48 protein-coding genes are annotated in these 54,378 nt (G+C 45.5%); 31 read left to right on the top strand and 17 right to left on the bottom strand.

All coding sequences use genetic code 11. The features are described from left to right. From QUA62_RS29305 to QUA62_RS02235, 3 genes are all read right to left on the bottom strand, one after another. Window positions 1-2,534, bottom strand: a 2,534-nt coding sequence (locus QUA62_RS29305; RefSeq protein WP_445301630.1) for an ATP-binding cassette domain-containing protein, incomplete at its 3' end; no start/stop codon positions are given. 413 nt (window positions 2,535-2,947) lie between these two features. Then, window positions 2,948-4,591, bottom strand: a complete 1,644-nt coding sequence (locus QUA62_RS02240) for a WD40 domain-containing protein (protein ID WP_333402185.1) — start codon at window positions 4,589-4,591, stop codon at window positions 2,948-2,950. Between the two features lie 164 nt (window positions 4,592-4,755). After that, complete coding sequence (locus QUA62_RS02235) at window positions 4,756-4,962, bottom strand: hypothetical protein (RefSeq protein ID WP_006633572.1); 207 nt, start codon at window positions 4,960-4,962, stop codon at window positions 4,756-4,758. Window positions 4,963-5,151: 189 nt separating this feature from the next. On the opposite strand from QUA62_RS02235, the gene QUA62_RS02230 reads away from it, so the two are divergent. Beyond that, window positions 5,152-5,499, top strand: a complete 348-nt coding sequence (locus QUA62_RS02230) for a DUF2442 domain-containing protein (protein WP_333402184.1) — start codon at window positions 5,152-5,154, stop codon at window positions 5,497-5,499. A gap of 111 nt (window positions 5,500-5,610) precedes the next feature. On the opposite strand, the gene QUA62_RS02225 is transcribed toward QUA62_RS02230, so the two are convergent. Continuing rightward, window positions 5,611-6,309: a pirin family protein gene (locus tag QUA62_RS02225; RefSeq protein ID WP_333402183.1), complete on the bottom strand. Its 699-nt coding sequence runs from the start codon at window positions 6,307-6,309 to the stop codon at window positions 5,611-5,613. A 116-nt stretch (window positions 6,310-6,425) separates the two neighbouring features. Between QUA62_RS02225 and QUA62_RS02220 the strand changes: the two genes are divergently transcribed. Both QUA62_RS02220 and QUA62_RS02215 read left to right on the top strand, forming a co-directional pair. Further along, a complete protein-coding gene (locus QUA62_RS02220) occupies window positions 6,426-6,764 on the top strand; it encodes a winged helix-turn-helix transcriptional regulator (RefSeq protein ID WP_006633569.1) in 339 nt (112 codons plus the stop codon). Window positions 6,765-6,835: 71 nt separating this feature from the next. Continuing rightward, window positions 6,836-7,234: a DUF4112 domain-containing protein gene (locus tag QUA62_RS02215; protein ID WP_333402182.1), complete on the top strand. Its 399-nt coding sequence runs from the start codon at window positions 6,836-6,838 to the stop codon at window positions 7,232-7,234. 84 nt (window positions 7,235-7,318) lie between these two features. Here QUA62_RS02215 and QUA62_RS02210 read toward each other — a convergent pair whose 3' ends face one another. Beyond that, the gene (locus tag QUA62_RS02210) at window positions 7,319-8,344 is read right to left on the bottom strand and encodes a low specificity L-threonine aldolase (protein ID WP_333402181.1); all 1,026 of its coding nucleotides are present in this window, start codon (window positions 8,342-8,344) and stop codon (window positions 7,319-7,321) included. An 82-nt stretch (window positions 8,345-8,426) separates the two neighbouring features. Between QUA62_RS02210 and QUA62_RS02205 the strand changes: the two genes are divergently transcribed. The 5 genes from QUA62_RS02205 to QUA62_RS02185 all read left to right on the top strand — a co-directional run bounded on the left by QUA62_RS02205 (window position 8,427) and on the right by QUA62_RS02185 (window position 12,810). Next, complete coding sequence (locus QUA62_RS02205) at window positions 8,427-8,639, top strand: DUF2997 domain-containing protein (protein ID WP_006633566.1); 213 nt, start codon at window positions 8,427-8,429, stop codon at window positions 8,637-8,639. Between the two features lie 11 nt (window positions 8,640-8,650). Then, on the top strand, window positions 8,651-9,433 hold the full coding sequence (locus QUA62_RS02200; RefSeq protein WP_333402180.1) for an XRE family transcriptional regulator: 783 nt from the start codon (window positions 8,651-8,653) through the stop codon (window positions 9,431-9,433). A 20-nt stretch (window positions 9,434-9,453) separates the two neighbouring features. Further along, window positions 9,454-11,085, top strand: a complete 1,632-nt coding sequence (locus QUA62_RS02195) for an Hsp70 family protein (RefSeq protein WP_333402179.1) — start codon at window positions 9,454-9,456, stop codon at window positions 11,083-11,085. A gap of 109 nt (window positions 11,086-11,194) precedes the next feature. Beyond that, window positions 11,195-12,052: a bifunctional class I SAM-dependent methyltransferase/HIT family protein gene (locus QUA62_RS02190; RefSeq protein WP_333402178.1), complete on the top strand. Its 858-nt coding sequence runs from the start codon at window positions 11,195-11,197 to the stop codon at window positions 12,050-12,052. Window positions 12,053-12,240: 188 nt separating this feature from the next. Further along, on the top strand, window positions 12,241-12,810 hold the full coding sequence (locus tag QUA62_RS02185) for a hypothetical protein (RefSeq protein ID WP_190743067.1): 570 nt from the start codon (window positions 12,241-12,243) through the stop codon (window positions 12,808-12,810). A gap of 91 nt (window positions 12,811-12,901) precedes the next feature. Here the strand turns inward: QUA62_RS02185 and QUA62_RS02180 are convergent, their stop codons facing one another. Further along, on the bottom strand, window positions 12,902-13,456 hold the full coding sequence (locus QUA62_RS02180; RefSeq protein WP_333402177.1) for a GNAT family N-acetyltransferase: 555 nt from the start codon (window positions 13,454-13,456) through the stop codon (window positions 12,902-12,904). Window positions 13,457-13,765: 309 nt separating this feature from the next. On the opposite strand from QUA62_RS02180, the gene QUA62_RS02175 reads away from it, so the two are divergent. From QUA62_RS02175 to ilvA, 3 genes are all read left to right on the top strand, one after another. Beyond that, on the top strand, window positions 13,766-14,947 hold the full coding sequence (locus QUA62_RS02175) for a DUF262 domain-containing protein (protein WP_333402176.1): 1,182 nt from the start codon (window positions 13,766-13,768) through the stop codon (window positions 14,945-14,947). Window positions 14,948-15,070: 123 nt separating this feature from the next. Then, window positions 15,071-16,015: an MAE_28990/MAE_18760 family HEPN-like nuclease gene (locus QUA62_RS02170; RefSeq protein ID WP_445301629.1), complete on the top strand. Its 945-nt coding sequence runs from the start codon at window positions 15,071-15,073 to the stop codon at window positions 16,013-16,015. Between the two features lie 83 nt (window positions 16,016-16,098). Then, window positions 16,099-17,631 carry a threonine ammonia-lyase, biosynthetic gene (gene ilvA / locus QUA62_RS02165; RefSeq protein WP_333402190.1) on the top strand — a complete coding sequence of 511 codons (1,533 nt, stop codon included), beginning with the start codon at window positions 16,099-16,101 and terminating at the stop codon, window positions 17,629-17,631. 123 nt (window positions 17,632-17,754) lie between these two features. Here the strand turns inward: ilvA and QUA62_RS02160 are convergent, their stop codons facing one another. Together QUA62_RS02160 and QUA62_RS02155 are read right to left on the bottom strand one after the other, a co-directional pair. Then, window positions 17,755-18,615 (bottom strand): DUF6920 family protein, encoded by an 861-nt coding sequence (locus tag QUA62_RS02160; protein ID WP_333402174.1) that lies wholly within the window; start codon window positions 18,613-18,615, stop codon window positions 17,755-17,757. Window positions 18,616-18,661: 46 nt separating this feature from the next. After that, entirely contained in the window at window positions 18,662-19,036 is a 375-nt protein-coding gene (locus QUA62_RS02155) for a DUF1257 domain-containing protein (RefSeq protein ID WP_333402173.1), read from the bottom strand. A gap of 276 nt (window positions 19,037-19,312) precedes the next feature. On the opposite strand from QUA62_RS02155, the gene QUA62_RS02150 reads away from it, so the two are divergent. The 3 genes from QUA62_RS02150 (at window position 19,313) to QUA62_RS02140 (ending at window position 25,138) form a co-directional block, all read left to right on the top strand. Continuing rightward, on the top strand, window positions 19,313-20,503 hold the full coding sequence (locus tag QUA62_RS02150; protein ID WP_333402172.1) for a WD40 repeat domain-containing protein: 1,191 nt from the start codon (window positions 19,313-19,315) through the stop codon (window positions 20,501-20,503). 512 nt (window positions 20,504-21,015) lie between these two features. After that, window positions 21,016-23,394, top strand: a complete 2,379-nt coding sequence (locus tag QUA62_RS02145; RefSeq protein WP_333402171.1) for a PAS domain S-box protein — start codon at window positions 21,016-21,018, stop codon at window positions 23,392-23,394. Further along, a complete protein-coding gene (locus tag QUA62_RS02140; RefSeq protein ID WP_333284123.1) occupies window positions 23,387-25,138 on the top strand; it encodes an EAL domain-containing protein in 1,752 nt (583 codons plus the stop codon). Before QUA62_RS02145 ends, QUA62_RS02140 begins: the two co-directional genes overlap by 8 nt. 48 nt (window positions 25,139-25,186) lie before the next feature. On the opposite strand, the gene QUA62_RS02135 is transcribed toward QUA62_RS02140, so the two are convergent. After that, window positions 25,187-26,518, bottom strand: a complete 1,332-nt coding sequence (locus QUA62_RS02135; RefSeq protein ID WP_333402170.1) for a J domain-containing protein — start codon at window positions 26,516-26,518, stop codon at window positions 25,187-25,189. A 203-nt stretch (window positions 26,519-26,721) separates the two neighbouring features. Between QUA62_RS02135 and polA the strand changes: the two genes are divergently transcribed. From polA to QUA62_RS02115, 4 genes are all read left to right on the top strand, one after another. Continuing rightward, a complete protein-coding gene (polA, locus tag QUA62_RS02130; protein WP_333402169.1) occupies window positions 26,722-29,793 on the top strand; it encodes a DNA polymerase I in 3,072 nt (1,023 codons plus the stop codon). Window positions 29,794-29,804: 11 nt separating this feature from the next. Next, window positions 29,805-30,377 carry a thermonuclease family protein gene (locus QUA62_RS02125; RefSeq protein WP_333402168.1) on the top strand — a complete coding sequence of 191 codons (573 nt, stop codon included), beginning with the start codon at window positions 29,805-29,807 and terminating at the stop codon, window positions 30,375-30,377. A 553-nt stretch (window positions 30,378-30,930) separates the two neighbouring features. Next, window positions 30,931-31,452, top strand: a complete 522-nt coding sequence (locus tag QUA62_RS02120; protein ID WP_333402167.1) for a hypothetical protein — start codon at window positions 30,931-30,933, stop codon at window positions 31,450-31,452. 421 nt (window positions 31,453-31,873) lie between these two features. Next, a complete protein-coding gene (locus tag QUA62_RS02115) occupies window positions 31,874-33,589 on the top strand; it encodes an ATP-binding protein (RefSeq protein ID WP_190662893.1) in 1,716 nt (571 codons plus the stop codon). Window positions 33,590-33,870: 281 nt separating this feature from the next. Here QUA62_RS02115 and QUA62_RS02110 read toward each other — a convergent pair whose 3' ends face one another. Continuing rightward, a complete protein-coding gene (locus QUA62_RS02110) occupies window positions 33,871-34,563 on the bottom strand; it encodes a DUF2259 domain-containing protein (protein WP_333402166.1) in 693 nt (230 codons plus the stop codon). Between the two features lie 407 nt (window positions 34,564-34,970). Here QUA62_RS02110 and clpB point away from each other — a divergent pair, with 407 nt between their 5' ends. Beyond that, on the top strand, window positions 34,971-37,586 hold the full coding sequence (gene clpB / locus QUA62_RS02105) for an ATP-dependent chaperone ClpB (RefSeq protein ID WP_333402165.1): 2,616 nt from the start codon (window positions 34,971-34,973) through the stop codon (window positions 37,584-37,586). A gap of 117 nt (window positions 37,587-37,703) precedes the next feature. On the opposite strand, the gene QUA62_RS02100 is transcribed toward clpB, so the two are convergent. Next, window positions 37,704-37,895, bottom strand: a complete 192-nt coding sequence (locus tag QUA62_RS02100) for a ribbon-helix-helix domain-containing protein (RefSeq protein ID WP_333062430.1) — start codon at window positions 37,893-37,895, stop codon at window positions 37,704-37,706. A gap of 39 nt (window positions 37,896-37,934) precedes the next feature. After that, the gene (locus tag QUA62_RS02095) at window positions 37,935-38,099 is read right to left on the bottom strand and encodes a ribbon-helix-helix domain-containing protein (RefSeq protein ID WP_333183455.1); all 165 of its coding nucleotides are present in this window, start codon (window positions 38,097-38,099) and stop codon (window positions 37,935-37,937) included. Between the two features lie 215 nt (window positions 38,100-38,314). Here QUA62_RS02095 and QUA62_RS02090 point away from each other — a divergent pair, with 215 nt between their 5' ends. The 3 genes from QUA62_RS02090 (at window position 38,315) to QUA62_RS02080 (ending at window position 40,486) form a co-directional block, all read left to right on the top strand. Further along, entirely contained in the window at window positions 38,315-38,548 is a 234-nt protein-coding gene (locus tag QUA62_RS02090; RefSeq protein ID WP_333402164.1) for a hypothetical protein, read from the top strand. A 160-nt stretch (window positions 38,549-38,708) separates the two neighbouring features. Next, entirely contained in the window at window positions 38,709-39,791 is a 1,083-nt protein-coding gene (locus tag QUA62_RS02085) for a DUF262 domain-containing protein (protein ID WP_333402163.1), read from the top strand. A gap of 2 nt (window positions 39,792-39,793) precedes the next feature. Next, complete coding sequence (locus QUA62_RS02080; protein WP_333402162.1) at window positions 39,794-40,486, top strand: MAE_28990/MAE_18760 family HEPN-like nuclease; 693 nt, start codon at window positions 39,794-39,796, stop codon at window positions 40,484-40,486. A gap of 91 nt (window positions 40,487-40,577) precedes the next feature. On the opposite strand, the gene QUA62_RS02075 is transcribed toward QUA62_RS02080, so the two are convergent. After that, window positions 40,578-41,240 carry a hypothetical protein gene (locus QUA62_RS02075; RefSeq protein ID WP_333402161.1) on the bottom strand — a complete coding sequence of 221 codons (663 nt, stop codon included), beginning with the start codon at window positions 41,238-41,240 and terminating at the stop codon, window positions 40,578-40,580. A 231-nt stretch (window positions 41,241-41,471) separates the two neighbouring features. After that, on the bottom strand, window positions 41,472-42,497 hold the full coding sequence (locus QUA62_RS02070) for a YihY/virulence factor BrkB family protein (RefSeq protein WP_333402160.1): 1,026 nt from the start codon (window positions 42,495-42,497) through the stop codon (window positions 41,472-41,474). Window positions 42,498-42,661: 164 nt separating this feature from the next. Between QUA62_RS02070 and QUA62_RS02065 the strand changes: the two genes are divergently transcribed. The 3 genes from QUA62_RS02065 to QUA62_RS02055 all read left to right on the top strand — a co-directional run bounded on the left by QUA62_RS02065 (window position 42,662) and on the right by QUA62_RS02055 (window position 44,733). Next, a complete protein-coding gene (locus QUA62_RS02065; RefSeq protein WP_190662902.1) occupies window positions 42,662-43,294 on the top strand; it encodes a hypothetical protein in 633 nt (210 codons plus the stop codon). A gap of 309 nt (window positions 43,295-43,603) precedes the next feature. Then, complete coding sequence (locus QUA62_RS02060) at window positions 43,604-44,593, top strand: mechanosensitive ion channel family protein (protein WP_333402159.1); 990 nt, start codon at window positions 43,604-43,606, stop codon at window positions 44,591-44,593. A 14-nt stretch (window positions 44,594-44,607) separates the two neighbouring features. Further along, the gene (locus tag QUA62_RS02055; RefSeq protein ID WP_333402158.1) at window positions 44,608-44,733 is read left to right on the top strand and encodes a hypothetical protein; all 126 of its coding nucleotides are present in this window, start codon (window positions 44,608-44,610) and stop codon (window positions 44,731-44,733) included. Here QUA62_RS02055 and purU read toward each other — a convergent pair. The 3 genes from purU to thrC all read right to left on the bottom strand — a co-directional run bounded on the left by purU (window position 44,730) and on the right by thrC (window position 47,572). Further along, a complete protein-coding gene (purU, locus tag QUA62_RS02050; RefSeq protein ID WP_333402157.1) occupies window positions 44,730-45,584 on the bottom strand; it encodes a formyltetrahydrofolate deformylase in 855 nt (284 codons plus the stop codon). The genes QUA62_RS02055 and purU overlap by 4 nt on opposite strands. Window positions 45,585-45,697: 113 nt before the next feature. Continuing rightward, complete coding sequence (locus tag QUA62_RS02045; RefSeq protein WP_333402156.1) at window positions 45,698-46,318, bottom strand: Uma2 family endonuclease; 621 nt, start codon at window positions 46,316-46,318, stop codon at window positions 45,698-45,700. A gap of 129 nt (window positions 46,319-46,447) precedes the next feature. Further along, complete coding sequence (gene thrC, locus QUA62_RS02040) at window positions 46,448-47,572, bottom strand: threonine synthase (RefSeq protein ID WP_445301633.1); 1,125 nt, start codon at window positions 47,570-47,572, stop codon at window positions 46,448-46,450. A gap of 195 nt (window positions 47,573-47,767) precedes the next feature. Here thrC and QUA62_RS02035 point away from each other — a divergent pair, with 195 nt between their 5' ends. The 6 genes from QUA62_RS02035 to QUA62_RS02010 all read left to right on the top strand — a co-directional run bounded on the left by QUA62_RS02035 (window position 47,768) and on the right by QUA62_RS02010 (window position 54,339). Then, complete coding sequence (locus tag QUA62_RS02035; protein ID WP_333402155.1) at window positions 47,768-47,974, top strand: hypothetical protein; 207 nt, start codon at window positions 47,768-47,770, stop codon at window positions 47,972-47,974. 257 nt (window positions 47,975-48,231) lie between these two features. After that, complete coding sequence (locus tag QUA62_RS02030; RefSeq protein ID WP_333402154.1) at window positions 48,232-49,284, top strand: fatty acid desaturase; 1,053 nt, start codon at window positions 48,232-48,234, stop codon at window positions 49,282-49,284. A 182-nt stretch (window positions 49,285-49,466) separates the two neighbouring features. Then, window positions 49,467-50,972, top strand: a complete 1,506-nt coding sequence (locus QUA62_RS02025; protein WP_333402153.1) for an AAA family ATPase — start codon at window positions 49,467-49,469, stop codon at window positions 50,970-50,972. Then, the gene (locus QUA62_RS02020) at window positions 50,969-51,898 is read left to right on the top strand and encodes a ParB N-terminal domain-containing protein (protein WP_333402152.1); all 930 of its coding nucleotides are present in this window, start codon (window positions 50,969-50,971) and stop codon (window positions 51,896-51,898) included. The genes QUA62_RS02025 and QUA62_RS02020 overlap by 4 nt, the downstream gene beginning before the upstream one ends. A 440-nt stretch (window positions 51,899-52,338) precedes the next feature. After that, a complete protein-coding gene (locus QUA62_RS02015) occupies window positions 52,339-53,433 on the top strand; it encodes a Rho termination factor (modular protein) (RefSeq protein WP_333402151.1) in 1,095 nt (364 codons plus the stop codon). A gap of 153 nt (window positions 53,434-53,586) precedes the next feature. Next, entirely contained in the window at window positions 53,587-54,339 is a 753-nt protein-coding gene (locus QUA62_RS02010; RefSeq protein ID WP_333402150.1) for a Uma2 family endonuclease, read from the top strand. Window positions 54,340-54,378: the final 39 nt, after the last annotated feature.

Raw genomic sequence — 54,378 nt, 5'->3', positions numbered from 1 at the left:
GACTCTACCGTTTCTGAAACTTCTAGATTTTCGACTATCGGTTCTGGTTGAGAATGCTCGATCGACTCTACCGTTTCTGAAACTTCTAGATTTTCGACTATCGGTTCTGGTTGAGAATGCTCGATCGACTCTACCGTTTCTGAAACTTCTAGATTTTCGACTATCGGTTCTGGTTGAGAATGCTCGATCGACTCTACTGTTTCTGAAACTTCTAGATTTTCGACTATCGGTTCTGGTTGAGAATGCTCGATCGACTCTACCGTTTCTGAAACTTCTAGATTTTCGACTATCGGTTCTGGTTGAGAATGCTCGATCGACTCTACCGTTTCGACAATGAGTAGATTTTCGACAATCGGTTCTGGTTGAGAATGCTCGCTCGACTCTACTGTTTCGACAATGAGTAGATTTTCGACAATCGGTTCTGGTTGAGGATGCTCGCTCGACTCTACTGTTTCGACAATGAGTAGATTTTCGACAATCGGTTCTGGTTGAGGATGCTCGATCGACTCTAGCGTTTCTGAAACTTCTAGATTTTCGACAATCGGTTCTGGTTGAGAATGCTCGCTCGACTCTACTGTTTCGACAATGAGTAGATTTTCGACAATCGGTTCTGATTGAGGATGTTCGATCGACTCTTGTCTTTCTACAGTTTCCAGAAACTCTGCGACTGGTTGCATTCCGGGTTCTAAATCGCTTATTTCCTCTGGTGTTTCTGTAATGGGTTCGGATTCTGGTTGAGAATAGTCGATCGACTCTTGCGTTTCGACTATCGGTTGTGGTTGAGGATGCTCGATCGACTCTACTGTTTCTGAAACTTGCAGATTTTCGACTATCGGTTCTGGTTGAGGATGCTCGATCGACTCTACTGTTTCTGAAACTTGCAGATTTTCGACTATCGGTTGTGGTTGAGGATGCTCGATCGACTCTACTGTTTCTACAACTGGTTCGGATTCTGGTTGAGAATAGTCGATCGACTCTACTGTTTCTGAAACTTGCAGATTTTCGACTATCGGTTCTGGTTGAGGATGCTCGATCGACTCTAGTGTTTCTGAAACTTCTAGATTTTGGACAATCGGTTCTGGTGGAGAAGGTTCTATCGGGAGTATCTCACTTTTGTAAAAAACATTTTTTACAAAAGTGAGCATCCTGCTTGCTTGTTTAGATATCTGTAGCGAGTAAGATGATCTGGTTCCTGTGACACCCAAACTGAGATGCTTCCCTTTAATCGGCTGTACGGTTTCTGGAACTGATTCTAGTTCTGGTTGAGGATGTTCTCTCAACTCTACGGTTTCTGCAACTGGTTCCGATTCTGGTTGAGGATGTTCTCTCAACTCTACGGTTTCTGCAACTGGTTCTGATGCTGGTTGAGGATGTTCTCTCAACTCTACGGTTTCTGCAACTGGTTCCGATGCTGAATGAGAATCATAGAGAGACTCTTGCCTATGTGAAACTTGCAGGTTTTCGACAATCGGTTGCGATTCGGATTGATGAGAATCCGCGATCGAGTCTTGAGTTGTTGCCGCTTCTTGCAGATTTCGATCGACCTCTGGTTCGGTGTGAACCAGATTTTCTTCCGGTTTTTTTTCAGCCGCTGTCAGCCTTAAAAACACATCTTCCAGAGTAGCGCGAGAGCGACGCATTTCGCAGAGTCCGAATCCAGAGGCGAGGATAGCTGTGGCAATTTCTCGTCCGGGTTCTATGTCCGGTTCGCACATTGCCCGCAGGCGGTAGCGATTCACTAAAAATTGCTGGCTTGGAATCAATTCGATCGATCGAACTCCCGGCAATTGTTCCAAAGAAGGCAACAGCAGACTGTTTACCAAATCCGCCTCGCCTTCAACTTCGAGTTCGTAACCCTCTCCCACCGCCAACTCTCCCATCAAATTTTCGGGAGTACCTGCAGCGACGATTTTACCGCGATTGATGATGGTGACGCGGTTGCAAGTCATGCTGACTTCCGGCAGAATGTGCGTGGAAAGGATGATTGTGTGCTGGCCCCCAAGACTTTTGATTAAATTGCGGACTTCGATGATTTGCCGGGGGTCGAGGCCGACGGTTGGTTCGTCTAAGATAATGACGGGGGGGTCGTGGACGATCGCCTGCGCGATACCGACGCGCTGGCGAAATCCTTTAGAAAGCTTGCGGATTAAAACTTTGCGTTTATCAACCAGGCCGCAGCGTTCGATCGCGGAGGTAACTCGTCGCGCGCGATCGCCTGCAGGTACTTGCTTGATCCGGGCGACAAAAAACAGAAACCCTTCCACACTCATTTCTGGATACAGTGGCGGGTTTTCCGGCAGATAGCCGATGCGCTGTCTGACGGCCATCGAGTCTTCGTGAACATCCATGCCGGCGATGCGGGCCGTACCGCTGGATGCTGGCAAGTATCCCGACAAAATCCGCATGGTTGTGGTTTTGCCAGCGCCGTTTGGCCCCAAAAACCCCAGAATTTCTCCTGATTCGACCGAAAAAGACACGTCCGCGATCGCTGCGGTCGAACCGTAAGTTTTGCTTAAGTGTTCTACTTCAATCATTTGTCAGAAGTCACGCAATTTTAGATTTTAGATTTTAGATTTACTTTGCCAACCACAGGCGGGACGCCTGTTCCACGAAGTTGAGAGTCCCGCCCGATCGGCGGGTCGATCGAATTTATGGCGAAATTTTTAATTTGATTTTGTCTTCCAGTGTAGTCTGGCAAGAACCAAATCTATCATAAGGGTCGATCGTAGTTTGAAACAAAATGCTAGGTAGTAGGGGGGCGGAGCCCGGAAATGATTAGCCGATGTACATCGAATCGCTCCAACTGACGCACCCTACCAGTAGAGTCCGTGCCTAAGCGAACCCTCCACTAGCTGCCTTCGCTACAGAGGCGGGGCTGTTTCTAGGTTGAGTAGCGCTTACGCGCCCCTCCGCGTAACGCGACGAAAGCGGTTCGTTCAAAAAAATCTCAACTCCTTTTCCAAATCTTAATTTCCCCCAACCAACCCGCACTCACAATCGTCTTACCGTCGCTGCTAATCGCCACAGCGCTAACGTAGCCAGCATGACCGCTCAAATTACCTCTCAAATCCCCCGATCGCACATCCCAAAGTCTCACACTCTTATCCCAACTCCCAGTAACCAGCGTAGTGCCATCCCGACTGAATGCCACCGACCAAACTCCGTCAGTATGCCCGCTCAAACGACGAATTAACTGCCCGTTTCCGGCATTCCACAAACCGATTGTACCGTTGCTATTTCCCGCAGCTAAACTCTTGCCGTCGGGAGTAAAAGCTAGCGACAAAACAGACAAGTTTTTGCCGCTAATCGTGCGAATTGCTTGACCGCTAGCTAAATTCCACAACCTAATTGAACCGTCTTTGCTGCCGCTAGCTAAAGTTTTGTTGTCGGGACTAATTGCAACAGCATTCACCAACCCAGAATGCCCGGTCAAAGTCCGCAGCAATTCCCCCGTTTTCGGGTTCCAAATCTTAATCGTTTTGTCCCAACTGCCACTGGCTACAAATTGACCGTCGGGACTAACGGCAACGCTCGAAACTGCATTGGAATGCCCGCTCAAAGTGCGTACAACCGCGCCAGTTTCTAAATTCCAAATTTTCACTGTTTTGTCGTCGCTGCCGCTAGCTAACACCTTGCCATCCGCACTCGCGGCCAATGCGTTTACTGCTTCCGTGTGACCTTGCAGGGTAGTTTTTAATTGCCCACTGGGAAAATTCCAAACTGAGATTGTGCCGTTGCTATTTCCTGTGGTAAAATAAGCGGAAGCTAGGGCAAGGGAACTGACAACTTCCGAAGGCCCTTTGAGGGTATTTGTAGCAGCAAAGGCGATCGCACTTGCAGGCGTGCGGGGCGCATTATTCGCCGGAGTTTTCGGGTTCCCGGCAGTAGGAGATTGGGGAACGACTGGCAGCGAAATAGTCGATCGCCATTTCATGAAAGTATTAATTTCTATTCCCGCAGCCACGATTTTATCAGAATTGTCCTCTAACCTGACAATGCCGTTAATTGCGACAACTCGGCCTGCGTCATCGAGCACCGGCCCGCCGCTCATTCCCGCTCTCACTAAGTTATTGTATACCAAAGTATAACCGTTCCAAGGAGTTTGGCGGCCGGTAAGCTGACCTTCCGTGGCGATGAAAATCGGCTGTCTCAGAGAACCGCCGGATATCGGCCAGCCGGCCACATAAGCCTTGTTTCCCTTAGTTGCTGCGGAATTGGCTAATTGAGCCAGTGGGTAGCTTTGAGTGCTGCTGAAAGGTACGACGGCTAAATCCATCCCGGGCACTCGCCGCACGAGGCTATAGTATACAGAGTGAGCTTTGCCGTCCGGAGTTACCACCTCGTAATCGCCTGCTTTATCGACAACGTGCCAGTTTGTGAGAATATAGTATGTGCTGCCTTGTTTCTCTAAAATTACTCCTGAACCGCCTTTTGTCCCCTGGATGCGAACAGTAATTTGTTGGGCAACGGTTTTAACTCGGTCGGCGGTTAATGCGAGGGCGATTTGAGGTGATGTGAGTGGGATGAGGGCGATCGAACTCAGGGCGATCGTAGCACTCAAAATAGCCGGAATTGTTCTGCTGTAATTCATTATTGTGTCAATTTAACATACCCAGATATCAACTGACGCATAAGTTATCCGGTTTGTGGCAGATTGACGGTTGACAACGCCAAAATGCCTGCGCGACGATCGAACTTTCGACATTCGCACAAGCCTCACAATATTTGACACAGCCCTCTGGCTACCAGAAAAATTTAGAATCGGGAACCACAAATAGACTCAACCATAGCAACTGGCTTATCTCTATTTTTTTCTTGGCAAATGATGAATTCAGCCAAACGCTGGTCGGAATATTTCCCATTAGCCATCCAGCCGAGGGGTGCGCCTGCGATCGCGCCGACTGCTAAACCAGTGATGAGGCTCCAAACAAGATGCTTTCGGGCGATCGGCTGTTGTTCCATAAAAATTTATCCTAAACATTTACCCTTACCAGAAATACCACAAATAAAACTTACTTTCTTCCTCCTATTTACTTATTTCCTAAGTAGTAACCCATTATTAAGTATCATCTCCTTCACAGTCCGCTTAACACAATCCCATGCAGCAATAATCAAGTATCCAAACTTAACAAAACCGATGGCAAGAAATACATGGTATTTAGAAACTGGGACAAACAGTTAACTGAGGAAAATCTCCGAGAGCAAATAACCAAAGCCCAGCAAGCAGGGAAAAACGCTGAGGCTACAGAACCCCGCGCCGAATCCATGTATTACAATCAGTCTGAAGATTTAATAGTGCTCGAACAAAAAAACGGTGCTATTTTCTGTTTTCCTCCAAGCCTTGCACAAGACTTAGAAGGCGCTTCACCAGAACAGTTTGCTGATGTTTGGCTACCGCCTTCCGGTAGTAGCGTGCACTGGGAAAGCTTAGAGGTTGATTTGGGCATTCCCGAACTTGTAGCAGATATTTTTGGGGCAAAATCTTGGATGGGTGATTAATTTCTTAGTCCCCCTCTACTCGGAGGAGAGTTTGACTCTTAAGCGATTTCAATCGCCGAACGATCTAAAATCCCCGACTTCTTGGAGAAGCCGGGGATTTCTTGTGTAATTCTATGCCAAATCAAACAGCAAAAATTCAGCATCTGCCGTAGCTTCAATCGCCAATTCAGACTCGCCGCTAACCGCCGCAGCGTCGCCATTTTTCAAAGGCAAACCGTTGACCAAAACCGAGCCGCGAGCAACTTGCAGCCAAGCATGGCGATTCGGCTGCAAAGCATGAGAAACCCGCGAGTCTTTATCCAAAATAGCCGCATACAAATCCACATCTTGATGCACTTTCACAGCACCATCTCTCGCATCTCGTGCCGCCACTAAACGCAGTTTTCCGTGCCTTTCTGCTAGGGGAAACTCCCGCTGTTCGTAACTCGGAGGCAAACCCTGTGTATCGGGTAACAGCCAGATTTGCAGCAAATGAACCGGGTCTGTTTGCGAGTTATTGAACTCGCTGTGCTTGATCCCCGTACCTGCACTCATCCGCTGTACTTCACCGGGTTTAATCACTGCACCAGTACCCAAACTGTCCTTGTGTTCTAATGCTCCTTCTAATACATAAGTAATGATTTCCATGTCACTGTGTCCGTGAGTGCCGAAACCTTTGCCGGGGCTAACGACATCCTCATTAATTACCCGCAAAGATCGAAAATTCATATAATTTGGATCGTAATAGCCGGCAAAAGAAAATGTGTGGTAACTGTCCAGCCAACCGTGATTAGCGTGTCCTCTTGCTTCACTTTTTCTGACGGTAATCATTTTCTGAATCCTCAGTGAAATTTATCCGGTGTTTCTTTGATGTTTTTATTTTAAACCGAGTCAAGTTATTATGGATAGTACGCACTTAAAAGTGCGATACTTACCAAAAAGATACTATGCAAGTCCAAGAAGTAAAGGTCGATCGAGCAAATTGCCCTGTAGAACGCACTCTAGAGGTGATTGGCGGGCGCTGGAAAGTCTTGATTCTGCGGGAGTTGTTTCAAGGAGTGAAGCGCTTTAACGAGCTGCAACGAGCTGTCAACGGAATTACTCAGAAGATGCTGACGCAGCAACTGCGGGAAATGGAATCAGACGCGATCGTGCACCGGGAAATTTACCTGCAAGTGCCGCCAAAAGTTGAATATTCGCTAACGCCTTTGGGCGAAAGTCTCAAACCGATTATTAATGCCATGCACGAATGGGGAATTCAGCATATTAGCGAAGATGGAAAATAAGCGGTTTCTAGATGTTTTTTTTCCGTCTTCCGACAGATTTCAAATTTTCAACCTAGTTCAACAATAATAATATGAACAACATAGAGCGTCTCGCCACCCTCAACCGCATCCGCAAACTCAGCCGCCTGATGGATACCGCCATTGGCATCCCCGGCACCAAATTTCGCATCGGCTTAGACCCCATTATCGGTTTAGTTCCGGGCGCTGGGGATATCGTAGATACCGCGTTTTCCGCCTACCTAATTTATTTAGCAACTCGATTCAACATTCCCCAAAAAACTTTAGGGAAAATGATTTACAATATCGGTCTAGAAGCCGTCGTTGGTTCAGTACCTTTAGTCGGAGATATTTTTGATGCTTTTTATAAATCAAACATGAGAAATCTGGCGCTTTTAGAAGAGCACCTCGAAGCAGTTGAACCCGAACTAGCCGCAGTTGCAGAACCTGTTTCTCAATCGATTAAACTCTAGCTGGGTAGCGCCAGCCAGGGCGGGTTAACATAATATTTGCTATCACAAAAATGCTCACTACACCCGCCCTTACCCACCTACAATCTATACAGAATAGCGTTTAACAGCTTCCACCAAAGCAATAACATCCGCTTCCAGAGTATTAAAAGCCGTTACCAGTCTAACAGTACATTCATCCCACCGATAAAACAGAAAACCCTCAGCTAAAACCGATGTAACTATTGATTCGGGAAGTTGAATAAAAATCTCGTTCGCTTCAACCCGATGGCAAAACTTCGCTCCCTCAACTTCCGCCAAACCTTCAGCTAATTTGGCTGCCATATTATTTGCATGAGCTGCATTCTTCAGCCACAAATCATCCGTTATATACGCTTCCAACTGTGCAGACAAAAACCGCATTTTCGAGAAAAGATGTCCGCTGCGCTTGCGGTAAAAAGGGAACGTCTTTGCTAATTCTTGATTAAAAAAAACCACAGCTTCCGCACCCATCGCACCGTTTTTTGTCGCTCCAAATGAGAGAATATCCACACCGGCGCGCCAAGTGACATCAGCCGGAGAACAGCCCAAACTGACAACAGCATTTGCAAAGCGAGCTCCATCCATGTGCAGGTGCAAATTGTGAGCGCGAACTACTTCCGAAATGTGGGAAATTTCCGCTGGATTGTAGACTGTGCCGGCTTCCGTTGCTTGAGTGAGGCTGACGGCGGCGGGCTGTACGTGATGGACGACACCTGCACCAGCGCGATCGAGTATTTTTCCTAAAGTCTCTGCCTCTATTTTACCATGACTTCCTGTTACTGTAACTAACTTGGCACCGCCTGTAAAAAACTCCGGCGCGCCGCATTCATCTACATTAATATGAGATGCCGCGTGACAGTAAACAGCCCCGTAAGGAGGAGTCATAACCGCAAGGGCCAGAGCATTAGCAGCAGAACCAGTTGCTACCGGAAAAACAGTCACCGATGTCTCGAACAAATCTGAAAATTTAACTTGCAAACGCTGTGTATATTCATCATCTCCGTAAGACATCACAGCACCGGAATTAGCCGCTGCAATCGCAGCCATAATCTCCGGCGAAACCCCGGTTGCATTGTCGCTACAAAAATTCATTAGAATAATTGGTAAATAGAATCTATAATATAACTCAACACTCAGCAGTCAACACTCAATCATTAAACAAAGAGGCAGAATTATGGCAGAATACCGCCAAATAGAATACCGCATCGGCAAAGACGGCAAAATTACCGAAACCGTCCTCAACGCCACTGGTTCTAGTTGCACCGAAACCACAGCCGGAATTGAAAAAGCCCTCGGAAAAGTAGAATCTCAAGACTTGCTGCCAGAATACTACCAAGGCGAAGAAAATTTGGTCGTTGAACAAACGCAGACTTTAAAACAAGTTTAGAAGAGTTAAAGATGTTTGATATCCTGGGTGCAACAGTTGATGTAACAACAGTGCCTGCCTTCAGCTTCGCGCTAGCTATCGGGGGCATTTTTCTAATTTTAGTCTATCTTTATGCTGCATCTGAGGCGGGAGATGCGATCGAGTTTAAGTACGATAAAATTCTGCGGGAACGCATGAATCAGCTAGACATTCTCGATTGGCAAGACTTAGGCGAAAAAGCAGGCTTAAGTCGCTTTGGGGTGCGCTTAGTGCGGCAGGGAGACGTGGGAAAACTCACGCTAGACCAACTGAGGCGGCTGGCAACAGTGCTGAATTTGAATTTCCAAGAGTTCGATCGCACTTTGCTCACACTGCCAATATCGGGTACAATCACCACTGATCCCAGCGAAATAGAAGAATTGAGGCAGCAGTGTTTCCGGCTGCGATCGGAATTGCAGCAGCAAAAAGCTCAACTAACTGCCGATTTTCGCCGCGCTACCTTTGAACAGTTGCAAACTTTGTTAACCAACTATCCCGCCGCCCGCAAAATGGCAGAAGCCAAGCCGGATATGCCCGCCAAAAATCTCTCAGCTTTGTTTACTCCCTTAGAAAATCTCTTATCAAGTTGGGATTTTGAAACGATTGGTTCTGCGTGGGAACGAACTGCTTACAATCCGCAGTTGCACCAGCCGGATGTTGAGGATATAACCGAAGGAGAATTAGTTTATATTCGGTTTGTCGGCTATCGAGAGGGAGAGCGAATTCTTACTCCTGCTAAAGTTAGTCGCACCCTTCCAGCGGGAATGAAAAATTAAATTTTAAATTATAAATTAACATGACTACAGTTGCCATTGACTTCGGCACCAGCAATACGGTTGTCTGCATTCTTAACCCGGATAGGAAAACCCCAGAAACTTTGCGATTAGGCGAGATGTCCCGCATTTTTAAAACGAAGAATTTGAGCGGAGATGTTCGAGAAATATCTGTAGTGCCGACTTTAGTTTTTGTGAAAAATGCGGGAGAGTTGGTGTTGGGAGAAAAAGTGCGATCGCAGCGTTTGGGACAAGCCCAGCCAGACCGTTTTTTTAAAGCTTTTAAACGCAATTTAGCCGCCGACTTTCAGCCGCCGCCCCGCAATCTTGATGGCGACACCTACACAGCCGAATCAGTAGCAGAAAAGTTTATTAAGACTATTTGGAAACAATTATATTTACAAAATATACAGCCCGACAAAGTAATTTTTACAGTACCAGTCGGAGCATTTGAGCGATATCTAGATTGGTTTCGCGACTTAGGAGAAAGTTTGGGAGTTGCGGAAGTTCAGGTAATAGATGAATCCACAGCAGCCGCCCTGGGATATGCAGTACAACGCCCCGGCTCTCTAGTTTTAGTAGTTGATTTTGGCGGGGGAACTTTAGATTTAAGTTTAGTTCGTACTGCTGTAACCCCCCCCTTACCCCCCCTTACCAAGGGGGGGAGAAATCTCGCTCCCCCCCTTGACAAGGGGGGGCTGGGGGGGGTGCGTGCCGAAGTGTTGGCAAAATCCGATGCTTATGTAGGCGGCGAAGATATTGATATCTGGATGGTCGAAGATTATTTGCGGCAAATTGGTTCGTCGCGCGCAGAAGTCGGCGCAGTTGGCTGGCAAAATTTATTAGAAATAGCGGAAAAATTAAAAATTCAACTTTCTCAAGTTAATGAGGCGAAGGAAAGCTGGTTTGACGATGAAAATTTTATGTCTTACGACTTGCAGCTAAACCGAGACAAGCTTGAGGAAATTCTGGAATCTAGGCAGTTGTTAGAACAGTTGCGGGAAAGTTTAGATGAAGTGCTGAGCATTGCAATGGGAAAAGGGATCGGCAAAGCAGATATCGAACAGGTTTTGCTGGTAGGAGGAACTTCTCTAATTCCGGCTGTATCTAATTTAGTGGTTTCGTATTTTGGGCGGCAAAAAGTCAAAGCTGACAAGCCGTTTGAAGCGGTGGCGCACGGTGCTTTAGCCTTGACACAATTAGCGAGTGTTGACGATTATTTGCGCCACAGCTATGCAATTCGCCTCTGGGAACCTTATGCTAAAGCTTATGCTTATTCGCCGATATTTAGCAAGGAAATGAAGTATCCCTGTCAAAGTTCCGAAGAGTTGACGCTGCAAGTTGCAATTGAAGGGCAAAGGGAAATTCGGTTAGATATTGGGGAAGTTGCGGAGGTATCGCAAGCGGAGGTTATTTTTAACGAAAAAGGGCAAATGACGAGCAGTTGGCTCAACAAACAGACTGATTTTCGCTCTTTAGACAGCCACCACCAGCAGGTTTGTGTGGCGCATTTGAACCCGCCTGGGGTATTGGGAATTGACAGGGTTTCGGTGAGTTTTGAGGTGGATGAGAGGCGGGTTTTGTTGGCGACGGTACGGGATTTGGTGACTGGTAAGGTGTTGGTGGAAAAAGGGGCAATCGCCAAACTGCAATAATGGTAAAATTTTTAGATAACATTCGGATATTGAAATCGGTACTACACAAACTCTCGTCCGGATGGTGCGCGGACGGAAGAATATTTATTTAAATCAAATTTATGCCGCCATGAAAAAGCAACAAAATAAATTCAGTCACCTGACGGCAATCGAAAGAATTTATCTGTCATTTCCGGCAAGATTTTTATTGGATAAAAACTTGCTGCAAGGCAAAGTCTTAGATTTTGGGTGCGGCTTGGGCAGCGATGTGAGATTGTTGCAGCAAAAAGGCTTCGATATTACGGGTTATGACCCTTATTATTTCCCGGAATTTCCCGAAGATAAATTCGACACAATCATTTGTTTTTATGTTTTGAATGTTTTGTTTCCTGAAGAACAAGCTAATGTCCTGATGGAAGTGTCGCACCTGTTGAAACCAGGAGGGAATGCGTATTTTGCGGTGAGAAGGGATATCAAAAAAGAAGGCTTTCGAGAACATTATGTCCACAAAAAACCTACATATCAGTGTATTGTGAAACTTCCCTTTAAGCCAGTTCACCTAGATGAGTATTGCGAAATTTACAAATACGTGCATTACAACCATCAAAGAAATTATACTAATAACTGCATATTCTGCAATCCTTACAAAAACCTAACTTTGCTAACTGAATCAGCAACAGCTTTTGCGATGTTTGACGGTTATCCCGCCAGCAAAGGTCATGTTTTAATCATCCCTAAGCGTCACGTTGCCAATTATTTTGAACTTCCGTTTCGAGAGCAATCGGCTTGCTGGTTTATGGCTAATAAGGTACAAGAGATGTTAAGTAAAGAATTTCAGCCTGACGGGTTTAATGTGGGAATAAATATTAATAAACAGGCTGGTCAAAGTCGCACTCACGCGGCTATTCATGTTATCCCGCGTTACAAGGGCGATGCGGCTGGGAATAAAGGCGGAATTAGGTATGTGATTCCCAAGAGTGAAAAATAAAACTTAGCAAATTGTGAAAGGAATTTTTTTTTACCCCAGAGGCGCAGAGAATAGAGAGGAATAGAGAAGAGAGGAATTCATAATTTTTGTAAGGATTGTTATATTTGAGCAAACGGCGACCAAAATAGAGTTAAAATGTGTTTGCAAGGTCTAAAACTACACATTAGCAGCAATTTGGTGTTCTGTTTATGTCTAAGCGCAAAAAGCAAGAATGGCTCAAGGAAACCTTAGAGCTTAAAGAAGACCACAATTGGAAGTCAAAGCCTGGAACTCGAATTTTTGTAGCAGGAAGAGGTGCAGTCCGCTTTGATGTCCCGGAAGATTGGCATTTTGAACCGGATACTAACTCGTTCCGATTTACGGATAAAAAGCCGCCGGATGATGATTGTCGTTTAGAGGTTTCATTTAATTTGCTACCACCTGGTAACTGGGCAGATTTTCCGCTGGTGCCGCTATTACAGAAGGTGGTTGAAGATGATACGCGAAATCCGATCGCTTTTGGGGAAATTATCCAATTGAAGCGGCAAACTGCCCGCATTGTTTGGACTGAATTTAAGTTTATCGACCCTCCAGAGCAGCGGGAAGCTTATTCGCGAATCTGTATTGGATTGGGTTCTAATGTTCAGTGTTTGATTACTTTTGATTACTGGGTTGACGATGCAGAGCGTTTGACTCCTGTCTGGGATACGGTGATGGATTCGTTAGTTCTGGGTTTGTTTATTAGCGACCCTCGAACGGGGTTCGCACGTCCAGACTAGACCGATTTTCCGGGAAACTTTCAACAACTAATTTTGCTAAGTGTTGAATTGGCAAGCCACCCGTCAGTAAATTTAGAACCTACATTAAACTTTACAACCGCTTTGCCATGTAAATATCTGGCTTGCCAATTCCGTTGGCGTCGGGCATCACTCCCACGATCGCAAAACCCATTTTTTGATAAAATTCGTAGGGATGACCGCGCAAGTTTCTAATTTTGGCGATGTGTTCCCAAACGTTAGGATAAAGATTGATGCCTGAAAGACTTGTTTGATTGTCTTCGTCGTCGGTACCCACCCACAGCACGATCCCTCCCCGGTTTTTAGCTTCTGCTGCTAAATCAGCTATGAGCGATCGACCAATTCCTTGTCCGCGAAATTCTGTTCCCACTACCAGCGGGTGCAATTCCCAAACATTACCGTCATACTGTTTAATCCCGCCAATCCATCCCAAAACTTGATTGCTGTCGCCGACAGCAATTCGACTGATGCGATCGGCTCCCAAAGATTCTTGCACTTCTTGCAAAGCAGAATTTATATCGGGCCAAGCATCGGGCCAATGCTCTTTAAAACCTTCAACTATTAATCTAGCTACCTGTTGAATTTTTGGCTCGTCGCCAGCACGCAAATCAGTAATTTGTACGTTCATGAATTTACATACTAAATTAAGGATTACCGACTAATACGCTCAAAAACCGGATTTTATAACCGGGGTAAACGGCAAAAACGAAGTCAGGACTCACGAGGGCAACATTCGCTACAGCTTGCCCGATCGCCAGCTTCCATATTTCATTCTAGGCTAATTTTGCCATAAAATCGGATTTTGCGATCATCGGGTAAGGGCGATCGATCTTCTGCAGCGATAATTTGCGATCGCTAGTTTGCTAGATTTGAGTCGATCGGCTCATGCTGAAAATGCTATAATTATTAACAAGTTGTGCTTAGGGAGACTACGGAAATGCAGCTCGCACCATTTGAAAAAAAGATGTGGAAGAGTTTGCCACCAAATACACCAGATCATCGCAGGTTCGATCGCGACACATACCAGCGCTACGACTTCAAAGAAACACCAATCGTTACCGAAATCAACCGTGAAAAGCTTCCCCGGTTTGTTGAATCATTAAAACTTTCTAATTATATAGAAATGCGATCGTTCTACCAAAGAAGGGGTCGCTGGACTGCGACGATGAAATCCCGATTGATAGAGTCATTTATTCTCAATATTCCCGTACCTTCAATAATTCTGTACAAACAAGATTTCAAACCTTATGAAGTCTTGGATGGTGAGCAGCGAATCTCCGCTATTCAAGAGTTTTATGAAAATAAACTCAAACTGACAGAGCTGGAAATTTTGCCTGAATTAAATGGACATACCTACAACAGACTTCCTCAAAAAATTAGGGCTAATATCGATCGACGCTCGATATCCTCAATAGCAATTCTTGCCGAATTAACCTCCAATCCTGAAGCAGACAAGTTCCTCAAACAGAAAACCTTTGAACGTCTAAATACTGGAAGATTAAACTTCAGCCAGCAGGAAATGAGAAACATTTTGTATGGTGGAAAGTTCAATAAACTGTTGCTAAAATTAGCGCGCAATCCCATATTTTCTGAAGCTTGGGGAATTCCGGCAGACGATAACAGCCGAGACTTAGAGAATAACAGTATTTATGAAAAAATGGAAGATGCTGAATTAGTTTTGCGTTTTTTTGCCCTAAGGAATATAGAACATTATCACATGGAAATGCCAGAGTTTTTAGACTTATATATGACGAAAAGTTTAAAATTCACCAATTACGATATAAACTTTCTGGAAGATATTTTCACAGAAACTATTAAATTAGCGCATAAAGTTTACGGAAAGCATTTATTTAAACCATTCCATCCTCAATCTCAAACTTGGTCTGAACAATCCAATCGCTCCTATTATGATGTGACTATGCTTGGTTTTAGCAAGCTATTACCTGATGCCCATAAATTTTTTTCTAAAAAATTGCAAAATCGAGTTATTGAAGAAACAAAAAACCTCTTTAACAAACCGGAAGCTCGTTTTTTGACAGGAGGTGGAACAAGTAAAGCAGAGATTCAGGAGCGGCTCGGGATATTTGACGAAATGCTTTCGCAAGTTATCGGAGAATAACTTGCGATGTTTGAGGAGCTGATCGAGAAAGCTAGTGTCAAAATTTCAACGGTTCGTGCGATAATCAAGAGTAACCATCGACTTAGAAGAATCGTATTTCGAGACAGTTTAAATAAACAGAAGTTGGCAGAAAATCTTGAATTTGCCGCATTAATAGAGGTAATTCCTAGCGAAAAGGAGTGGGAAATTTACGATCGCTCTGCTGTTGTAACCCGATTGTATGCTATTTACGAGCGCTTCGTTGAGGATTTAATTTCGGATTGGCTGCGACGGATGCCCGATTTGGTTCCACGTTATTCAGATTTGAGAGTAGAAATCCAAAATACCCATCGAGAGGGTATAGGGCGTTTATTGATTGACATCAAAAAGAATAGGTTTCAACACCTTTCAGTTGAGAAAGTAGTGCAAGGATTATCCTGGGGAATTACTGACACTGGAAAATACGAACTACTTCCTGATGCTTTCTTATTGCACGAGGGAAATTTACGGAAGGAAGTGCTAGAAACAGTTTTGAAAAATGCTGGGATTAAGGAGCCATGGAAATGGATAATTAACCACAAAGAAATTAAATATTTTGTAGAGGAAGTTCGCGGCAGTCAAAATACGGCTGAAGGAGAACTCAAACAACTGGTTGACTATCGAAATAAAGCAGCACACGGCTCTACAGATGAGATTTTGGGGACTCAAGAACTGTTGGACTTAGCTGATTTTGTTGAGGCTTTATGTAAATCCCTTGCCAATCTAGTCACCTACAATATAATTTTACTCCAGAGCGATCGAGGGCTGGTAAGGGAGATTGGAAAAATTACTGAGTGGTTCCCAAAGCCACAAGCAGGCGTAGCCAAAGTTCAGGAAGTTACCTTAACTGTAGAAGAACGTGTTTTTCTGGTTTTAGTTAATGATGAATTGTCGTACTGCTACGCTGCTAAAGTTGAGAGTATTCAGCTTAATGATATTTCCCACAATCATGTGGAAATAACCTCGGAGGAAGAAGTAGGCTTAAAGTTCGATCGGGATGCCAGAAAAGGATTGACTATTTATGTAACTAAATCAAACCAAGTTGACTAAATCTTTCGTTAACTGCGAACTGCGATCGCCAATTCCCCGCAAAATACTAACACAAGTGCCGTACAATTATCCCACCATCCGGCATCAACCAACCTGCTAACCCCATGCTTTGCGATTACCTGGTACAAATCCTCACCGCCCGCGTCTACGATGTTGCTCAAGAAACAGCCCTAGAAGTAGCCCCCAATCTATCAGCACGACTCAACAATAAACTTTTGCTGAAGCGAGAGGATATGCAGTCGGTGTTTTCCTTCAAACTGCGCGGTGCGTACAACAAAATGGCGCAACTGTCGCCGGATTTGCTAGCACAAGGTGTCATTGCAGCTTCCGCCGGCAACCACGCCCAAGGAGTCGCCCTCGCCGCCCGTCACCTGGGAACTCGCGCGATCATAGTCATGCCCGTAACGACGCCGCAGGTGAAGGTAAATGCGGTGATAGCCCGTGGTGGAGAGGTAGTCTTGCATGGGGACGCTTACGATGATGCCTACGCCTTTGCGCGCCAATTAGAGGCGGAAAAAGGTATGACTTTTATTCACCCTTTTGATGACCCCTACGTGATTGCTGGACAGGGTACGATCGGCATGGAAATTCTGCGGCAACATCAAAAACCAATTCACGCGATTTTTGTGGCAATTGGTGGCGGCGGATTGATTTCGGGAATTGGGGCCTATGTCAAGCGGTTGCGGCCGGAAATTAAGATTATCGGCGTCGAACCGGTGGATTCCGATGCAATGAATCAATCGCTGAAAGCGGGTAAACGGGTGCGTTTGTCGCAGGTGGGTTTATTTGCTGACGGCGTTGCTGTGCGGGAAGTGGGGGAGGAAACTTTTCGCTTATGTCAGGAGTATGTGGATGAGATTATTTTGGTGGATACGGATGATGTTTGCGCGGCGATTAAGGATGTTTTTGAAGATACGCGATCGATCTTAGAACCTGCAGGCGCTTTGGCGATCGCAGGTGCGAAAGCTTACGCCGAACGGGAACAAATCGCAGGAGAAACATTAATTGCTGTTGCGTGCGGCGCGAACATGAATTTCGATCGGCTGCGTTTTGTAGCAGAAAGAGCAGAGTTTGGCGAACGCCGCGAAGCCATTTTTGCAGTCACCATTCCCGAACAACCGGGAAGTCTCCGCAGGTTTTGCGAATGTCTGGGAAAACGCAATTTAACAGAATTTAGCTATCGAATTGCGGATGAAAAAGAGGCACATATTTTTATCGGTGTACAAATTCAAAACCGTGCCGATGCGGTGAAGATAGCCGCAAGTTTTGAAGATTGTGGCTTCAAGACTTTGGATTTAACTGATGATGAATTAACGAAATTGCACGTGCGGCATATGGTGGGCGGGCGTTCGATGCTGGCACATCACGAATTGTTTTATCGCTTTGAATTTCCCGAACGTCCGGGTGCGTTGATGAAGTTTGTGAGTTCGATGAGTCCTAACTGGAATATCAGCGTTTTTCACTATCGGAATAACGGGGCTGATTACGGGCGAATTGTGGTGGGAATTCAAGTACCGCCCGATGAGATGAAAGAGTGGCAGGCTTTTTTGGATACGCTGGGCTATCAGTATGGGGATGAGAGTCAAAATCCGGCGTATAAGTTGTTTTTGAGGTAGGGGTTTTTGGGAAAGTTACCCTCTTGATGAAGGAGGCGGTTGAAACCGGGGCCACCACGGGGGGATTGCCCCTACAAAGGAGAAAATCTCAGACTCAGACGCACCCTACAACACAAACTAGAATCATCGTGCAAACTCATAGGCAATATTCGTGATGCGGCCGCGCCAGTAGGGCAATAGCGAGCCATCAGGCAGTTGCCACGCCACCTCACCGGAGAACGGAATCCGCATACCGTCTCGCAATTCGTAGTCCCAGAAACGGCCTTGCCAGGGCGCAAACACCAGCCCCCCCTTAACTGTACGCGCGCGGGCCTCGGCGCGGATACTGGCGATTACCCCTGCTTCATCAAAGCGGAAATCCAGGGAAACAGCGGTGTCGCCATCCTGTAGCGTTGCTCTGGCAGAAGAATTGTCGATCGCCTCCCAGCGAACACCCTGACTCGGCAGCAGTCTCGTCGGATACCAAGCAGCCTCCGCGAAAAAGCGCATCAGTTCCCCTTGTGCAGCTTCTGGAGTGCCCCGCATATCCGCCAGAGTCACCAGGCCAAGCAGCGCCGCATAGAGGATGCCTTCCCCAGAAATGTAGGCATCATGAACGAACGCATTGATACCGGGCATCATGGCAATTTGGCCGTCCCAGTCAAAGCCAGGGCGCTGAGTAATTACCAGTTGAGTTGAGGTGAAGGCGCTCCATTTTTCTGCGATTTCGCTCATGTTAAACGTGCCTTCGTGGGAAACCCGCGCTGCTACAATTAGCGGTTGTCCATCCTTCAGCACCGCGCGAAAGTAGCGCTGCACTGGCTGGGGTAAATCGGCGATTTCCCGCGCATCAAATGTGAGAGGTTTAATTGGTAAGCGTGCAGCTTCCAGATTGGCTCGCAGTTCCTTGGTACTCAGATCCCAGCGGTATGCTCCAAGGGCGATCGCGCCAACAATGCCAACTACAAGGGCAAGGATGATTAGTACGATCGCCGATCGCCACATGGTGATTCCTCTTGATAGGTAAAAACGAGTTACTCCAGGGCGAGTTTTAAACCCATCTACCCACTACAACTCTCAGCGTTCCATCTGCCAAAGTTTCCTCTTCTTCAACATGAAAACCCTCTGACTGCACCGCCGCCATCAAACTTTTGCGCGCGTATTTTTGACTAATTGAATTGATAAATTCCTGCTGATTAATTCGAGCGCCCCAAAAATCCGCTACCAATTCGTAATCCTCTCCGCTGCGGCGAAAACCCAAATCGTAACCATTGGATTGCCGAATCACGTACTCGGCATTAATTTTGTCACCCCGATAACCCCGTACCTGCACATTGGACTCTACTTGATAACCCAACTCTTCCAACACTTGATGCAGCAGTTCGCCGTTCTTGATCTGAACCTTGATAGTTGTGAAGTGTGACATATCACTTTCGGATTTTTGTGTAAAACGCTGATTTGATTATAATAGCATAAACAGCAACAGTCAACAAGTTAGAATTTGCGATCTTAAACGCGGTTTGAACGTCAGCGAAAGCAGCCCGGTTACAAGCCCCCGGATTCATATGTTCAGAAAATCACAACATAGTATCCGATAACAATTGCCCCGATTTATCCGTGCGTGAGTTCGATTTTTTTACTCATCCAATTCTTCAATCTAAAATCCCCAATCTAAAATCCCCAATCTAAAATCTAAAATGATATGATGGCCGACAATCCTAACCAACCTAGAGAATATGATGCCGTCCTCGGCGGCCAAAGTCAAATCCCGATCGCCGGCGCAGTTTTGGGAGGCATTGCCGGGGTCAAGCAGCGCTTCAACAGCCCTAGTATCGAGTCGCGGATTGCCGCCGTTAAAGATGCTCCTAAATACGGAGGCGCTGGTTTAAATTTAGCAATTGAGGCGCTGCTTGACCCCGCAGCAGAAGTGCAGCGAGTTGCTTATTTAATTTTGCGATCGAGGACAGAACCTCTAGTGCGCCAAGCTTTAAAAGACTTCGTGCCTTACAAGCTTTTTGACTGCATCCGCACGGTCAAAACTGGGACAAATGTTGCGATTAGTCCCGGAGGATATAACACGGCGAGTTTGCACGGGAAAATAATTAGAATTTGCGATGTAGAGACAGGAGAAATACTCTATACTGTTGACAAGTATCCCCGCGCTCAAGAAACTTTTGTGCTTTGCCAAGAAAGTGAAGTGTTTGTGAGGAGCAGAAATACTCCAAAACACCGCGCGATCGAAATTTGGCAGGGAGGAGAATTGCGGCATACTTCCCTCGGACATGAAGCGGAAATTAGCGCAATTGTCGTCAGTCCCGACAGTCAAGTTATCGCCACCGGTTCGGCAGATACTACTATCAAAATTTGGAATTTAGAGACGGGAAAGTTAATCTGTACTTTTGGCAATCTTTTAACTTGGGGAGCTCATAAAGCAGGTATTGTTAGTCTTGCTTTTAGCCCGATCGCACAAACTCTCGCTAGCAGCAGTTCTGACGGTACAATTAAACTGTGGAACCTCCGCAGCAGAGAATGCTCCCAAACAATTAAAGGTTATGCTAATTGTCTGGCTTTCAGTCCAGACGGGCAGACTTTGGCTACTGGTGGCTGGGACAGAAACATTCAACTGCGACAGCTATCGAATCCAGATAGTTCAATCACTTTGGTCGGGCATTTTAACTCAATAAATGCGATCCTCTTTAGTCCCGACGGAGGCACTGTTGTCAGTGCTAGTGCGGATGGTAAGATCAAATTTTGGAATGCCAGTACCGGCGAAAATATTCACACTCTCAGCGGACATCAAAACTCTGTTACTTGTCTTACTTTTAGCAGCGATGGTGAAACTATTATCAGCGGCAGTATAGACAAAACTGTCAAAATTTGGGGAGTTAATTGAAGAAAGAAGGAAGTTCGGCAACGGATTCTGTAACGGATGTAGCGGATGCAAGAAATAGGGAATAGGGAATAGGGCAGAAGGCAGAAGGCAGAAAGAAGAGGGCATCGACCTCATGATTTTCACAAATTAAGTACCTCCTAACCATTCAGGCGCTGGCTATATTTACAAATTCCAGATTCCCGATGCCTCGGTGCGTGAATCTACGCAAACAAATATAATAAATTTACAATCCCAGTTCTTGTGCAAGCCGAGGATTGCGGAACTTGTTTTTGCACTAATACAAATACTTACCGTAAAAATACCGACGGGGAGGCATTATTCAGCTTACTATAAATTTGTAAACTGTCGCCCAAAGGCCTGAGTGAGCCGCAATTTCTGAATCCTTTAAAGTACCTTTAATATTATCGCATCTTGGTCGGATGAGTATTCCTGCTAATTGTAATATTTCACTTAAAAAGTTTATGCTTAAAAGATAGGCTAGGGTTAAATATACAGTGCGCCCTAGAGTAACCATGTCACACTGCAACCAATCCATCTGTCGTTCCCGCGATTTCGCAGAAATGTGCGATACTGCTGCCAGTTGGCAGCAAAAAGCCGATCGACTAACGGTAGAATTAAACACCACCCAGGATCTGCTTCACGCAGAAATCGATCGGCTCAAACAAGCCAACGAAACCCTTCACGCCGCTGTCAGTTGTGCCCCAATTTTCCTGTGGGCAACCGACAGAGAAGGCAAGTTAACTCTTGCAGCAGGGAAAGGATTAGAAAATTTGGGACTCAAACCAGGTGCAACTGTCGGGCTATCGATTTTTGAAGTTTACAGCAGCCAGCCAGATATCTTAGAAAATATTGCCGAGGTATTAGCAGGAAACGATCGTACTTGGAACGTCCGAGAGAGGCATTTTATTCACGAAATTCGATCGGCAGCGCTGCGAGATGGAAACGGCGGAGTGGTTGGGGCAGTCGGTGTTTCTACAGAAATTACCGAGCGCGAGCAGTCGATCGCAACTCTGGAAACGGCAAATCAAGAATTAGAAGAGAGAGTTCAGCAGCAGACGGCAGTCTTCAATGCAGCACTTGCCGAAAGCGAAAAAAAGTACCGCAACCTCCTCGAAACTTCCGAAGAATTGATTTGGTCGATCGATATTGAAGGTTTCTTGACTTTTGTCAATTCCGCCGCCAAACGCATCTACGGTTACGAACCGCCAGAAATGATCGGACGCAGCTTCACCGATTTTTTAGTTCCCGAGCAAAAAACTAGACCAATAGAAATATGTGCACAACTTTTAGCGAGAACTAAAATTCAGTCACAAATCGCTAATTCTCCTTACGAAACAGTACACATTCGCAAAGACGGTACTCCCGTCTACCTGCGCGTCAACAGCATCGTCAACCAAGCGGAAAACGGCGCTATTTTAGGCTTGTGCGGAACGGCGACAGATATTAGCGATCGCAAGCGATCGGAAGAAGCACTCAAAGAAGCTACAGACCAACTTCGGGCCGTGTTGGATGCCGTGCCCGGACTGATTTCTTGGATCAGTTCAGATTTGCGGTATATTGGAGTCAACCAGCACTTAGCAACCTCGTTCAACCTGTCTCCTGAAACCTTTGTAGGTCAAGAAATCAACTTTCTCGACAAAGGCTCGACTTTTGGAGAACTGATCCGAAACTTTTTTAACAGTTCATCTCAGCAAACCTGGCAAGAAATAGAAATAGAAATTAACGGTTCCGTCCGCAACTATTTGATAGTAGCTCAGAAATATCATCAGGGAACCGCAGCAGTTTCAGTAGGGATAGACATTACCGACCGCAAATGCGCCGAAGCTCAAAAAACCCAATTAATCGCTTCTTTGCAAGAGTCGGAACGCAAATTCCGCAGCCTTTACGAAGCGACCAGCGACGCAGTAATGCTGCTGGAAGAAGACGAAGTTTTTGACTGCAACCACGCCACCCTAACCCTCTTTGCGTGCAGTAAGAAAGAACAGTTTTACGGTAAAAAATTAAGCCAATTTTCGCCGCAATTTCAGCCGAGTGGACAAGACTCATCCAGTCTAGCAGCACAGAGAATATCGACAGCAATGAAAACAGGTAGCTGTCGCTTTGACTGGTTACACAAACGGTTAGACGGTTCAGAATTTCCCGCTGAAGTGCTGTTAAATGCAATGGAAATTAACGGGAAAAAAGTAATTCAAGCAGTAGTGCGGGACATTACAGATCGCAAGCGCGACGAGGATGGCATCAAAGCATCCCTTGCAGAAAAAGAAGTTCTACTCAAAGAAATTCACCACCGCGTCAAAAACAACCTCCAAGTTATTTCCAGTTTGCTCAAACTTCAGTCCCGCTACATCCAAGACAGCCGCGTTAGCGAAATGTTAAAAGAAAGCCAAAACCGAGTCAGCTCAATGGCTCTGGTTCACGAACAATTGTATCAATCCAAAGACTTGTCAAAAATTGACTTTGCTGAATATATCCAAAATCTCGCCCACAATTTATTCCAAGCTTATGAAATTCATGCAGAATGCGTTAAGTTAGAAACAAATATTATGCCGTGTTTTCTCAATATTGATACGGCCGTTCCTTGCGGCTTAATTATTAACGAACTTGTGACAAATGCCCTTAAATATGCTTTTAAAGGAAAAATAAAAGGTAAAATCAACATAGATTTTTATTTAAATAAAAACCTATTTTTCGTCCTAAGCGTGAGCGACAGCGGAATTGGTTTTCCTCAAGACTTAGATTATCGAAAAGCCCGAACTTTGGGTTTGCGACTGGTCGGGTCTTTAGTCAAGCAAATCCGGGGCAAAATAGAACTCTTAGACACTGCGGGCACGAATTTTAAAATAACCTTTCCCCAACCCACATACACTCATAGGAGAGAATTTAGTGTCTAACAAAAAAATTCTGATAGTTGAAGACGAGAGCATCGTTGCGGAAGACATTTCCGACAGTTTAATCTCTCTAGGATATAGAATAACTGGTATGGTCTATTCGGGAGAAGAAGCGATTGAATCGGCAGCCAAATTCCGACCCGATTTAGTTTTGATGGATGTTAACTTGCAAGGAGAAATAGACGGTATTACCGCAGCCGAAGAAATTCGTTCGCGATTTCAAATTCCAGTAGTTTATCTGACAGCTTATGCCGATGAAAATACTTTGCGACGAGTCAATAGTACAAAACCCTTCGGCTATATTGTCAAGCCATTTGAAGAAAAAAACTTGCACACAACTATTCAACTCGCCCTCTACCGACATCAGTATGATAGCTTGACCAATCTGCCGAATCGTTCATTGTTGCGAGAAAAGTTAAGCCGAATATTAGATGGTCAAAAAGAATTGTCAGGAGTCGTTCCGCTTGTCACGCTTAGCTTAGATAAAATCAACCGCATTAACAGTACCTTGGGACACGATATCGGCGACTCTGTGCTTTGTACCATCGCCCAGCGGCTAAGTAACTGCATGGAAAACATTGATATTGTTGCTCGTTTGGAAGCTGCCGAATTTGCGCTGATTTTCAAACCTGTTGAAGAAAAACAGGATGTGGCTAACATTGCTCAAAACATTTTAGATATTGTATCCCAAGGCATGATTGTCAAAGATTGCGAAGTCTATGTCACAGCTAGTATGGGGATCTGCTTGTATCCAGGGGACGGCATCGACGGAGATGAAATGCTGAAAAATGCTTATATAGCAATGTATCAATCTCAGCTAGAAGGCGGTAACACTTATCATTTTTACAGTGCAAAAAATGCCAGTTATTTCATCAATACACTTCTTCAAGAAACTTCCCTGCGCCATGCTTTAAAAAGTTCAGAATTTGAAGTATACTATCAGCCGCAAATTGAAATTAAAACAGGTAAAATGATTGGTGCTGAAGCTTTGGTGCGCTGGAATCATCCAGAACGGGGGCGAGTTTCCCCGGGGGAATTTATTCCAATGGCTGAAGAAATGGGCTTGATTGCACCGTTGGGCGAATGGGTATTAGAGACTGCTTGCAGGCAAGCTCAAACATGGCAAAGAGCAGGTTTGCCGCCCCTGCGAGTGGCAGTTAACGTGTCAGCCCGTCAATTCGAGCGCAAAAATTTCACGGAAAGAGTCAGGGAGATATTAACAGAAACTGGTCTCGATCCCAAGTATTTGGAATTAGAACTGACGGAAAGTCTGGTTTTGCAAGACGAAATTGCAGCAGCTAAAGCTTTTACGGTGTGGAGGGATCTGGGGATTAGGATAGCAATTGATGATTTTGGGACGGGATATTCTTCTTTGAGTTATCCAAAACGCTTTCCATTTGATGCGATAAAAATTGACAAGAGTTTTATTCGGGATATTGCAGACGATCGCCAAAATGCAGCGATTACAGTAGCTATTATTCAAATGGCACACTGCATGAACATGAGGGTGGTTGCTGAGGGGGTAGAAAATGAGCAGGAACTAGATTTTTTGTGCGATCGCGAGTGCGACGAAATTCAAGGTTATTTTTTCAGCCAGCCTTTGCCAAGGGCTGAGTTTGAAGCGCTGCTCAAAAGCGATAAGTGCTGGGAGTTATGCTGCAGGAAGAAGGAAGCAGCAACTTTAAACTCAGGTTTCAGCAAACAAGAAACTCCTAATCGTCTTGGCAGTTTCTATAAAATAGGATAATGGGTAATGGGTAATGGGTAATTTTCCCTAATTACTGATGACTAATGATTAATTCAAAAGATCCGCTCGCCCAACCAACCGTCCCAGCCACAGCCCGAAACCCGAAGTAGCCACCAACAGGATAAACGTATAAAGCCCGCTGCCGTTGTGGCTCAACCTTTCTGCAGCTACCATCCGCGCCACAACTCCAGCAATAATGCCGATCGCAGCCCAAGCCCCATAAACAGTCTTAGACCCGGCGATAGCGAAAGCTTGGACGATCGCCCCCGAACCCGCCCCAGCCCACACCCCAGCCCACGCCCCAATCCCCAGCCCGATCGCACCTCCGAGCCCGACGGGGCCGTCAGAATTCCCACCTACTTCCGCCGCCAGCCCGCACGTCAAGCCGACAATCGCCCAACACACGGCCGCCGCCAACACCTTAACCCAATTCCCAGAATCTGTTCCCGCCATCAATCCCACCACTGTCACCACTCCCCCTACACCCAAAACAGCAGCCACAGCCCGCGACTCCGCCTCGGAACTGGCGATCGCCCCCAAACCAGCCCCAACGGCGCCCCAAGCAGCCCCTGTTTCCATTCCTCCCGCCTGAAAACCGGCGATCGACCCCCCCACCGCCCCAGCTAAAACTAACGCTGCCAGCCACACTCTAGGCGTTGCCGAACCCTCCGCCAGCAAAATCGCGGCCCACAGCCAATCGGCACCACAAATTAAAGCCCACATCCACAGCGGGGCGGCTGATCTCGTCAAAATCCAACCGGTCAAAGCGTAACTCGCCACGGCGATTGCCAGCGGCCACCAAGGGAAGCTTGAATAGTGTTGAGATGGCCGCACTTCCCTCGGCGCGCTTCGCGGTTTTGAGTATTGAGTTGAAAATTCTTTTTTCCTTTTCGAGGTAAGCTTTCGATAGTGTTGAGATGGCCGTGCTTCCCTCGCAACGCTTCGCCCTGGTTGCTTTCTGCCCCGCCACGCTTGACGGCTGTGAGTGGTAAATCGTTTCTTGCTTGAAGAGTTCTTTTGAGTTTGAAATTTTTTGGAGGCGGTTTTTGGGCGGGTTTGACTGCGCTGGGAACCAGGCCTAGCCACTGATTTTCGAGAAGGCCTTCTCAGCGGCTTTTCCGGCGCAGGCGGCGGTGGCTGCGGAAACTGTTTTTCGATCGACCCCGATGATTCAGGCTGACTCAGAAACAACACCAACTGCTGGTAAGCTTCATTAATTTCTGTTAATCTTTGGTGAGCTTTTTGTTGCAGGCGGTCATTGTTGGCAAACCGATCGGGATGCCACACAAACGCTAAATCCCTGTAAGCGCGCTTAATTTCTTCTAAGGAAGCTCCAGGCTCAATTTCGAGGATTTCGTAGCATCGATTAATGTCAGCCATAGGCTTCGATCTGCAGGTGTTTGTAAATTCGCGTGAAGCGAAGCTATCCGGTAGGGAATCCCACTTAACATCTTCTACTATTCTCAGCCAAGCTGCACAGTAAGCCGAGACCCCATCAACTGTCAACCGTTCTCAAGTCTCTCGGCCATCCTTCCGGTCGATCAATGCCGACTGACAACTGAGTACAATGAGAAAATCCTTTCGTGCGATCGGTATTTGTGTCTGTGTCGGCAAATCAAGCTCCCATCTTCATCTTAGTTGACGGTCACTCCCTGGCCTTTCGCTCCTACTTCGCCTTTGCCAAAAGTCGAGATGGGGGTTTGCGAACTACGACGGGCATTCCCACCAGCGTCTGTTTTGGCTTTCTCAAGTCGCTGCTGGAAGTTATGGCGGCCCACGACCCCCAGTACATGGCGATCGCCTTTGACCTCGCCACACCCACATTTCGCCACGAAGCAGACGACACCTACAAAGCCGGTCGAGCCGAAACACCGGAAGATTTTAAGCCGGATATCAAAAACCTGCAAGAATTGCTCACCTATTTGAATTTACCTGCAATAACTGCTCCCGGTTTTGAGGCGGACGATGTATTGGGAACTTTGGCAAACAAAGCCAGCGCGGCCGGTTATCAGGTCAAAATCCTCACGGGCGATCGAGATTTGTTTCAATTAGTAGACACCGAAAAACAAATCGGCGTATTGTATTTGAGTACGGATGAACTCAGGCGATCGGGCAAAGGCAAATCCCAAGAATACGGCCCGGAAGCAGTCAAAGAAAAACTCGGCATTTTGCCAGAACAAGTAGTAGATTACAAAGCCCTCTGCGGCGACAAATCCGACAACATCCCCGGAGTTAAAGGCATCGGCGACAAAACCGCCCTGCAATTGCTGGAAGCTTACAATTCCCTCGACGGCATTTATGCAGCCATCGACGAAATTAAAGGAGCAACTAAGAAAAAGCTAGAAGAAGGCAAAGAAGCTGCTTATCATTCTCAACGCATGGCGACAATTGTCCAAGACGTGCCCTTGGAAGTAGACTTAGAAAATTGCCAGCTCAAAGGTTTTGATGAAGCAGCCTTGATCCCGATGCTGGAAAAATTAGAATTTAAGACATTTTTAAGCAAAGTAAAACAAATTCAAAAACGGTTCGGCGGTGTAGAAGAACCATTGGCAAAGGGCGGGCAAGATGCCCACCCCACAATCAATTCAATGGACAGTGGAACAGGCATCTTGCCTGTTGCCGACAGTGGAACAGGCATCTTGCCTGTTGCCAAGGGCGGGCAAGATGCCCACCCCACAATAGATAAGTCACCTGCAACTTCTGAAAGTTCAGAAGACGATGCGTTGTGGTTTTTTAGTCCCGCAGAAACCCTAGCCGCCCAGCAGGAAAACAAACTGCCAATTAAACCCAGAATTATTCAAACAACCGAACAGTTAAACGAATTAGTCCAACTGCTGCAAACCTTCACCGACAAAGCCTCACCCGTGGCGTGGGATACCGAAACCACCGCCATCGAACCGCGAGACGCCGAATTAGTCGGAATTGGCTGCTGTTGGGGAACAGGCGAAGAGGATGTTGCTTACATTCCCACAGGACACAAAACGGGCAAAAACTTGGATAAAGCCACAGTTTTAAATGCTTTGCGTCCGATTTTGGAAAGCGAGAATTATCCGAAAGCGCTGCAAAATGCTAAGTTCGATCGATCGATCCTGCGCTGTCAGGGAATCAAACTAGCCGGAGTCGTCTTCGACACCATGCTAGCCAGTTACGTACTCAATCCCGAAACCAGCCACAGCCTCAGCGAATTGTCAAGGCACTACTTAAAAATTGTTGGCAAAACTTACAATGAATTAGTGCCGAAAAACAAAACAATTGCTGACATTAGCATTCGAGAAGTAGCCGATTACTGCGGCATGGATGTTCACACCACATTTCAGTTAGTAGGTAAACTGAGAACTGAATTAGATAAAGCTGACGAACATAACTTTCCAGATAAATCTTTGCACAAGTTGCTGCTGGAAGTAGAACAGCCCCTAGAACCAGTTTTAGCAGAAATGGAATTCTGCGGAATTCGCATTGATTCAGCTTACCTGCAAGAACTATCCCAACAGCTAGAAAAGAGCTTAAAAGAAATAGAAGAAAAGACTTATCAAGCAGCGGGGAGAAAGTTTAATTTAGGTTCCCCGAAACAACTCAGCGAAATATTGTTAGAAAAAATCCCGGATGAGTTTCAGAAAAAGTCTCGCAAAACGAAGACGGGATACTCTACAGACGCCGCTGTATTGGATAAATTGCAAGGAGACCACCCGATTGTAGACGATTTATTAGAACACCGAACATTATCCAAGTTGAAATCAACTTATGTCGATGCTTTGCCGCAGTTAGTGCGTGCGGATACCGGACGAGTACATACAGATTTCAACCAAACTGCAACTGGTACGGGAAGGCTTTCTTCTTCTAATCCAAATTTACAAAATATTCCCATCCGTACCGAGTTTTCGCGGCAAATTCGCAAAGCTTTTTTACCGGAGTCAGGTTGGCTGATGGTGTCGGCTGACTATTCTCAAATTGAACTGCGAATTTTGGCTCACTTGAGTCAAGAACCTGTGTTAATTGAAGCTTATCAAAATAACCGAGATGTGCATACCGTAACAGCTCAACTGCTGTTTGAAAAAGAGGAAGTAACGCCGGACGAAAGACGGTTTGGCAAAACGATTAATTTTGGGGTAATTTACGGTATGGGGGCGATTAAGTTTGGGCGCTCGATGGGCAAAACTTCAGCAGACGGCAAAGAGTTTATTAAGCGATTTAACGAGCGTTACATTAAGGTTTTTGAATTTTTGGAGAAAGTAAAAAAAGAGGCGATCGCCCTCGGATACGTTACCACAATTCTAGGCCGCCGCCGCTATTTAAAATTCGAGAGCGAAAGCCTCCTCGACTTAAAAGGCCGCAATCCCCAAGACATTCACTCGGATAGACTTAAATCTGTCAGCAGAGATGACGCCCAATCTTTGCGGGCCGCAGCCAACGCTCCCATTCAAGGCTCTAGTGCTGATATCATTAAACTTGCCATGATTGAGGTACACAAAATTTTGCAAAACTATCAGGCGCGGCTGCTGCTGCAAGTTCACGATGAATTAATCTTTGAAGTCCCTCCCGATGAATGGGAAGAATTGCAACCTAAAATTAGAACTGCGATGGAAAATGCTCTGCCACTTAGCGTACCGCTGATAGTTGACATCCACGCTGGCCAAAATTGGATGGAAACTAAATAAAACACAGAAATATGAACCAAATTAAAATCGCCATTTTCCCCAAAATAAAAACCTTAAGTGCAGTTGCTTTGCTATTGTTACTATTCGGGTGTCCACAAAAGTTAGCGCCCAACAACTATGCTGTCAAGCGAGTCAGCGACGGCGACACCCTTGTCGCCAGCGATAGCGCCGGGAAAGATATAAAAGTGCGTTTTGCCTGTGTAGATGCACCGGAAGTCGCGCACACAAATGCTGAGAAAAATAGCAAAGCAGCAGCAAAAAAAAATCAATTTAAGTGGGGAAATCTAGCGCACCAAAGAATGCAGCAGCTAGTCAAAGAAGGGGGGGGTCGCGTTGTCTTGACCGTCACCGATACTGACCGCTACGGCCGCAAAGTTAGCGAAGTTCGTTTGCCAAACGGCACATTTGCCCAAGAAGTTTTGATCCGCGAAGGATTAGCAATGGTTTACCGTCCTTACTTGAAAAACTGTCCGAGTGCCAGTGTTTTGGAACAAGCGGAAGCCGAAGCTAAGAAAAAGCGTCGCGGCGTTTGGGGAGATTCTAAGTTTGTTCCTGCGTGGAAATTTCGGAACAGTGATAAATGATCGGAAGAAGGAAGTTAGGCAATGGATTGTAGAAGGGATTTAACGGATTTAACGGAGGGATATTGAGTAGGGACACGGCATTGCCGTGTCCTTACGGTTCGCTTTGAATTTTAATAATTGGTATAAGATTGAGGATGGTAGCAAGACTTTTTTAAATTTGTATTATGTTGTTGACAGGGAATCTGGGAACCTGTATCAGAGATTTACAGTCTTGGACAGATTCAGGTCTTGTTAAACCCGGTCTCTACTATAAATCGTAGGTTGAGCTGCGAGGCATCCGCCCAGAAACCGGGTTTCTAGATACTGATGGCGATCGTCCTAATTTAGTACAATACAATCAGGACGAGGTTCTGCTCCTACGGTCTGCAATCTGTGGAGTTTCGGCGATAGCTGACGCCAGATTCATCTAAAACCAGACTTGAGTTCGATCGCACTTTTCTCCGACCTGTTTTTTCGGAAAAGTCAACAAATGTGATAGGCTCCAGATAAACTAATAGACTGCTGACAAAAGCGGTCTATTGCAATCACCCAAAATTAACTTTAAGGGACATCAATGAATTTCAAACATCTGGTTATTTCCGGTCTTGCGCTGATCCTCGGTACTGCAATTGTAGGAAATGCGATTGCTCAAGAACTGACCGACAACCAAAAAACGGTTATTTGTCGCTTGAAAACAGAAGTTGACCAGCGGAAAGGCAACGGTCAAAAATTAGTATTTGTGCCGTTGCTGGGCCAAGTTCGCAAGCAAGTTTCATCTCCTTTTAGAGCGACGTTGCATCCTAATGTGGAGTATGTTTTTGTTGCCACTTGCGACGGAAATTGCCAGGATTTAAAGCTAGCTCTCAAGGATGCAAGCGGTCAGGAAGTCGCTGTCAGTCAAAAAACAGGCGAACTGGCGTCAATCTCTTTTACTCCCCCATCCCAAGGCGAATATCAAATCAGTGCTAAACCCGGCGAATGCACGACTGCAGAGGGTTGCAGTTACGGCCTGGGAATCTTCGTTCCTGCCTCTGCAAACGTACCTAATGCTTCAAGAATTCCTGCTGATATAGCACAATTTCGACTTTGCCAGTAGGGGAACAGCGAGAGAGTTGTGGGTTGCGAGTAGAGTAGAGTTTTCAATCAGAAATCTAACTCATAACTTGCAACTTATAACTCGCGACTTATATCGCAACCACGCCCGACGGTGAGTACGTTCTTAATGACTGAAACCATGTCTTTGACTGCTTCTTCCTTCTTGCTTTTTTTACTCTGAGCGACTTGCCCGCTCGTATCGCCGAAGGGAAGGGAGCCGAAGGCAGCCGAAGAGCCTTATTTTTTCTGCTATAACTTGTTACGCATAACTCCTCCAAAGTGTCAAGCCGATCGAGCTGTGGAACCCTGCAAAGACCCCACAACTGCCGAAACCTGACTTGAAGCCAGAACTTTATTTACCCTCAGGCAGGCATCAATTAGAATATAGATGGTGCCTCTCAAAGGTGACGAGTACATTGCCCATGTCTTTAACCTTAGCTTTGAAAAATCAACTGCAGAACCCTCCTCAAATAGGCGTGAAAAGTCTGTTGGGCCGCTTAGGTATCAGGCAGAAAATCGGCTGCGGATACGCCTTGGTCCTTGGTATTGCCGTTTTAGGTGCTGTGGCGGGACGGGGAGTAGAATCCTATCACAAACAGCAAGTTAGAGAAAAACTAGCGATCGACCGAGAGAAAGCGGAAATCCTGACAAACCTCAATAACACGGTGCAGGAAGTCAGAATTCAGCAGCAAGAGCTGGCGAGTCTGACGGCCAAACCGCAAATTTTCGATCGCCAACGCTCCGAATTCCTGACTCGCGTTGCTCAGATGAGCGGCATCCTCGAACAACTGCAAGCCCCGTCGCAGACGAAGAATCCCGAGATTGCCAAAGACTACCAACAGCTTCAACAGTTCGCTCAAGTCAACGGCAAAACCGTAGAATCATACTTTCAACAAGTACAAAAAATGTTGGCTACTGCGAAATTATCTGCTTTGAATCCGAAGCAGCAGCAGGCTTTGGGGCAGAATTTGAACAATTTTGTGGCGGGCGAAACTGCTTTGAAACTCAAAGAGTTTTCCGAGGATTCAGCCCAACTGGCCGGCCAATTTCGCGAGAAAGCAGACGAGGCATTTAGAACCTACGAAAATGCCGAAAAACTCGGAACTCTCATTCTCGTTGGCTCTCTCTTGATATCAGGTGCGATCGCAGCAATTCTAGCAGCATACACCAGCGGGGCGATCGCTCGCTCCCTAGAAGCCACCACCCTCATCGCTCAGCGAGTCACAGAAGAATCGAACTTTGATTTGCAAGTACCCGTCACTACTTCCGACGAAGTGGGAATGCTAGCAATTTCCCTCAACGAACTGATCCAAAGAGTAGCGGAATACACAGAAGAATTGCACGAAGCAAAAGTAGCCGCCGAAGCTGCCAACCGCTCCAAAAGTGCATTTCTCGCCAACATGAGCCACGAACTCCGCACCCCCCTCAATGCCATCATTAACTACAGCGAAATGCTGCAAGAAGATGCTCAAGATTCCGGTTCCGAAGATTTTCTCCCCGACTTAGAAAAAATTCAAACCGCAGGCAAACACCTGCTGGATATGATTAGCGACATCCTCGACATTTCTAAAATAGAAGCAGGTCACGTCACCCTTTATTTAGAAAACTTCGACGTGGCTACCATGATTGAAGAAGTGATGACTACGGCTCAACCGCTAGTAGAGAAAAAAGGCAATGCTTTAGCACTGAAAACCAAAGGCGAACTCGGCACAATGTACGCCGATCAACCGAAAGTGCGGCAAATTCTTCTCAATTTGCTCAGCAATGCTGCCAAATTTACCGAAAAAGGCGTCATTACTATCGGCGTCGAAAGAATTATAATTGAAAAATCAAGGCCGGCGAAACAAAATAAAAATAATGATTTTTACTCGGGTTCAAACTACAGTTCTCAAGTGTTAATTTTTAGAGTCAGCGACACCGGCATTGGGATGACAAACGAGCAATTAGAGCAGATATTTAAACCTTTTATTCAAGCTGATGCCTCGACTACCCGCAAGTATGGAGGCACGGGTTTGGGATTGACAATTAGCCAGCGTTTGTGTCAAATTCTCGGCGGCGAAATTAGCGTCGAAAGCGAGGACGGTAAAGGTTCAACTTTTATTGTCAGTCTCCCGGAACGGGTGGTAATGCAGGCATGAAGTCAGGCAAGATAGGGATTTTGACAGGGATACACGGATTAATGATTGAGGATTCGTCAATAGTCAGGAGGCAGACGTTCAAGGAAAAAGAAAGAGCGAGGAAGGAAAAGGGAAATTTTAAAATGTATTGATATATCAATTATCAAAATAAAGAATAATTAACAACCCGATCGGGAGTGACGCACAGACTCTATCTGTAGGTGCGCCGTGTGTACCTTACAGATAGGGGTTCTGCGTAAGTTTTGAGAATTCCCAGGTCAAAACCTGGGAATATAGCAAGCCTAAAGAACAAAGCCTTGTACAACAGTAGTTTTCAAGACTCCTTCAAAAGTGCGTTCTGTCTTGTCCACCAGGACAACGACATTGCGCCCGTTCGGAGACAAACGAACTTCTCGGATTGAATAAGAGAACACCCAATCTTGAAAATTGTTCAGCGATCCGAGGACACGCTGCCGACCGTTATGATTAATTACAAGACGCATTGCCGCGCTTTCTTTGCCAGGAGAAGCAGTTTTTTGCCGCTGTTCCAGACGAATTTGTAAAGGCTTTGCTGTATTGACTTTGACGGCGACTGTCTCGCTTCCATTGGCTCCGGGAGTACGAGAAATAATGTTCAGTTTAGTGCCAGCTTGAGGAGGAGTTAACTTCAAAGTTTCCCTGCTATTCCAACTTTTTTTAAGCAAGTCATCTTCTGCCATTTTAGTGCTTTTATTCGAGTCTGGCTCGCCATATTTAGTTTGGATACACCCATTTTTGATGCAGGAATTTGCAGGAACTTGGACAATTTGCAATTTTGCTTTGGGAATTCCCGCTCCTGTATCTCTGGAACTTTCTAGATACAAGTAGTAATTGCTGTCGGCGGAAAAACCAGACATCCGGTGTGCGGCACGCCAGGTACTTGCCAAAGCTTCAGGGGCGACTGCGATCGCGGCACTTGCTATAATACCTAACGAAATTAAAGGTAAAATTTTCATAGCTATATAGTCCTGTTCTGAGAGTTATAGCGGCTGTTATTGATGCGTAAAACAATAACGCTTTGGGTTTAGCTATAGGACTGTGACGATTCTCAAGTCCTCTCTCCTATTTACATGAGTATTTCTCCATTTTCCGCAAGAGACTGTTTAAGAATGTGCAGTTTTTTCAAGTGGCACTAGAAAGCATTTTTAATGTGAGAGTTGCTTTTATCCAAGAGTGCAACTTTTAGGGGCGAGAGTTGGCTTTTGGCTGCCAGAGACTGCGACAAAGGACGGAAATACCTATCTACAGAGAGGGGAACACCGATCCGCCGGCCCTCCGCAACTCCCTACAATGACAATTGTACGAGGAATCAAGCAATTGCCTCTACAGCAGTCATCATTTTTAATGCAGGGAATTAAAATTTATGCAACCGAATAATCCAAACCAATTTACAGAAAAAGCCTGGGAAGCCCTCGCCCGCACCCCCGAAATCGTCAAAGCAGGTCAGCAGCAGCAGCTAGAAAGCGAACACTTGATGAAAGCTTTGCTGGAACAAGAATCGGGACTCGCTAGCAGCTTATTTAACAAAGCGGGAGTTTCTGTAGCAAAATTGCGCGATCGCACTGATGAGTTTATCAGCCGCCAGCCGAAAATCTCAGGAAGCGGCGGCAACGTTTATCTAGGTCGTTCTCTCGACACTTTGCTCGATCGCGCCGAAACTTATCGCAAAGACTACGGCGATGAATTTATTTCGATCGAGCATTTGATACTAGGTTACGTTAAGGACGATCGTTTTGGCAAAAACCTACTACAAGAATTTAAACTAGATGAAGGCAAGCTCAAAGATATCATTACCCAAGTCCGGGGGAAGAACAAAGTGACCGATCAAAATCCAGAAGGCAAATACGAAGCGCTGGAAAAATACGGCCGAGATTTGACTGAAGCCGCGCGTCAAGGCAAACTCGATCCGGTAATCGGACGGGATGACGAAATCCGCCGCACGATTCAAATTTTGAGCCGTCGCACCAAAAATAACCCGGTATTGATTGGGGAACCGGGAGTCGGCAAAACTGCGATCGCCGAAGGACTCGCCCAGCGAATTATCACCGGAGATGTGCCGCAATCTCTCAAAGACAGACAATTAATTAGCTTAGATATGGGCGCGTTAATTGCCGGGGCAAAATTCCGGGGAGAATTTGAAGAACGCTTGAAAGCGGTACTCAAAGAAGTGATGGACAGCAACGGCAAAGTCATCTTATTTATTGATGAAATTCACACCGTTGTCGGTGCCGGCGCAACTCAAGGATCGATGGATGCCGGCAACTTGCTAAAACCCATGTTAGCGAGGGGAGAATTGCGCTGTATCGGCGCTACAACTCTCGACGAATACCGCAAGTACCTCGAAAAAGATGCGGCACTAGAACGCCGTTTTCAACAAGTTTATGTTGACCAACCGACAGTTGAAGATACTGTCTCGATTTTGCGGGGCTTGAAAGAACGCTACGAAGTTCACCACGGCGTGAAAATTTCTGACAGCGCCCTAGTGGCGGCGGCTACTTTGTCTACTCGATATATTAGCGATCGCTTTCTGCCAGACAAAGCCATTGACTTGGTGGACGAAGCAGCCGCTAAACTCAAAATGGAGATTACCTCTAAGCCGGAAGAACTAGACGAAATCGACCGCAGGATTTTGCAGCTAGAAATGGAAAGACTGTCGCTGCAAAAAGAAAGTAACTCTGCTTCGATAGAACGCTTGGAAAGACTGGAAAAAGACTTAGCCAACTTCAAGGAACAGCAAAACGCTTTGAATGCCCAGTGGCAATCGGAAAAAGGTGTCATCGGCAGCATTCAAAAGATTAAAGAACAGATTGATAAGGTGAATATTGAAATTCAGCAAGCTGAATTAAAATATGACCTGAACCGCGCTGCTGAGTTGAAATACGGCACGTTAACTCAGTTGCAAAAACAACTGCAAGAAGCAGAAGCTCAACTTTCAGCAACTCAAACCACAGGTCAAACTCTGCTGCGGGAAGAAGTCACCGAATCCGACATTGCCGAGATTATTTCTAAGTGGACGGGAATTCCGATCAGCAAGTTGGTTGAATCGGAAATGCAGAAACTTCTGCACTTGGAAGATGAACTGCACAAGCGGGTAATCGGACAGGATGAAGCGGTGACGGCGGTTGCAGATGCAATTCAGCGATCGCGCGCAGGTTTAGCCGATCCAAATCGTCCGGTTGCGAGTTTTATCTTCCTCGGCCCCACGGGTGTTGGCAAAACCGAATTAGCCAAAGCATTAGCGTCTTATCTGTTCGACACGGAAGAAGCGATCGTGCGAATTGATATGTCGGAATACATGGAGAAACACGCGGTTTCGCGGTTAATTGGTGCGCCTCCGGGATACGTCGGCTACGATGAAGGCGGACAATTAACTGAGGCTGTGCGCCGCCGTCCTTACTCAGTGATTCTATTTGATGAAATCGAGAAAGCGCACCCGGATGTTTTCAACATCATGCTGCAAATTCTGGATGACGGCCGCGTTACCGATGCTCAAGGTCACACGGTAGACTTTAAGAATTCTGTGATTATTATGACATCGAATGTTGGCTCTCAATACATCTTAGATGTGGCGGGAGATAACGAACAAATGCGGAGTCGGGTGATGGAAGCGATGCGGGGAACTTTCCGCCCGGAATTCTTGAACCGGATTGATGAGATGATTATCTTCCACGGTTTGAGTAAGGCCGAACTGCGGCAGATTGTGCAGTTGCAAGTTAAGCGCTTGGAAAAACGGTTAGCCGATCGCAAAATGTCTCTGAAATTGTCGGAATCTGCGATCGATTTCTTAGCAGAAATTGGTTACGATCCGGTTTACGGTGCGCGGCCTTTGAAGCGGGGAATTCAACGCGAGTTGGAAACGCAAATGGCGAAGGGTATTTTGCGGGGAGATTTTGCTGACGGCGATACCATTTTTGTGGATATCGAGAATGAAAGGTTGGCGTTTAAGCGACTGCCGGCTCAGTTGGTGACTGCGAAATAATTTAAGTAGGGTGGGCTGCGGCCCACCTTATTTTTTTGAGGCGGTGGTTCTTTTTTTTTCCGCAGATGTAGGCGGATGGACGCGGATGAACGCAGATGGGATTGCGGGCGATCGTTCTTAAGGGCGATCGCTTTCTGATTTATCTTTTTTCTGCTCTTGGCGTTCTCGAACAGATTTCGTCAGCAGGTACGTTGCCAAACTGCTAACGGATCTGCTGTCTTCTTCTGCCCATTCTTCGAGAGCTTTTTGAATCTCTTCTGGTAGGTATGCGGTAACTCGTCCCCGTGAAGCCATTTCGTTGTACTGCAAAACATTTCAACACAGTCCATCTTACGCCGGGGCCATCGCTTAAGGGCGATCGCCTTCTGATTTATCTTTTTTCTGCTCTTGGCGTTCTCTGACTGCTTTAGCTGCCACATGGGAAAGCAGGTTTGCGAGCGTTCTATCTTCTTCTTCGGCCCATTCGGACAAGGCTTGATGAACGTCTTCTGGCAGTGTAACTGTGACTCGCATTCGTGAAGGCATTGGCAGGCATGGTTTTACTTCAATTGTCTTCAATCTTACACTCCAACACCCTTTGATCTCTTTTTGTGTCATTTGATGTCAATGACATCAACTTATGCTATTAGTGTATATAAGGCTCAAGCCCTAACAAGTCAAAAGCCAGCCCCTTACTGTCCAAGGTTCCGGGCTGGCTCTGGCTCCAACATTCAATGGAGACAAATTCTATGATGACATACAAACAACGCTTGTGTTGTTGGGCGATCGCCCGTTTGTTACCGACTCAGCAATGGATTATTGTTGCCCGCTTCCGCAGTCGTTCAGATGCAGACGGGCATTTTCAGTTTTTGCGACAAACTATACCCCACGTCAAGTTTGAGGTTGTGTTCGATCGCAGTGGCGACAGTCACCGTTTATCGGCGTTGGGCAGCCCTTCCAATCCCGTCACCAGCGCGTTATAAATGGTAATTTTCGCGGCGGTTTCAGTTAACTAAACATTGGCGATCGCACTTTTTTTGATAAGTGCGATCGCTTTTACCAAGTAAGTCCCAAATTTTTATGGTAAAATCATAGTACCGATAAGTCTATTCACTCCGCAATATCCGATTATTATTTAAGAATATGCGATCGAAACTAGAAATTACCGAGCAACACAAAAAGGTTGATGCTGCTGAAGCCGAAATCCGCGACAAGCAGCAGCTAGTTAATTACGATACCAAAGAGTATCCAGTCGAAATACTCGTTCAAAAATATATGGCAGGAAAGGATGATGATACCAATGAGTTGTTCATCCCCGACTACCAACGTGAAATGGCTTGGGATGAAGCAACGCAGTCAAAGTTGATTGAGTCTATATTTTTGGGTCTGCCAATACCTTATATTTTTGTTGCTGACATCCATGAGGACGAAAACGATGAAGCCCGTTTAGAAATAATAGATGGTACACAACGCATTCGGACTCTAAGTAGATTTATCAATAACGAATTAACTTTGACAGAATTAAACAAATTACAGAGTTTAAATGGATTTAAGTTTGCTGATTTGCCCCTTGCCCGTCAGAGGCGCTTCAACCGCACTACACTTCGGATGATTCAACTAACTGAAAGTGCAAATGAGGAAGTGCGAAGAGATTTATTTGAACGCATTAATACAGGTAGCGTCCAGCTAAACGAGATGGAACAGCGCAGAGGCATACTGCCCGGCCCGTTTCTCAAACTGATTGAGGAACTATCGAGACATGACAAGTTCCGCCAATTATGCGCTTTTTCTGAGTTTGCTATTCGCAGACGCGAACCGCAAGAATTTGTGTTGCGTTTTTTTGCATTTTTAAATAACTATCAGAACTTTAATAGTAAGATAAACATATTCCTTGATGAGTATCTGAAGCAAGTAAATGAAGATCCGAGATTCGATCGCGAAAAAATGCGGGCAGAATTCGAGTCAATGCTAAATTTTGTAGAAAAATATTTTCCTCAAGGATTTCGCCAAGGTAAAAATGGCGCGAGAACAACAACTCGGATTAAATTCGAGTCTTTGGCTGTCGGTGTTGCTCTTGCTTTGAGAGAAACCAGCAATCTTGAGCCAAAGTCAACAGACTTGCTCAATTCACAAGATTTTAAGGATTACACAAAATCTACTGCTAGCAGTTCTAAAAATAAAGTAGTTTCACGCATTGAGTATGTCCGCGATCAACTGCTAGGCTAAAGATGAATACTGTACTCTTAGATTTCAATACACGCGCTCAAGAGGTAAATGATTACTTCATCTTTTTAGAGGGCTTAATCAAACAAACCACTAAGTTAGCTGTCGCCGATAGTGCTGGACAATATCAAATACAAAGTCTTAATCCTGAGTTGGCAAAAACTCTAAAAGCCAATGGCTTGTTGTTATTGTATAACTTAGTTGAATCCACTATGCGAAATGCCATTGTAGCCATATTTGATGAGTTAAAAAATCAAGCAATTTCCTTCGATCAACTCAAACCAAAAATCAAAATGATTGTTCTTCAAAATCTTAAAAACCGTGCTGCTGAGAAAATTCATTTAGAAATCAATCAAATATCTACAGACATCATCACAGCTACACTTGAACGTAAAGAACTATTTTCAGGAAATGTGGATGCTAAGTTGATTAAAGAAATAGCCGAAAAATACGGTTTTTCATATCAAACAGACTTTGCTAAGACAAAGAACGGGCAAAACCTTGTAGTTATTAAACGCAACAGGAATGACTTAACACACGGAGATAAGTCTTTTGAGGAAGTGGGGCGAGATCAGACTATTGAGGATCTTTTAAAGATTAAGGAGGAAGTCATAGAATACCTACGTCAAATACTGGAGAATATTAAAACTTATCTTGACAATCAAGAGTATTTGGATGTAACTACAGGTATTCCATAATTTTAGGCTAAGAAACCGGGTTTCTCTGATAATTTAGGTTAAATGGCGAGATATCTCGGAAGAAACCCGGTTTCTGGGGATGATGCGAAGGCTACTTCCGCACCATCACAGACTTAATTACAGCATTCGGCTGATACTTGTTAGTCTGATAAAACCCCCCTTTACCAGCGCCATAAACTCCCGCAAATTGTTTCCCTTCAGCCTGGGGAACAAACATAATGTTTCTAGTGGGTTGCTTGGCAAATACAACCCCTTCTCTCATTTCATTATCCACGTTATAAGATAAAGTCGCCTTGCCGTAAATTGCCTCCGCTTGTTTCAAAGTCATTCCCGGCCCGACGCCCTGACCTGTTTTATAACTAGAATTCTCAGTCATCAAAAGTTCAATGACATCGGTATCTTTTAGCTTTGTACCCGCAGCATAGATAATCCGATATTGCACTTTTCCCGACTGACTGACAGCCACAGCATCAAAGTCTACCATAAAAGGAGACTGTACCTTAAACTGCGCCGTGGAACCCAGAGTCTTTTTCAATTGTCCGAAAGTCATCCCCACCTTCGCCGCTCCAATTGTGCGATCGGAAATTGTTAAATTTGCAGAAGGTGTTTTTTGAGCAGCATTTGCCGCTTCTCCCAGCACATTTGTAGCCCTCAGCGCAACCGTGGAACCGGGAGTGGAAATTAAGGTGAGGTAACTGCCGATCGCCAGCAAAGCAGCTATCATTGATCCAGACAAAACTTTAACATTCAACATGACTAATTCTCCTAGATTTCAAATGCGACTATCTACCCGCATCTTTTTGACTATCCTGGGCCTCACCCTCCTAGTTTGGATTCTCAGAGGTGTTGGCCTCTTGACATTCATTCCCGGTGGTGTCATATGGATACTGATTTTTCTTTCTTTTGTTGCGGGCATCCTCAGCACTTTACTCCGTAGGTAAGCCAGCATCCGGCAAATAACAATTAACAATTCAAAATTAACAAATTATTTTAATTTTGATTGTTTCATAGCCTTTCCCACTGTCACATTCAACTGAGCGCCTATCAGCATCACCAAAGAAGAAATATCCAGCCACAGCAGCAACACAATAAAACTTCCGATTGTGCCGAAAGTCCAGGTGAAATTGCCCAAATGCAAAACATAAAACCGAAATAAAGCTGAAAAGAGCGCCCACAAAATAGCAGCCAAAACAGCTCCCGACAAAATAGGAATATCTGGTTGACGGCGGCTAGGCCCGTAGCGGTAAACAAAAGCAAAAGCCAGTGATACAATTCCCAAAGAAATCGGCCACCGCCACAGCCGCCAAGCACCTAACAGTTGCGACTCCAAAGGGCAATTGCCGGCGAGGAGCAAGCAATTTTGGACATCTTTTAAATCGCAATTGGCCACAGACTCCAGCAGGCAACTCTGGCGGGCAATAGCTTGTACAATTAAGTCGCTGACAAATACTACTCCCGATGCTAGAATTAACAGCACAATTGTACCGATACTGAGCGCCAGAGAAATAAGTTTGGCTTTCCAAAATGGTCTAGTTCGATCGATCGGGATTTCATGGATGCGATCGAGTGCAGCCATCGCGGCGCTCATTACTCCAGAAAATATCCAAATCGCCCCAAAAAAGCTCACTGAAAACAGCCCTTTACTCCGAGTTAAGAGAATTTCTTTGATTAAGCCAGCAATCAAATTCCGCACGTCATCGGGTATAACTTCGCCCAAAAGACGGGCGAGTTGATAAAGTGTTGACTGCAAAGGTTCAAAGAGAGCGATCGCAGATAACATGGCCAACAGCCCCGGAAACAGCGCCAGCATAGAATTGTAGGCCATTTCCGCAGACAGCCCCGGCAAACGCTGCTCTCCCGCCTTCGCCCCGACTTCCTTGAGCGTACCCCAAGTCAAACACCGACAAAACAGCCAAAAACCCCCAAATTTCCGTTTGAGAGCTCGAAGCAAGCTTAAAAGCGCCTTAAACAAAGCTAAAATCAGGTAGCGCAACGAGTAAGAAATGTTCATAGCGCACAGGAGAGGGGGAACTAGAAAAGGGAAAATGGATGCAGGACGATCGGGCAACTGGAAATAAGGAGCGTTAATTAATTAAGCCATTACCAATGTGCCGTTGCTAATCTAAAATCTAAAATCTAAAATCTAAAATCTAAAATCTAAAATCTAAAATCAATATGGCTCAGGATGTCAGACAGTGGTTAGATGAAATCAAGCGGCTGCAACAGCAGTTAACAGAAGTTTCGCGCGATCGCGATGAGGCCGGTGAAAGTGCGGCTCAGTGGCGCCAACTCTACAATACCGAAGCCGAGCAGCGGCGGAATGATGCTAAATTAACTCAGCAAATCATCGCTTCTCTGGAAGCACAAATAGAGCAGTTACAAAATTTTTCTCCCATTGTGCCCGAAGAGGATGATGCTGGGGTTGCTCGCCAGCAGGAAATCGCACAACTGCAAACAGTAGGCGAACTGAAAGCTAAGTTAGCAGAAGTTCTCGAAGAGCGCGATCGGGCGATCGAACAAGTTAAACAACTCACTCAAGCCCTCAAACAAGAAGAAGCCCGCCACGCCGAAACTAGCAAAAATTTAACTAGCGCCCTCGGAGATGCTGTTGACTTGCTCACGAAAGCCCAAAATCCCGCTCCTGCAAAAACCGAGACAGTATATTCTTTGGAGATAGTACCTACTCGCACTGCAAATCCTGGCGAAACAGCTCTGGAAATCCGCCAAACTTCCGCCCCAGGCAAAAAACCCGCCCAGCTTCCACCTTCTAAAAATCAGTTACTCGATTTACCGCCCTTTGGGAATTAGGAGTTAAAAATTCAGGAAGTGTCGGCATGGCGATTACCATCGGCAGGTGGGATTTAGTCAGCGATTCCTTGTTTTTGTTTTTCCTGCAATTAAGCGGCATTAATTCATCGGCTTCTTTATTATTCCGCACCTACAGGAAGTTTACTAATCGATGTAACTGTACTATATCCCAACCTATAATCCGCATTCAAAATTTTGAAAACTGCCAAAAAATCTGCCTCGCGTCGTAGTAATCTACAGCCTTTAGATAGAACTTAATCGAGCTAAATTTTACTACTATCGACAACGGCTGATGCGCGAGGAAACTTCATGAAGGCAGAGATATCCATAGTCTGGAAAAAGATTCAGAGCATGATCGACAGCTTTATGATCATGCTGCCCAATATTGTGCTGGCATTAATTGTCTTTGCAATTTTTTACTTTGTGGGTAGGCAAATTAAGAGAGTGGTCAGGCGAGTTACCCGCAACCACCACCAAGCTCGAAATTTGGGGCTGGTGTTAGGACGGTTGGCGCAGGGTACGATCGTTCTAGTGGGTCTGTTTATTGCTCTTTCGATTGTAATTCCCACATTGAAAGCTGGGGATTTGGTGCAATTGCTGGGAATTAGCGGGGTGGCGATTGGTTTTGCATTTCGCGAGATCTTGCAAAACTTTTTAGCCGGTATCCTAATTCTGTTGACGGAACCGTTCCGAATCGATGACCAAATTGTGTTTAAAAACTTTGAGGGAACGGTAGAAAATATTGAGACCCGCGCTACAACAATCCAAACTTATGATGGTCGGCGGATTGTCATTCCTAATGCCGAATTGTTTACGAATACGGTGACAGTGAATACCGCTTTCGATCAACGCCGCATGGAATACGATATTAGTATTGGTTACGGCGACGATATTGACCACGCCAAGCAGTTAATCCTGGAAGCACTGTACAGCCTGAAGGAGGTTTTAAAAGCTCCTGCACCCGATGTACTGGCGATGGATCTAGCAGAAAGTACGGTCAATCTCCGCGTTCGGTGGTGGATTGCTCCGCCGCGCCGAATTGACGATCTGCGATCGCGCGACAAGGTAATTTGTGCTATTAAAAAAAAGCTATATGTGGAAAACGGCATCGATTTGCCTTATCCCACGCGGAACATCTTGTTGCACGATCGAACCGAAGAAACCGATGGCGATCGCTCCCAGCAGCGTGAAGGATGGCCCGCAGACAAACGTAAAGTTCCGAAACCTCGTCGTATTAGTGGCTCTGTGCGAAAACTGACCCAAGGGCGATCGCAACCAGACGGCAACGGAAAATCTTAACCGCATCACAAGTCATGAATAATGTCAAGTGGAGCAAACTTTGGGATTCGCTGCACTTGGCTGGTGCAACTGGAATTTATATTAATCACCGAGCGATCGAAGGAGTAACAAACCCGATCGATCTCATGCCTAATTTTTAAGCAAAAACCACAGTCCGATTGCCATAAACTAAAACACGATTTTGTAAATGATATCGCACGGCTCTTGCTAACACAACTCTTTCTAAATCTTTACCTTTGCGAACCAAATCAGACACTTCATCGCGGTGACTGACGCGCACAACATCTTGTTCGATAATCGGGCCAGCATCTAAATCTGGTGTAACGTAGTGGGCTGTTGCACCGATAATTTTTACCCCTCTTTCATAAGCCCTTCCGTAGGGGTTTGCACCCACAAACGCGGGTAAAAATGAATGGTGAATATTAATCACATTGGGAAATTTTCTGATAAAGTCTTGACTCAAGATTTGCATATATTTAGCCAAAACTACTAAATCAATATTATATTTTTTAATAATTTCTAACTGTTGTGCTTCTTGAATAGCTTTATTGTCTTTAGTAATGGGAATATACTCAAAGTCGATACCGTATTGTGCGGCAACAGGCTTTAAATTTTGATGGTTGCTGATTATCAGCGGAATTTCACCTCTGATTTCTTGCGCTCGCTGTCGCCAAATCAAGTCTAATAAACAATGATCTTGACGGCTTACAAAAACCGCGATCCGCCGAATTTGATGGGAGAAATGCAATTGCCAGTTGGCTTGTAAGTCCTTGGCTATTTCACTAAAAGCAGGTGTTATTTGTTCGGTGGTTAAGTCAAAATCATCTAATTGCCATTCTAGCCTGCTTAGAAATAATCCAGCGGTAAAATCTGTATGGTGATCCGCGTGGATGATATTGCCGTTGTGGGATGCGATAAAATTGGCAAGTAAGGCGACGAGTCCTTTGCGATCGGGACAGGCAATTAACAGGGTTGCAGTAGGGCTAGTCATTGTATAATCGCTAAAGTTTTATTGACGCTCCGCACCATACAAGCTCTTTGAAGTTATTCTGTAGGGTGTACGCTACGCAGCTTACTGTTACTCGAACTACCGCCGTTTGGTAATCATGAATTTAAAATACTGCTTGCTGCTAAGATTTGTTGTGCGGTTAACTGCAAGTCTGGGAAGAGCGAAGAAATCAGTCGATCGCTCTTTTGAAACAACTGTTTTTGATACTCATCTTCTCGCAGCATACAAATCGTAATTGTCGGCTGTTTGGGTTTGCCAATATATTCTCTGCCGCCAATGCCCAGATAATCCACAATCCAATACTCAGGCACTCCCAGCAGTGCGTAATCTTCAACTTTGCGGGCGTAGTCGTTCTGCCAATTGGTGCTGACGACTTCAGCGATTAGTTTAATTGAGTTTCCCGATGTAATTACAGGTTCTTGTTGCCACAAAGGTTCATTAATTAGTTGAGTTCGATCTACTACAAGTACGTCGGGGCGAAACGCTGTTGCTGTTCCTAATAGTTTGATGAGACAGCGAGGGGGAATAAAGTAGGGTAGATCCACACGATCGATTTCTACATTGAGTTTTCGCCCGAGGAAGGCGGATACTTGTTCGTGCGGCCCCGTTGGTTCCATTTCGGTTAATTCACCATCGATTAGTTCGTAACGCTCGCTGTCGCCAAAGTTGGCAATAAATTCATCAACACTTAGAAGTTTGGCAGGTGATTGAACCATTCTGTTTGCTCCTGGTGATGAATTAAGAATTTTTTTAACGAACCGCAGAGGACGCAGAGGACGCAGAGGAAGAGAAGAGAGAGAAGATGACAAAGAGTTTTCATATTTCCCTGTTCCCTCTTCCTTCTTTTAAAATCCCATCGCTCCAGCTACCGCATCCAAAGTCGGAGCAATACCGCTTTTAAACAGATTGTTGCTGTGATTAATTGCGGTATCCGGGTCTTTCAAACCGTTACCAGTCAACACGCAAACCACCGTCGCCCCAGTCGGAACTTGGTCTTTCACCTTCAGCAAACCGGCCACAGAAGCTGCACTGGCTGGTTCGCAGAAAATCCCTTCCTGCGATGCTAACAAGCGGTAAGCGTCCAGAATTTCGGCGTCGGTGACTGCGGCAAAACCGCCGCGGCTGGCTTCGGAAGCTGCGATCGCCTGTTTCCAGCTAGCCGGATTCCCAATCCGAATTGCCGTCGCCAGGGTGTCCGGGTGCGCCACCGGTTCTCCCGTTACCAACGGTGCAGCCCCGGCCGCTTGAAATCCCATCATCTGCGGCAAGCGCGAACATTTTTTGGCTTGGTGGTATTGACAAAAACCCATCCAGTATGCTGTGATGTTTCCCGCATTTCCTACGGGAATGCACAGCCAGTCTGGGGCGTCGCCTAAAGCGTCCACCACTTCAAAAGCCCCGGTTTTCTGACCTTCCAAGCGGTAAGGATTCACCGAATTTACCAAAGTCACGGGGTAGTTAACAGCCATTTCGCGGACAATTTCTAAGGCTCGATCGAAATTTCCGCCAATCGAAATGACTTCCGCACCGTAAAGCAAAGCTTGCGCCAACTTGCCCAAAGCCACGTAACCCTCGGGAATCAACACGAAAGCTCGCATCCCCCCGCGTCGGGCGTAGGCGGCGGCAGCGGCCGAAGTATTGCCGGTACTGGCGCAAATTACTGCCTCGGCACCAGCTTCCTTCGCCTTGGAAATCGCCATTGTCATCCCCCGGTCTTTGAAACTACCAGTGGGGTTGAGGCCGTCGTATTTCACTAGGACGCGCACGTCTCGACCGATGATAGAGGCGAGCGCAGGTGCTGGAATCAGGGGAGTATTGCCTTCTTGGAGGGTCACTACCGGCGTGGTTTCCGTCACCGGCAGGTAGGGGCGATAAGCTTCGATCAAGCCGGGCCAGCCGTAGCGTTTCGGCTCGGCGGCGCGGGCAGCAGAGTTAGCAGCAGAGTCAGTAGCAGGTAGAATCAGGGTCACGGTGTCAATGGTTTTAGGCAATGGCCGAAGAATTTACACTAATTTTAGCTCGATCGGTTAATTTGATGTTTAATACGATCGGTTCAGGTTAAAGTAACTTAATGGTGTGAATGTGTAGATATGTCTACCCAATTACTAATGTCAAATAATTCATCGACTCTTTCCCGGCCTCAAGTTACCGCGAGCAATCCCGAAATGGCTAGTTCTTCTACGCTATCGACCAGTTTTGCCCGCAAAGTAAATTCAGTGAAGTGCCCCTACCAAGCCGATCAGCAAGTTAAGTTCCTGCACTTGCAAGCGGAAATCGAATCCTTGCTGCTGGAAGTGCAAAGCCTCAAACAGCAACGCTCGATGGCTGGCTTGCGGGAGATCGACCCCATTTCTGGCAGGAACAGCAATTAGCAGACAACAGTCGCTAATGCTAATTGTCCTGCCCCTGTGTTATAAAAACGAATGTTTTGCTACCCGCAGTGTTTTTTGCCAAAAGTGCTAGAAATTCCTAACTGCGGATAGCGATCGCTAGCTTTTGCTAAAACGCGCTTGCCTACAGCTCAACTCGTCTGCTGCTTGCTGGCAACGAGCTGACATTTTACGGCGCTTTTTTATTGCGCTAATTTGTTAAGCCATCGTCATGGCATACGGAGAATCGAAATCAATTTATGACAGCATCGATCGAAAAACCACTAAATTTGACATCCGCAAGTGACACTTCCAACCTGCGCCTGAAAGATATTCTCAAAACCCTGCCGCGGGAAGTATTCGTCAAAAACCCCCGCAAAGCTTGGACAAAAGTAATCGTCAACGTTCTTTTAGTTGCGGTCGGTTACTGGGGCATAGCAGTCTCTCCTTGGTTTCTACTACCCCTAATGTGGATTTTCACAGGCACCGGATTAACCGGTTTTTTTGTGATCGGCCACGACTGCGGGCATCGGTCATTTGCTAACCGCCGCTGGGTAAACGATTTAGTCGGACATATTGCATTTCTGCCGTTAATTTATCCGTTTCACGCATGGCGGCACGGCCACAATTACCACCACAAGCACACCAACAAACTTGGCGAGGATAATGCTTGGCACCCGATGACAGCAGAAGACTACGCTGCTGCTCCCAAGGCTTTACAAATAGCTTATAGTTTAATATTTGGTCCAATGTGGTGGATCGGCTCGATCGCCCACTGGGCAAAAGTGCACTTTATGTGGTGGCGCTTCAAAGGCAAACAGCAACAAGAACAAGTGCGGTTTTCAGTTTTTGTCGTTTTAATCGGTGCTGCGATCGGATTCCCGATTTTAATTGCAACCACAGGCATTTGGGGATTTTTCAAATTTTGGTTGATGCCCTGGCTGGTTTACCATTTCTGGATGAGCACTTTTACGATCGTTCACCACACAGCACCAGATATTTCCTTTAAAGAACCGGAAGAATGGGACGAAGCCCAAGCGCAACTATCGGGAACAGTTCACTGCGATTATCCCCGCTGGGTAGAGTTTCTGTGCCACGACATTAACGTGCACGTTCCCCACCACCTTTCAACTGCTATTCCCTGGTACAATTTGCGCCTCGCCCACAGCAGCTTAAAGGAAAATTGGCAAGATCATCTCTACGAAACAGAATTTTCTTGGTCTTTAATGAAGCGGATTGCCGACAACTGTCACCTATACGATCCGGCTGGCGGCTATCAGACATTGCAGGAATTTAACGCTCAAAACAAGTAGTTTTTAAGCGCGATCGCTCCCCGAAAAACCCGGTTTGTCAAACACAACCGGGTTTTTCGATATTACAACCCATAGCCTTTGTAAGGGGCGGAATGCGCGCCCTACTGTCAATATCAAAATCCGTACTATTATTAAATCAGTCATTCCCAATCTAAAATCTAAAATCTAAAATCTAAAATCGAATGACTTTCAATCCCAATAACTGTCGCAACGAAAGCGAAGTAGAAAGCAAACTCATTGTCAGCTATCTGCTACCAAAGTTAGGCTATACGCCCGACACTTGGCACCAAGAAATCGCATTTGGGAATATTCGTCTAGACTTCCTCTCCTTTGCAACCCAAGTTATCCCCATAGTTGTCGATGCAGACTCGCCGATGAGTGTAGTTATGGAGGCTAAACATCCGAAGGAAAATTTAGACCGCCACCTGCGAAAACTCAATCGCTATTTAACAAGTTTGAGCATCCGCTACGGCCTCATAACTAACGGTAAAGAAATTAGAATTTATGCCAGAATCGCCGATGAGATTCAGCTAGTCTTTAAGTGTGCTGGACAAGACGTAGAAACTCGAATTGATGAAATTATCGCTTTAATTGGCAGAGATCGTTTAAAACCTATAAAACCTCCCGAGAATCTGGAACGGGAAGATAGTAAAATTAATTTGGTTAGTCCTGATTTAATTAGCGAAATCCCAGTACAGCCCAACAATTCCGCCACCGTAGAACCTGAACCCAGTCAACTCTCCGAACCGGAACAAATACCTGAAAATAATCCTGTTAATATTCAAGTTAAATCCGATGTAATCGTTTCCCAAAAAAGGCAAAAAACTATGAAAATCATTGCAGTTTACCATAACAAAGGCGGCGTAGGCAAAACTACAACAGTAGTCAATTTAGCAGCAGCGCTGAGCAAGAAAGGTAACAGAGTATTAGTCATAGACTTAGACAGTCAGGCAAATACAACTTTTGCGACAGGTCTAGTTAAATTTGAGGATGAAGAACAAGACGATTTGAAAGATTGCAACATTCTTCACGTTTTGCAGTCAGAAGATGGTTACTCGATAGGCGAAGTAGCACGCAAGTCAAGTTTTTGCCATCCAGAAATAGATGTTGTTCCTTCCCACATCAATTTGATGCACGAAGAAACCGAATTTAATCAACTAGATTACAGCAGAATGATTTTAATTCAGAAACTAGCCGTAGTACAGGATAAATATGATATTGTACTGATCGATACGCCACCATCTTTGAATTTTTACGCCAGAGTTGCCCTGATTACGGCGGATTATTTAATTATTCCTTCTGACTTAAAACCTTTTGCTAATCAAGGATTGGTTAATGTCAAGGATTTTATCAAAAAAGTTAACGGATTCAGGAAAATAATCGGCAAACAGCCGATCGCAATTTTAGGCGTCCTCCCTTGCAAAATCTCAACTAATACTAAATTTGTACAGTATAGTTTGCCCAAGCGGAGGGAGGCAATTCCCAAACGCTACGGCCTTGAAATCATGGACAGCGTAATTTACGAGAGAGATGATTTGGCAAAGTGTGCAGAACAATTTCAAATCGTGGGAAATATGGAAATCGCCGATCCGATTTCAGTGCTGGACTTTAAACCAGATTCCATCGCCTCCCAAGAATTTGAAATGCTAGCAATCGAAGTTTTAGAAAAAATTGGTAAAAACTCATGAAAAAATTATTTCCGTCACTCGTTGCAGTGAAAAGAATTACATCCGCAGTTCCCCGTTCAAATTTTGCCGAGCCTGATTTAGAGAAATTAGCCAGACTAATTTTAGAATCAGGAGGATTGATTAATCCGATAATTGTCCGCCGCAAGGGTATGGATGCCTACGAGATAGTAGACGGAGATTTTGAATACTACGCGGCGGTGAGAGCAAAGGAAATAGAATCTCTCAAAGGCGAGACAATCGGAGCATTCATCCTGGAAGAAGAAAATGAAGAGCTTCTCCTAAAACAACTTGAAATTCTCAGAAAAACCGCAATCATTGAGACTTTAGTTGAGAACCCAGAAACCGGGGTTTTGTACGAAAATAGTTCGTCGCAGCCCGCAGATTCCATAAAAAACCCGGTTTCTTTGGTCGAAGTCCCTAATTTAGGTGAAAATGAAACTCCCCAAGAGTCATCTAGTTTAGAACAGCGACTAACAAATATTGAAGCTCAGTTTGCCAGTCAAATTAATGAATTAAAAGCCGAGTACGCCCGTGAACAAAAAGTTTTAGCCCAGAGTATACAAGAAATTGAAAACCGAATCTCACAAGAAGTACCTCGGTTAGTTGAAGCTGGGTTAGCCAACAGAATTAATGAGTTGAAATCAGAGTCGCCACCCGAAAAACAAGTGGTGGTAGAGAGGATACCAGAAGTTGAAAACGTAGCTTCCGAATCAATGTCGGCGTTGGAAGCACTCAATACCCTAGATGAATTTAAAATGTTGGCGAATTTTAAAGATGCTGGCTTGAAGTCTCCAGTAATCAAAAGAATAATCAAAGAACGAGAGGTGCAGCCGTTTGTGTCATTTACAAGTGCGGTGAAACGTATTGAAGGGTTAACCGACAAAACAATGATTAAAATAATTGACAAGTGGCAAAAATACTCATAATTCGCAACTCCTGCGGCCACTCGCAACGCCAGCCCGATCGCCCAGACGCCAAAAAAAGTAAAGATGAGTAAAGCAGTGTATCCTTGGTGTCCCACAGCCAGTTAAACTCATCACAGTAGCTTTTTTTAGGAATTGCAGTAACTTTTGCCGTAGCTTGCGGGGCGGGACGCCATCGCCCGGGCTGTCACCGCACAGCCAGCCGCACAGTTACAGCAGCAACGCCATATCTCCCCCAGATAACCGAGTTCGATCGCAGACTGGGAAGACTCAGCCCAAGAAACCCTTTAACTTACCACGGTCTGGGTAAGGTGTTTGTCTCGCACCTTACAATTAGAGTCCTTGGGTTAGTCCTGCATCCCTTAAAACGCAGGCTGTAAAGTGCGAACATCCATAAATACCTACACACCAGATTTTAATGACAAAAGGGGACTTGTAACAAGATGGATCGATCGTCCGATCAAAACCGAATAGTTGAATATTTGCGGATTAAGCCCATTACTCACAGTCAGATTTACACTTCCCAAATTGCAGTACCAGAGCCTCAGCGGGGCGAAATTCCTCGCGAACGTCGCGAAGCTCTCAGGAGAAGTTTGATCGAGCAAGGCAGCAACTTGATTCCTTTAATTGTACGTCGAACAGAAGCTTACAGCAACGAAGAAGAATATGAAGTTGTCTGCGGCTCAGATTGGTGTATTGTTGCTAAAGAACTCGGCATCGAGCAAATGTGGGCGTGGGTATTTGAAATGACCGACGAGGAGGTAGCTGTTGCTCAAGCAGAAATGGAACATTTAGCTCCGCAACCGACTCAGAAACCTGCACAAATTGAGACTCTACTGCAAGAATTTGAGCTATCATTTCAAAAAAAGGTAGATAGTCTAACAAAACAAATAGAACAATCTGTTAAAAAAAATGAAGACCTGCTAAAAAAGCACGTAAAAGCTCTAACTGAGCAGAATTTTGAGCGTAACCAAATAGAACAGATTAAGCATTTGCTCGAACAAGTGGAAAAAGCATTTCATGAAAAGGTAGATAAAATGGCTAAAAAAATTGAACAATCGAGCAGCAACCTTCCGCCAACATCGGCTGTTATTTCTGAGGTAAATGTTGAAGGTGCTTTGAGAAAGTTGGATGAACTGGAAAGACTGCTGTCAATAAAATTAGAACGCACAGTCCAAACAATTAATCAGTTTGTTTCCGAGGCCATTGAAGACGTAGAAAATGACCTGAAAAATCAAATTGAAGCGCTCCGCGGCCAACTGGGAGCCGCAGCGACTCACTCAGAAAGACAGCCCGAGGTACAGCCGAAGAAGCAGTCAAAAACACAGTCGAAGAAGCAGTCGAAAGCACAGCAGAAACCTCAGTTACCGCAGTTGCAGTTAGAGTTGCCGTTTCCGTCCCCCTCCCCAGAGGAAGACTACGAAAGTCTGTCGCTGAGACGGTTGAAGGCGATCGGCAAAGAGCGGAAAGTGCGGGGCTACGCGCGCATGAAACGACCGGAAATTCTGGCGGCTCTCAGACAAGCTGACGGCAGATAAAACGGTAGTTGCTAATAGTTAAAAACTAATTATTGGGTCTTCGATCGCGTTTTTGGGCAAAAAGCGCGATCGGGCTTTCAGAATAGTCCTCGGCAGAGATATGAAAACCTGGCTAAAATAGACACACAACCTCTTACTCCTCACTAAGCAGCCATGTCCGCAACCGCAGAATTAGCTACTACCCAAGAGATACTAGAACAAGAGATACCAGAACAAGAGATACCGGAAAACTTTATCTTTCCTCCCGGCGATTTATACAGTGATGAACATTCCCTAGAAACAGAACTGCACCTGCGACAAATAATCCTACTCCTCCAATGCTTAGAATGGCTGTGGCGAGATAGAAACAATTTCTATGCTGCTGGAAACCTCACCATTTATTACTGTTCCAAGCAACTCAAATCGAAAGACTTCCGAGGCCCAGACTTTTTTGTGGTACTCGGAACTGAACGCAAAACTCGGAAAAGCTGGGTAGTTTGGGAAGAAGAGGGAAAGTACCCCAATATTATCATAGAAATCCTGTCGCCCAAAACAGCAGATATAGACAAAAACTTTAAAAAACAACTCTATCAAGATACTTTTCGCACTCACGATTACTTTTGGTTTGACCCAGAAACTTTAGAATTAGCTGGGTTTCATTTAGTTGACGGGGAATATGAACCAATTGCACCGAACGAATTCGGACATCTGCGGAGTCAGCAGCTCGATTTGAGTCTCGGAATTTGTGGCGGAAAATTGCGTTTCTTTACCGCAGAAGGAGAGCTTGTCCCTACTCCTGAAGAGGTTGCAGAAAGGGAGACTGAACGAGCTGAACAAGAAGCTCAACGAGCCGGACAAGAAGCTCAACGAGCCGATCGCCTGGCCGCGAAACTGCGAGAATTAAATATTGATCCCGATACAATTTAGCGATCGTCCTTTTTATTCTAACTTTCTGTATTGTAAGCG

It is taken from the genome of Microcoleus sp. MON1_C1, assembly GCF_036701945.1.
Taxonomy (GTDB): Bacteria; Cyanobacteriota; Cyanobacteriia; order Cyanobacteriales; family Microcoleaceae; genus Microcoleus.
This window is presented reverse-complemented; position numbering and strand designations above follow the sequence as displayed.

Coding starts and splice junctions, on each gene's coding strand:
- QUA62_RS02240 (WP_333402185.1), bottom strand. CDS start 4,591: ATGAATTACAGCAGAACAATTCCGGCTATTTTGAGTGCTACGATCGCC.
- QUA62_RS02235 (WP_006633572.1), bottom strand. CDS start 4,962: ATGGAACAACAGCCGATCGCCCGAAAGCATCTTGTTTGGAGCCTCATC.
- QUA62_RS02230 (WP_333402184.1), top strand. CDS start 5,152: ATGGTATTTAGAAACTGGGACAAACAGTTAACTGAGGAAAATCTCCGA.
- QUA62_RS02225 (WP_333402183.1), bottom strand. CDS start 6,309: ATGATTACCGTCAGAAAAAGTGAAGCAAGAGGACACGCTAATCACGGT.
- QUA62_RS02220 (WP_006633569.1), top strand. CDS start 6,426: ATGCAAGTCCAAGAAGTAAAGGTCGATCGAGCAAATTGCCCTGTAGAA.
- QUA62_RS02215 (WP_333402182.1), top strand. CDS start 6,836: ATGAACAACATAGAGCGTCTCGCCACCCTCAACCGCATCCGCAAACTC.
- QUA62_RS02210 (WP_333402181.1), bottom strand. CDS start 8,344: ATGAATTTTTGTAGCGACAATGCAACCGGGGTTTCGCCGGAGATTATG.
- QUA62_RS02205 (WP_006633566.1), top strand. CDS start 8,427: ATGGCAGAATACCGCCAAATAGAATACCGCATCGGCAAAGACGGCAAA.
- QUA62_RS02200 (WP_333402180.1), top strand. CDS start 8,651: ATGTTTGATATCCTGGGTGCAACAGTTGATGTAACAACAGTGCCTGCC.
- QUA62_RS02195 (WP_333402179.1), top strand. CDS start 9,454: ATGACTACAGTTGCCATTGACTTCGGCACCAGCAATACGGTTGTCTGC.
- QUA62_RS02190 (WP_333402178.1), top strand. CDS start 11,195: ATGAAAAAGCAACAAAATAAATTCAGTCACCTGACGGCAATCGAAAGA.
- QUA62_RS02185 (WP_190743067.1), top strand. CDS start 12,241: ATGTCTAAGCGCAAAAAGCAAGAATGGCTCAAGGAAACCTTAGAGCTT.
- QUA62_RS02180 (WP_333402177.1), bottom strand. CDS start 13,456: ATGAACGTACAAATTACTGATTTGCGTGCTGGCGACGAGCCAAAAATT.
- QUA62_RS02175 (WP_333402176.1), top strand. CDS start 13,766: ATGCAGCTCGCACCATTTGAAAAAAAGATGTGGAAGAGTTTGCCACCA.
- QUA62_RS02160 (WP_333402174.1), bottom strand. CDS start 18,615: ATGTGGCGATCGGCGATCGTACTAATCATCCTTGCCCTTGTAGTTGGC.
- QUA62_RS02155 (WP_333402173.1), bottom strand. CDS start 19,036: ATGTCACACTTCACAACTATCAAGGTTCAGATCAAGAACGGCGAACTG.
- QUA62_RS02150 (WP_333402172.1), top strand. CDS start 19,313: ATGATGGCCGACAATCCTAACCAACCTAGAGAATATGATGCCGTCCTC.
- QUA62_RS02145 (WP_333402171.1), top strand. CDS start 21,016: ATGTCACACTGCAACCAATCCATCTGTCGTTCCCGCGATTTCGCAGAA.
- QUA62_RS02135 (WP_333402170.1), bottom strand. CDS start 26,518: ATGGCTGACATTAATCGATGCTACGAAATCCTCGAAATTGAGCCTGGA.
- QUA62_RS02125 (WP_333402168.1), top strand. CDS start 29,805: ATGAACCAAATTAAAATCGCCATTTTCCCCAAAATAAAAACCTTAAGT.
- QUA62_RS02120 (WP_333402167.1), top strand. CDS start 30,931: ATGAATTTCAAACATCTGGTTATTTCCGGTCTTGCGCTGATCCTCGGT.
- QUA62_RS02115 (WP_190662893.1), top strand. CDS start 31,874: ATGTCTTTAACCTTAGCTTTGAAAAATCAACTGCAGAACCCTCCTCAA.
- QUA62_RS02110 (WP_333402166.1), bottom strand. CDS start 34,563: ATGAAAATTTTACCTTTAATTTCGTTAGGTATTATAGCAAGTGCCGCG.
- clpB (WP_333402165.1), top strand. CDS start 34,971: ATGCAACCGAATAATCCAAACCAATTTACAGAAAAAGCCTGGGAAGCC.
- QUA62_RS02095 (WP_333183455.1), bottom strand. CDS start 38,099: ATGCGAGTCACAGTTACACTGCCAGAAGACGTTCATCAAGCCTTGTCC.
- QUA62_RS02090 (WP_333402164.1), top strand. CDS start 38,315: ATGATGACATACAAACAACGCTTGTGTTGTTGGGCGATCGCCCGTTTG.
- QUA62_RS02085 (WP_333402163.1), top strand. CDS start 38,709: ATGCGATCGAAACTAGAAATTACCGAGCAACACAAAAAGGTTGATGCT.
- QUA62_RS02080 (WP_333402162.1), top strand. CDS start 39,794: ATGAATACTGTACTCTTAGATTTCAATACACGCGCTCAAGAGGTAAAT.
- QUA62_RS02075 (WP_333402161.1), bottom strand. CDS start 41,240: ATGTTGAATGTTAAAGTTTTGTCTGGATCAATGATAGCTGCTTTGCTG.
- QUA62_RS02070 (WP_333402160.1), bottom strand. CDS start 42,497: ATGAACATTTCTTACTCGTTGCGCTACCTGATTTTAGCTTTGTTTAAG.
- QUA62_RS02065 (WP_190662902.1), top strand. CDS start 42,662: ATGGCTCAGGATGTCAGACAGTGGTTAGATGAAATCAAGCGGCTGCAA.
- QUA62_RS02060 (WP_333402159.1), top strand. CDS start 43,604: ATGAAGGCAGAGATATCCATAGTCTGGAAAAAGATTCAGAGCATGATC.
- QUA62_RS02055 (WP_333402158.1), top strand. CDS start 44,608: ATGAATAATGTCAAGTGGAGCAAACTTTGGGATTCGCTGCACTTGGCT.
- purU (WP_333402157.1), bottom strand. CDS start 45,584: ATGACTAGCCCTACTGCAACCCTGTTAATTGCCTGTCCCGATCGCAAA.
- QUA62_RS02045 (WP_333402156.1), bottom strand. CDS start 46,318: ATGGTTCAATCACCTGCCAAACTTCTAAGTGTTGATGAATTTATTGCC.
- QUA62_RS02035 (WP_333402155.1), top strand. CDS start 47,768: ATGGCTAGTTCTTCTACGCTATCGACCAGTTTTGCCCGCAAAGTAAAT.
- QUA62_RS02030 (WP_333402154.1), top strand. CDS start 48,232: ATGACAGCATCGATCGAAAAACCACTAAATTTGACATCCGCAAGTGAC.
- QUA62_RS02025 (WP_333402153.1), top strand. CDS start 49,467: ATGACTTTCAATCCCAATAACTGTCGCAACGAAAGCGAAGTAGAAAGC.
- QUA62_RS02020 (WP_333402152.1), top strand. CDS start 50,969: ATGAAAAAATTATTTCCGTCACTCGTTGCAGTGAAAAGAATTACATCC.
- QUA62_RS02015 (WP_333402151.1), top strand. CDS start 52,339: ATGGATCGATCGTCCGATCAAAACCGAATAGTTGAATATTTGCGGATT.
- QUA62_RS02010 (WP_333402150.1), top strand. CDS start 53,587: ATGTCCGCAACCGCAGAATTAGCTACTACCCAAGAGATACTAGAACAA.